Below are 52,726 nucleotides of genomic sequence, written 5' to 3'. Positions count from 1 at the left end.
AAGGACCTCGACAATCCTCATTCTTGCTGGTCAGAGGCACTTTCTGCGTTTCTGATCAACCACTGGACAGCCCACCTCGTGAAAGCGCGAGGCTAGCCTGGGGCTACGGCGGCAGCGCCGGCGGTGGTATCGAACCCGCTCAGAGCGCTCAGAGGGCGGTATGCGACCTGATGTCGCATCCGTCATCGATGGAACGTGTGGGACCGCAGCATCCACGCTGACCATCGAACTCGGCCGTGCTGGAGTGTCTCCCGGGAGCGACCGCCAGTCCTGCAAGCGCGACGCATCCGACGAGCGCCGGGCCCTGATCGAGCCCGTAATCAGCGCCTGGAAGGCCCGACACCGCTCCGTCAGCGGCCACCAGGGCAACTGCGGCATGCGGGAGATCGTCAACGCCCTGCTGTACCAGTCCCGCACCGGATGCCAGTGGGACTACCTCCCCCACGACCTGCCTCCCGCTGGCGCCGTGTAGTACTACTTCTCCAAGTGGCGTGACGACGGCACCGACCAGACCATCCCCAGAGCCTGCACGCCGCCGGAGTCCCGGCCGAAACCACCGGACGGGACGCGAACAAGAAGGTGCCCGGCCGCAAGCGCGGACTGGCCGTCCACGTGCTGGGCCTGTTGATCGCGGTGGTGGTACTGGCCGCCTCCGTGTACGACAACGCCGCCGGCATCGCCCAGCTTCGCCGCGTGGTCGCCGGCACCGAGCCGGTCACCGTGAAGGAGGCCCTGTGGACCAGGGGTTCCAGAGCACCGTCGCCGACCACGGGGCGAAACTGGGCATCGAGGTCGAAGTCGTGAAGCGCAATCCCGGCGACACCGGGTTCGTCCCGCAGCCCAAGAGATGGGTGGTGGAGCAGGCGAACGGGATCTTGATGCTGCACCGCAGGCTGGTATGTGACTAAGACCGTGTCCTATGTGGTTAGCCGAGCGAGTCGTTTGTAGCAGCAGAGGGCGGCGGCGAGGCCAAGGAAGGCCAGGTAGTTGCGGGGATGGCGTTCGTATCGGTGGTTGAGCCTGCGGTAGCCGGTCAGCCACGACATCGTTCGCTCGATGACCCAACGTCGGCGGCCTAACCGTTCGCTGGACTCGATTCCCTTGCGGGCGATGCGGACGCCGATGTGCTTGCCCCATAGCCATTTCCGCAGGTGAGGGACGTCATATGCCTTGTCCGCGTGGAGACGCTGGGGCTTGAAGTACCGGCCGCGGTGCGGGTCGTGTCTCGTTTGGTGACCCATGATCATGGGCTTCAGCGCGAGGCTGTCGTGGGTGTTGGCCGCGGTGAGGCCGACAAGGAGGGGCAGTCCGTTCGCGTCCGACAGGACGTGCATCTTGGAGCCCGGCTTGCCCCGGTCCACGGGGCTCGGACCTGTGAGTTCGCCCCCTTTTTGGCCCTGACATGGGCGGAGTCGAGGACGGCACGGGACAGGTCGAGGAGGCCGGCGTCGTCCAGGCGGTGCAGGATCTCCTCGTGGAGCCGGCCCCAGACGCCGGCTCTGGACCAGATCAGGAACCTGCGGTGGGCCGTCGACTTCGATATCCCGAAACACGGCGGTAAGGCTCGCCAGGCGCATCCGCTGACCAGGACGTAGATGATCGCGGCGAACAGCGTCTCATCAGGCGTGTCCTGCGTCCCGCCGCCCTGCGGCCGCACCTTCGACGGCGGGATCAGCGGCTCCGCGATCTCCCACAGCCCGTCCGGAACAATCCAACTCCACGTACCCCGCCCCATGACGAGTCCAACGAGCCAGCCCCACATAGGACACGGTCTAAGGGCTGTCCCGCAATTCCCGGTGGATCAGCGTGCGGCGTCAGATGCGGTGCATCGCAAGGCGGAGGGACGTCCGCATACTGGATGTATGTGGACGTTCCGACAACGCTGCGAGGTGCCGTAGCTGTCGTCGCGCGCCCGCCGGGAATTGCGGGACAGCCCTTACGAGCATGCAAAGGCGCCCAAGCCGTCTGACCCCCGAAAGAACGCATCACGAGGTGACAGCGAACCCTTGCGTTTCGCTGTTGTGCAGGGGTCGAAGCCGCCGACGTGAAAGGCACGGACGGCCACCGCACACGACACGGCCAGCAAGCCGGCATACGGATCCGGCTGCCGTCTCGAGAACGCGGCGAGATAGCCGCGTGCTCGTTCACAAGGCATCAGGGCGGACGGTAGAACGGAACTCGAAAAGGGAGATGCCTGGTCTTTCACCTGGTCTACGGGAGGAAGAGCTCCTGTTCAGAGCCGTACCACGGATGCAGTCACGTGACGGATACCGCGCCCGCCGGAGCCGCTCGTACGGTTGGGTAAACCGTACGAACTTCAAGGGAATCACATGGAACAGATCACGCTCGGCAACGTCTCCATCACCCGCGTTCGGGAATACTACGGGTCTGTCGAAATGGAGCCCCACGCCTTCTTCCCGGAAAGCTCGAAGGAAGTCTGGAAGGACGGCGTCCACTGGCTGGCCCCGCATTTCCTGGACTCCGAGACCAACACCGTGAATTCCGCGATCCAGACCTGGCTGCTGCGCAGCGGTGGTAAGACCATCCTGGTCGACACCGGTGTGGGCAATCACAAGGAGCGCCCGTACGCGCCGGTCTGGAGCCACCTGGAGACGGACTTCCTGGCCAACCTCGCCCAGGCAGGTGTCCAGCCCGAGGACGTGGACATCGTGATCAACACGCATCTGCACATCGATCACGTCGGTTGGAACACGTACCTGGACGGGCGGAGTTGGGTTCCGACCTTTCCCAACGCCACCTATCTGATGCCGAAGGACGACTTCGACTTCTGGAACCCGGCAAACGGCCACCAGTCACTGCCCGGCCGCGGCAACCAGAACGTCTTCGAAGACAGCGTGGCCCCGGCCCACCAAGCCGGCCAGACGCTGCTGTGGGAGTACAGCCACCAGATCGACGCCGACCTGCGCCTGGACGCGGCTCCCGGCCACACCCCCGGCTCCTCCGTGCTGACCCTCAACTCAGGCACGGACCGCGCGGTGTTCGTCGGTGACCTGCTGCACAACCCGGTGCAGATCGTCGAACCGGACGCCAACAGCTGCTTCTGCGAGGACCCAGCGGGCGCCCGCGCCACCCGCCGCAAGGTGCTGGGCTGGGCGGCCGACAACAACGCGCTCCTGATCCCCGCGCACCTGGGAGGCCACGGAGCCGCCGAAATCGCGCGTAACGGCAACGCATTCGACATCAAGGGCTGGGCGCCCTTCGCCCCGTACTCCGAGCAGGGCTGACGCCCCGGAAAGGCATAGCTGTGAGCCACGAACCCGAGCTCGTCGTTACCGTCGCACAGGGAGCCGTCCGCGGTCTCCGTCAGGACGACGGCACCGCCACCTTCCTGAACATCCCCTACGCCGCTCCTCCGGTGGGCCCCGGCCGGTTCGCCCCGCCGCAGCCGCACGAGCCCTGGGACGGCGTACGGGATGCCACCGTGCCTGGCCCCAATGCCCCGCAGTCCGAGCGGAAGCTCGGGAGCATCGACATGGCCCCCTACTTCGGCGCCGGCTGGAGCCGTGGTGAGGACTACCTCACCGTCAACGTCTTCCAGCCCACCGCCGCGGACAACGCCCTGTCCGTGATGGTGTTCGTCCACGGCGGCGGATTCGTCGCCGGGTCAACGCGGTCCGCTCTGTACGACGGTTCCGCCTTCGCCCGCGACGGCGTCGTCCTGGTCACACTCAACTACCGGCTGGGCATCGCCGGGTTCCTCGACATCCCCGGGGCGCCCGCCAACCGAGGCCTGCTCGATGTCGTCGCGGCGCTGCGCTGGGTGCGGGAGAACATCGCCGCCTTCGGCGGTGACCCGGACAACGTCACCCTGTTCGGCCAGTCGGCCGGGGCGACGGTCGTCGGCGGCATCCTCGCCACCCCTGAGGGCGCGGGCCTGTTCCGCCGGGCGATCGTGCAGAGCGGCAGCGGTCTGGGGGCGTTCACCTCCGAGCAGGCCGCCCGTGTCACCGAGGCCGTGGCCGAGGAACTGGGCATCGAGCCGCACACCGAGGCCTTCGCGGACATCTCCGACGAGCGCCTGGTGGAGGCCGCCTCCCGGCTCGCGGGCATCGACCTGCGGACCGGGACGCACCTCGATCCGCTGATCGGCCTCAGCCCCTTCAGCCTGGTGCTCGACACACAGCCCGCCGTATCCGTCGGCGCCGGTCTGAGCGCCGATGTCGACCTGCTCGTCGGGACCAACACCGAGGAGGGAAACCTCTACCTGGTCCCGGTGGACACCTACGCAACTGCGACCGCCGACGATGTCGACGATACGGCGGCGCGCTCGCACCCGAAGCCCGCGCAGCTCGTCAAGACGTACCGCACCACCCGCCCCGAAGCGTCCTTCGGCGAGCTGCGGTCGGCCATCATGGGTGACGCGCTGTTCGGCGCGGGCAGCTGGGCCCTGGTCGGCGCACATGCCGCCCACCCCCAGTCCGCCACGTTCAGCTACGAGTTCGCCTGGCGTTCCCAGGCCCTGGGCGGAGACCTCGGCGCCACCCACACGATGGAACTCCCCTTCGTCTTCGACATCGCCGAACTCCCGCAGTTGGCGGGTGAGGGCGTCCTGCTCGGCCCCGACAAGCCCCCCGCGGACCTCGCCACCCGCACGCACGAGGCCTGGGTCCGCTTCGCCAGGTACGGCAACCCCGGCTGGGACCAGTACGACACCACACGCCGGACCACGATGCACATCGACGCCGAGTGGACCCAGGTCGACGACCCCCGCAGCCAGGAACGACAGGCCTGGGCCTGCCCCCCTCGCACAGATCGCTCTGTGCACCCTTCGTCAAGGAGACACCCGTGAATAGCCACATCACCACCGAGAACGCACCCACTCCGGCAGCCCCGCTCCTGCGCCGGCTCGTGGCCGCCGTCCGCACGGAGGGCGTCTGCGCGATGACGGTGCCCAGCCCCCCGGCGTTCCGGGCCCACCACCATGTCAACCGTCGCCGCCACGATCCTGGACCGTCGTGGTGACGCGCTGGACGCGCTCTCCCTGGTCGCCCCCGACGAGGGCGGAACCCGGGCCGCCGCAGCTCGGGCGGCGCTGCGGACGGCGGTCCTGGCGATCTCCCGGGCCGGGGGCGGTGAACCGCGACTTGGCCGAGCGGCAGACCGGCGCCCACGGCGCCGTGCCCTCGAACTTACGTGCCTGGCAACGACCCGCGAAGCCGTCAGCGGCTCAGGACTCGACGAACTTGTCCGCCAGGCCCCGTTCCAGGTAGTCGTCCGGCAGGTCCTGGACGACCAGCTCGGCCTCGGTGCGTTCGGTGTGCAGCCGCCAGTAGGCGTCGGCCATCGTCTGAGGCTGGGAGTCATGGCCCCCCTGGCCGATGAAGGCAGCGATCGCCACGTGCGCGGCGTAGACGCCGGTACCGGAAAGTGCCGCATGCAGGTTGAGGATCCAGTTGCGCATTCCACCGGTGGCGATCTGGACGTTCGCCACGTGCGGGGCGATCATCGGGCCCGACCCCGCGCCACTGCTGACCAGGACCGTCCCCGTGCCGCGCTCCAGCATGCCGGGCAGGACGTGCTGCACGGCCGCGACACCGCCGAGCAGGTAGAGATCCAGCTGGGCCAGAACCGAGTCGACGGTGACCTTCGTGGCCTCGACGAGCGGCGCGCGGCGCAGGTCTGCCGGGGAGGGCGCGGGTGAGTACTCGAGAACGCCGATCGGCCCCAGCCGCTCCTCGGCGGCGGTCAGCGCCGCGTGCAGAGCAGGACGATCAGTGACGTCGGCGGGGAACACCCCGACCCGGACGCCGGTATCGGACAGATCATCGGCCACCGCCCGGAGCGTCGTACGGTTGCGGGCGATCAGCGCCACGTCGAACCCCTCGGCGGCGAACCGCCGACCGATCGCGCGTCCCAGCTGGGGACCTGCGCCGACGATCGCAATCGTGCTCAATTCGCCACCTCACTCACCTTGTTCCGCAATTCCGATGCTGCGGAAACTATAGAAGGAAGGGTGTGTTCACGGCTGCTCGGACCGGCGCGACAGCCTGGACGGAAGATTCGCGACAACGATGAGCGGCACCTTCTCGGCAACCGTGAGCGGCGCGAACGCCTTCGCCGACTTCGCACGCGTGGCGGAGCCGGATGGGCGGGCCCTTCCCGCCGGCGCCCGTGCGTCGGACGACCGTCGCCGGTTTCGCGGCGCGTGACGGTCCTGCGGGGAGTGTCAGTCGGACGTCGTCATCCGAGGGTAAGCGGCGCAGGCGCGGAGAGCCGGTCGCTGACCTGGCGGCTTGTGCTCACCCGTGGCTGGGTGAACCTCTGTCATCCTGAGTGGTGATCGATGCGTTCGGCGCGTTGCTGCCGCAGGGTGAGTACCTTCCCCTGCTCCTGAATGTGGACGACGGCTGGTCATCCCCGGCAAGGAACGCGACTACTTCAGCGGCGAGCAGGTCCTGACGTGGGTAATCGATCAGTTCGGGGCCTGCCGGAATACCCGCACACCCCGTAATCCCGAACCTTCGAGATCTGCCGCACTCGGTCCTGGGCCTGTTGTTCGGCGTCGACCGCTCCACCGTCACCGCGCGATCGGGGAGATGCGCCCCCTCCTGGCCGAGCGGGGGTGCGCGGTCCCCCGACCGCCCCGGCCTGCGTCTGCGGACGCTGCCGGACGTGGTCGCCTATGCCCAGGCCGAAGGCATCGACCTGCGCTGGACGCCACCGAGATTCAGGTCCGTAGGCCGCCGGCCAACCGCGCGGCGGTCGATGGCCGGGTGCCGAGGGGCCGGCTCGCCATGGCGGATTCGGCTTCCTCCACGTCTCGAACTCGCCTTGTGCCGCCGATGGTTTTGGTGCGTAATGAGTGCCACGTCACAGCGGCCCATCTCAGGGGGATGCATGGGGACGCCCGCAACGCCGCCACCGAGACCATCCGAACCACCGGCACCGCCCCGCGTGTACGCGGCCGCAGGCGCGCCCAACCCAAGCCTCCCGCCGCGCGGTGACCTGGTCATCAGCGATCGGCTGCTCTGGGTGAACAGGGCTGCCTACCCTCTGGAGAACATCACCCGCGTCTACACGTTCGTGCTGACCCCGCGTCGCGGAGAGGCGTTCGTGCAGTTCCTGAAGCGCGGCGGGGGCACTGTGGTCCTGATCTTCCTCCTGCTGCTCTTCTCGGATATTTCGGGCGGGTCGAGCGACTTCGACTCCTCCTCGGGCGACGACAGCGTGATCCAGTTCCTCGTGGTGCTCGCCGTGCTTGTGCTCATCTACTTCTTCGTCGAGATGGCGTCCGTGGTCTTCGCGTCGAGTCATTACACGCTTGCCATCGAGACGAACGGCCGGTCCACGGCCCTGGTGGCGGGAGACCCCCGTCATCTCGACGAGCTCGTGGTCAAGATCGCCGAGACGATCGACAAGCCGAACGCAGAGCTGAGGGTCAGGGTGGAGACCCTGTCGATCACCAACTACGGCAACTACCACTTCGGCGACTCGGTGAACATCTACGGCGGCTCGGGCCACACGGGGGTACTCAAATGAGCGGCGGGGACTTCCAGTTCGGCGACAGGGTCAGCATCGTCGGCGGTCAGGGCCATCAGGGCATCGTCCACCACAACCACGCCGCCCCGCAGCGCACCCTGGAGGAGCAGCTGAGGGAGGTCGTCCAGCTCGCGCTGGCACTGCGCAGCGACGTACCCGACGACACGGACCGCGCCTCCATCGACCACGCGCTGCCCGCCCTCGCGGACGACGCCTCCGCCGAGCCCCCGGCCCGGCGCCGGTCACTGATGGCGCTCGCGGCCATCGCCGCCACCGTCGGCGCGGTCGGTGAACCCCTGCTCGGTTCCGTCAAGGCCGCGCTCGAACTCCTGGGCCGTTAAGACCGTGTCCGAGCTGCTGGTGGCGAGGAACGTGGGGACGTCGGCGAGTGTGCGGACCCTGGCCGTCGAGGATCGAACTGTGGAGCCGTGGTCAGCGAGGAGGGGCCGGACTTGGTGAACGGCCCTGGTGATGGTGCTGCCGTTGACGCCGAAGGGCTGGGCGACCAGGTCGCGTCGGAACCTTCATTCGTCGGGGGAGGCCGTGTGGGTCTGGGGCGTGGCGGCCCAGGAGGCGAGCAGCCGCAGTCCCTCTGCGGAAGCTGAGCTGGGTTCGGCGGTGTAGATGGTGAGGGTGAGGCCGGGTTCGGCGGTCATGTCCAGGCCCTCGAAGGCGAGGGTGAGGTCGCCGACGGTCTGGTGGTGGAAGTGCTTGGTGCCGGTGCTGTGGAGGCGGACATTGTGGGCGCCCCACCGGGTGCGGAACTCGTCGCTGCGGGTGGACAGCTCACCGACGAGGTCGTGCAGGTCCTTGTCGTACGGGTTGCGGCCGGCTTCGGTGCGGACGATGGCGACGGTGATGTCGGCGAAGACGTCCCAGTCGGGGTAGAAGCGGCGGGCGGCGGGGTCGAGGAAGGTGAAGCGGGCCAGGTTCTGCTGGTTGCCGCAGTTGGCGTACAGGTCGCTGTAGAACGCTTCGAAGAGCGGGTTGGCGGCGAGGACGTCCATGCGGCCGTTGCGGACGAACGCCGGCCCGGCGGTGATCGCGTCCAGGGTCCACTGCAGGCTCCGGTGCGGCGTCCATGACCGGCTGGTGCGGCGGCGGGGCCGGGTGAGGGCGTCGGAGCCGTCTGCGGCCCGGGCCAGGTTGAGCAGGTGGGCGCGTTCGGCGTCGTCGAGCTTCAGGGCGCGGGCGACAGCTTCGAGGACCGCCGGGGAGGCGCCGGCGAGGTTGCCGCGCTCCAGCTTGGCGTAGTACTCCACGCTCACATCGGCGAGCGCGGCGACCTCGCTGCGGCGCAGGCCGGGCACCCGCCGGCGGGAGCCGGCGGGCAGGCCCGCCTGCTCGGGGCTGATCTTCGCGCGCCGCGAGGTGAGGAACTCGCGGACCTCTTCCTGGTTGTCCACGCCTTCGACGGTACGTCCCGCACGCGGCCGTAGGGATGTACTGCCGGTACACCCCTTGGTGGTGTCTCGCTCCGGGCGCGAGGACGGGGTTCCCTGGATGACGTGGTGCTTTCCGCCCGCCCCGTCACGGCTGGCGTGCACCCGTCTCCGTACACGGCGGCGGTCCCCGGGTCTTCCGGGGGACGCACGCCCGGCACGTAAAGGACCCCTCTCATGCGCGGCGCAGTGATCCACGCTCCCGGCGACGTCCGGTTCGAGACCGTGGACGATCCGAAGATCATTCATCCGACCGACGCGGTCATCCGCACGGCTGTGACCTGTGTGTGCGGCTCGGACCTGTGGCCCTACCGCGGCGCGGAGCCGATCGGCGACCCGCACCCGATGGGCCACGAGTACGTGGGCTTCGTGGAGGAGGTCGGCTCGGCCGTCACCTCGCTGCGCCCGGGCCAGTTCGTCGTCGGCTCCTTCGCGACCTCTGACAACACCTGCGCGAACTGCACCAACGGCTTCCAGTCGAACTGCCTGCACCGCGAGTTCATGTCGACCTGCCAGGCCGAACACGTGCGCATCCCCAACGCCCAGGGCACCCTCGTCGCCACCGAGGACGTGCCGGACGAGAGCCTGTGGCCGGGGTTGCTCGCCGTCTCCGACGTCATGGGAACCGGCTGGTGGGCGGCGGACGCCGCCGAGGTGAAGCCCGGGTCGACGGCCGTGGTGGTCGGCGACGGCGCGGTCGGCCTGTGCGCCGTGATCGCGGCGAAGGAACTGGGCGCGGAGCGGATCATCGCCATATCCCGCCACGCATCCCGGCAGAAGCTCGCGCGCGCGTTCGGCGCCACCGACATCGTCGCCGAGCGCGGCGAGGAGGGTGTGGAGCGGATCAAGGAGCTCACCGGCGGGATCGGCGCCGACTCCGTGCTGGAGTGCGTCGGCACCGGCGAGTCGATGCGCCAGGCCCTGCACTCGGCCCGGCCCGGCGGCACCGTCGGCTTCGTCGGCGTCCCGCATGACGTCGCCGTCGACGGCCAGGAGCTGTTCTTCTCCCACGTCGGCCTGCGCGGCGGCCCCGCCCCCGTACGCCGCTACCTGCCCGACCTGATCGACCGCGTCCTGACCCGCAGGATCGACCCGGGCCAGGTCTTCGACCTCACCCTGCCTCTGGACCAGGTCGCCGAGGGCTACCAGGCGATGGACGAGCGCCGCGCCATCAAGACCCTCCTCAAGCCCTGACCCGTCAGCCCTCACCCGCAAGGAGCACATCGTGCGGATCACCCGCAGCTCGCTCGACACCGTCAAGGGCCCCGCCGACTGGTTCACCGGCGACGTCTACATCGACCCGGTCGCCGCCGCCCCGGCCCCCTCCCGCGTCACCGCGTCCCTGGTGCACTTCATGCCCGGCGGCCGTACGCACTGGCACCGCCACCCGCTCGGCCAGACCGTGTTCGTGACCGAGGGCGTCGGCCTGTGCCAGCGCCGCGGCGGACCGGTGGAAGTCATCCGGCCCGGCGACCGCGTCTTGTTCGAGGCGGACGAGGAGCACTGGCACGGCGCCGCCCCGAACCGGCTGATGGTCCACCTCGCCATCAATGAAGGCGACGACACCCACGATGTCGTGCACTGGGGCACGCCTGTCTCCGACGCCGAGTACGCCGCGGCCCCGGCCACCGCCTGAACCGAGGAGGAACACCGTGACCACCTTCGCCCTCGTCGGCGCCGGCCCCGGCCTGGGGCTGGCCGCCGCCCGACGCTTCGGCACCGCCGGCCACTCGGTCGCCCTTGTCTCCCGCAGCGCCGAGCACCAGAAAGGCCTGGTCGCCGAGCTGGCCCGGGACAATATTCAGGCTCGCGGCTTCACCGCCGACGTTCTCGACCCCTGCTCCCTCACCGTGGCCCTGCGGGATGTTGCCGACACGTTCGGGCCCGTCGAGGTCCTCCAGTTCAGCCCCGTGCCGCGGGGCGACTTCATGAAGCCGGTGCTGGAGACGACCCGCGCCGACCTGGACGACCCGCTGGCCTTCTCCGTCAAGGGACCCGTCACCTGCGTGAACGCCGTCCTGCCCGGGATGCGGGAGCTGGGCCGGGGCACGTTGCTGTTCGTCAACGGCGGCAGCGCCGTGCGCCCGAACCCCAAGGTGGCCGGCACCTCGATCGCGTTCGCCGCCGAGAGCGCCTACGCGGCGATGCTCCACGACGCCCTCGCGCCGGAGAACATCCACGCCGCCCAGCTGATCGTTCCCGGCGCGATCCGCCCGGACGCCGAGCACTCCAGCCCTGACGTGCTGGCCGAACGCCTCTTCGCCATCCACACGGGGCGCGACGGCTTCCGGCACTACGCCGAGCCCATGCCCACCTGACCACTCCCGGGACCCCCATGCACTCCAGAGTCCGCCGCGCGCTGGCCCGCGCCGCTCCGGCCGCCGTCCTGCTGCTCGCCGTGACCGCCTGCTCCAGCGGCGCCCAGGAGAAGCCTCCCGCCGCCACGACCTCCACAGCACCCCCGGAGCAGCGGCGGACGATGCCGGCCGCCTCGTCATCACCACCCGAGAGGAGCACGCCCATGGGCATCCAAGTCACCCTCGACGGCCGCCCCGTCGACGCCGCCTTGAACGACAGCCCGGCCGCCCGCGACTTCGCCGAGCTGCTGCCGCTCACCCTGGACCTCACCGACTTCCACAGCACCGAGCGCGTTGCCGACCTGCCGCGCAGGCTGACAACCGACGGCGCCCCGGAACCCGCCGCGGCCGAGGTCGGCGACATCGCCTACTACGCGCCCTGGGGCAACCTCGCCCTCTTCTACCAGGACGGGCCCGCCCCCTCCGCCGACCTGCTCATCCTCGGCCACCTCGACATCCGCGCCGACCAGCTCGGCCGGGCGACCCGCATCACCATCGAATCCGCCTCCTGACGGCCGCCCCCCGGCGACCGTCCCGGCCCAGAACCAGCACACCGACCCGCCCCCGCACGGCGCCGAGCAGGCACCTGCGTCCGCCGGCCCCGGGCGGCGTCGGCCGCCTCCGCCCCTCACCTCGCTCGGGAGAAAAACGACATGAACCCCACCTACGACTTCACCGGCCAGGTCGCCTTCGTCACCGGCGCCTCCTCCGGCATGGGCCTGGCCACCGCCCGCGCCTTCGCCCAGGCCGGCGCCGCCGTCGGCCTCGCCGACATCGACGAGAGGGCCGTCACCGCCGCTGTGAAGGAACTCACCGACGCCGGCCACCGGGCCCTCGCCCTGGTCTGCGACGTCACCGACGAGGAGCAGGTCGCCGCCACCGTCGACCGCACCGTCGAAGCCTTCGGACAGCTCGACATGGCCTACAACAACGCCGGCATCATGCCCCCTCCCACCGACGCCGCCGACGAGAGCGCCGAGCAGTTCGACCGCGTCCAGAACATCAACCTGCGCGGCATCTGGGCCGCCATGAAGCACGAGCTGCGCCACATGCGTGACCAGGGCAGCGGTGCCATCGTCAACTGCTCCTCCCTCGGTGGCCTCGTCGGCAACCCAGGCCGCGCCGCCTACCACGCCACCAAGCACGGTGTGATCGGCCTGACCAAGAGCGCCGCCCTCGAATACGGCGCCCGCGGCGTGCGCATCAACGCCGTCTGCCCCGGCACCATCGCCACCCCCATGGTCGCCGCGATGATCTCCGGCGGAGAACTCGACCGCGCCCAGGCCGAAGCCGGTCAGGCCATCGACCGCCTCGGCACCGCCGACGAGATCGCCCAGGCCGTCCTGTGGCTGTGCAGCGGCGGTGCCAGCTACGTCACCGGCATCGCGCTGCCCGTCGACGGCGGCTACACCGCCCAATAGCCGGACCCTCCTCACGCCTCCCCCTCGTCGTCCTCGTCCAGCTCATGCACATCCGGGTCCCGCAGAGGGCGCAGGGCGCCGGAGGCTGGGACGCCGGCGGTGAAGCTGTAGTGGCCGAGCAGGTTCAGGTTGCGGTGCTTGAGCGGAGACAGGCGGGCGATGTCCTCGTCGCGGGCCTCGTGGCCCTCGGCGCGGAGCTGGGTGACGGCGGCGTCGATGTACTTCGTCGTCCGGAGCACGATGGCGTTGAGCCCCACGCCGAGCGCGCCGAGCTAATCCTCCATGCCGTCGCGGTATGCCTGGTGGATGGTGCCGCGCTTGCCGTGGCACACGTCCCGGGCCAGCTTGTGGCGGGACTCCTGCACGGTGAGTCGCCGGTTCATCTGGCGGCGGTACAGGCGCTGTTCGCGAGGAGGTGCAGGTCTCGCTGGCGGCGGGTGGCCTCGGTTCGGCGGCTGTCGCCGGCTGTGGCGCGCTGTTCGAAGGGGGTGGCGGTGCGGCTCAGGATGACTCAGTGCGGCCAGGGGGCGGTGCCGCCGTCGACGCCGAGGGTCATGCCGGTGACGTAGCTTGCGCGGTCGCTGAGGAGCCAGGCGGCGGCTTCGGCGATCTCGTCCGGTTGGCCGGGGCGGCCGAGGGCGGCGAGGGAGCTGAGGTGCTCGACGATGCTCGGGTCGCGCTGCTGCCAGGAGACCATCATCTCGGTCATCGTGGCGCCGGGCGCGATGGCGTTGACGCGGACGTGGTCGCGGCCGTATTCGGCTGCGGCGGCGCGGCTCAGGGCTATGACGGCGGCCTTCGTCGCCCCGTACACGCTCTGCCCGGCAGCGCCGAAGGTGCCTCCGATGCTGCTGATGTTGACGATCGAGCCACCAGTGGCGCCCTCTGCGGTCATCGCCTGCAGTTCGGCGCGCATCGCCAGCCACACGCCCTTGAAGTTGGTCTCGAGGACGGAGTCGAAGGTCTCGTCGGTGACCTCGGCGAGGCGGCCGCCGCCCTGGGTGCGGCCGGCGTTGTTCAGGGCACCGTCGAGGCGCCCCCACCTCTTGACCGCGGTCGCGACGGCTCGTTGCAGTTCGCTGGCGTTGGTGGTGTCGGCCTGAACAGCGAGGACGTTGCCTCCACCGGCGGCGATGTCCTCGGCGACACGGTCGAGTTCAGGCTTGCGGCGGGCTGTGATGACGACGTTCGCGCCTTCGCGGGCGAACAGGTGCGCGGCGGATTCGCCGATGCCGGACGAGGCGCCGGTGATGAGGATGGTCTTGTCTGTGAGCAGATCGGTCATGGATGTTGCTCCATCGTGCGGGTTCTCGCTCGGTCCGGGGCCGGATCGGCGAGGAGTCAGTTATGTGCCCGGTCCCCGACGAGCGCGTCGATGAGCGCGTCGCGGACGACGGCGGACGTCGTGTCGTTGTCGTCGTTGGCGGGGTTCGCGGCGACGGCGTGGGCGACACCGCGCAGGGCTGCGCGGAGCGCGTTCGTCGCCAGCGCCGCGGTCATTCCGGGCCGGAGGGCGCCTGCCTGCTCGAGCTCGTCGAAACCGGCGCGCAGCAGCGCGCCGCTTCGTTCGACCGGGCTCGGCAGCGGGCCCCAAGTCGGGTACATCGCCGGGTAGAGACCCGGGTAGGCGAGCGCGAATGCGATGTGCGCGTCCCATCCCGCGGCGACGCGGGCACGCGGGTCCGCGTCATACACCGGTGCAGCGGTGTCCTTGCGGTGGAAGTACTCCTCGAACGCCACATCGACGACCGCGCGGATCAGTCCCGACCGGTCGCCGAAGTGGTGGTACAGCGACGGGGCCTGCACGCCTGCGGCGGTGCAGACCGCACGTGTGGAGACCGCGTCGACACCGTCACGTGTGGCGATCTCGAAGGCGGCGGCGAGCAGCCGCTCGCGGGCGTCACCGGCTGTATTCTGTAGCACCGCTACAATGTAGCACCGGTATAGGCACTCGAGCATCACGGCTCCCAGTGCGCGGCTATATGCGTGCGGTCACGGTCAGCGGTTCGGGTGTTCGTCCCAGCGGTGAGTTGTCCATGCCTGCCGGATCAGGCTGCGCACGGTGATGATCGTGTCGGCGAGGTCGAAGAAGGTGTCGATGACGGTGGCGGGCCGCTCGTAGCAGCGGGCGAGCCGGTGAAAGGCGTTCTGCCAGGCGTGTGTGCGTTCGACGTGCCAACGCTGACTGGCCTGGACGGGTGCCTTCTCCCCTCTTGCGCGCGGTGCGGCCGTGCAGGCCGCGTTCATTGAGCAGGGCGCGGATCTGGTCCGAGTCGTAACCGGCGTCCAGGTGCACGGTGATGTCGTCCGGTAGCGGTCCGAGGTCGTCCGGGCGGTCCAGGGTCGGGGCGAGCAGTGGGGAGTCGTGGCGATTGGCGTCGGCCAGGACACGACCGAGCGGATACCGTACCCGTCTGTCATGCCCGAGCGTTTCAGGCCGTGTTTGCCGCGGTCGACCGGTGAGCGCCCGGCAACCTCGCCTGCCTCCGGGCGCCTTGGTGATTAAGCCGTCCACGGCGATCTGGTCGAGGACGAGGCCGACGATCCGGTCGTAGGGGTCCAGCGCGATCTGCTTGAGACGGGCGAACACACCTCGTCGTATCCGCTCGTCGCGGCGGCTGCGGATCGTGGTGGCCGAGCAGGTCGTGTCGGCGATCGCCTCGTAGGAACATCCGAAGCGCAGCAGTTGCAGCATCTTGTCGAAGACGATCCGGTCGCTGATGCGCCGGCGGTGGCAGCCGAGTGGATGGTCCGGGTGGAACTCCGGCAGCTCGGGGAGCGGCACTGTGCGCGGAAGCAGGCCGGAAGCTGGTCAACGAGATCGGCCGTGCCTTCCGTGGCACGTCGACAGCCGTGATCCTCGGCAGCGTAGGGATCGACCTGCGGTCCTGGTTCCTGGAACGCTCCGAGCCCTCCGAGACCCAGGTGACCGATGGCGGTCTAGGCAGCCTCGCTCACGAGGTCGTGCCTGCCCGGCTGCCCGTGCACCCCGGTACTCGGCCGGACCTGCTGGCGAGCGCGGACTACGCCTACCGCCACCTCACCCCATCCGGCTTCAACGTGGACCTCAGCGCGCTGCAGGCGGCGCACGACTTCGCTGCCCTGTACGACCGCAACGGCGTCTCGCAGTGCGGCATCCTCGACATAGACGCGTACCAGGCGCCCGTCGCGGCGTTCGCGCCGCTGGCCGCGTGGGAACTGCTGGGGTGGCCGCCCGTCGCGGAGATCGACCCGGCCGGGGAGACATGGCAGCTCGGCATTGAGGCCATGCGGGAATTCCAGCGCCTGTCCCTCTACGGCCCGGTGGGCCTGGCCGCCAGCGGCAGACCACCGCCGAAGGCGTCCTCGGGTTCTTCCGGCAGATGGAGAACGACGCCCTGCCGCTCGATGTGGCCGCCTTCAACGCCTACGGTCAACGGCCAGGACCACGAGATCCTCCGTGAAGCCCTCGCCCGCGGAGAAGCGGAAGGCGCCCAGATGCCCGCCCTGCGCGCACTGATCGCACAACTGCCGGCCTGAAGGCCCAGTACGACACCGAGGAGGCACAACGTGGACCAGGGACTCGACCCCGCCAAGCTCGGCATGGCCGAGTACTCCAGGCGGCAGGCACAGCGGAAGCCGGCGACTCACCAGTTCCTTTCCTGCCCACCGTCTCGGGCCTGACCCGGTCCATCGCCTCAGCCCGCCCCGTCCCCGGCAACAAGGCCGACGCCCACGCCTGGCGAGAATCGGACCTGCCCGCCATCGCGGCCGGGACAAGGGTCATCGCAGACGGCGCCTACCTGGGCACCGGCTTGATCGTCCCGCACCGCAGAAGAGCCGGACGCCCACTCCTGCGCGGCCAGGAGAAGGACAACGCCGAACACCGACGCGTCCGCGTCGAGCACACCTTCTCCCGCATGAAGAACTGGAAGATCCTCCGCGACTGCCGCCAGAAACAGGGGCGGGCGGGGCGCGTTTCAGGGCCGGCACCGACCGGGGCGAGGGTCGGTGTCCGAGGACGCAGGAGCTTGGTGCGTGGGCTCTGGTGAACGGCTCTTCCGCCCGCGGTGCGCGCCGATGCCCTGCTGCACTACTCGGCAGCGTGCCGGGCCGTCGTCCGCGGGCCCACCGCAGGCCACAGCTCGCTGACCTACTATCCCGCCCATGACTGCGACGACCTCGGGAACGAACGCCCGGCGACCACGTGCCCGGATCCTTCTCGTCGAGGACGACGAGCCGATGGCCGAGATGCTGGAGGCGTCGCTGCGATACGAGGGATATGACACGGTTGCCGTCGGCAGCGGTCGTGAGTGCCTGTCGCCGGCCCGACTCCCGACTGCGATCTGCTGATCCTCGACGTCACCCTGCCCGACCTCGACGGGTTCGAGGTGTGCGGGCGGCTGCGCAGCGCCGGCTGCGAGCTGCCGGTCATCTTCCTCACCGCCCGCGACAGCCGGGCCGATCTGCGCACCGGGTTCGCCCGGGGCTGCGACGACTATCTGACGAAGCCCTTCAGTCTGGAGGAGCTGACCCTCAGGATCGCCGCCGTACTGCGCCGCAGCGGGCGGACCGACAGCGTGGAGCGGCCGTTGCAGATGAGCGACCTCGTGCTCGACGACCGGGCTCACCGGGTGAGCCGAGGCGGCCGGGAGATCACTCTGTCCCCCACCGAGTATCGAATCCTGCGCCACCTGCTCCAAGCGCGTGGCCGGGTGCTGTCGAAGGCGCAGATCGTGGAGGCGGTCTGGGGGCACTCCGAGGCGGGCCGCGGTGACGGCAACCTGGTGGAAGCACACATCAGCCAGCTGCGCAGAAAGGTGGACGCGCACGGTCGGGCCCTGATCCACACCGTGCGCGGGTTCGGTTATGTAGTGCGTCAGGAGAGCTAGAAGATGCAACTTCGCGCGCGACTGGCCCTCCTGGTGGCCGTGCTGTTCACCGGGTCGGTGGTGGTCCTGGGCGGCGGCACCGTGTGGTGGACCCGCTCGAACCTCGTCGCCGAGGCTGACGCACGGCTCCTGCGCGCCCGCGCCCAGCCACAGTCGGCACAGCCGGGTCAGTCGGCGCAGTCGGGGACCCGAGCGAACGAGAATCAGTCCCGGGCGCGGCAGGTCGCCCTGTTGCGTTTCGGTACAGAGGAGAGCCTTGAGGATGCCGTGCCCTCGGAGTTGAGCGGCGACCTTGATCCGTTGCCGGACGTCTCCTGGAAGACCGCGATGTCCGGCGGCCCGGACGGCCGTATCAGGAGCGCCTGGAGCGTGGACAGGACGCTGAAGTACCACTGGGCGGCGGTCCAGCGGCCCGACGGCGGCGTGACCGCAGCGACGGGCCTCTCCTTCTGGATGCCGCTGGCCGCCGCCTCGACCGCCACGATGTCGACCGATTGCTCACCCGCCTGGGCCGAGAGGCCAAAGTGCTGACATGCCCCTCCGCGCAGGAAGACGGCCACCGATACGCCGCGTGCAGGCGCTGCAGAGATCTCACGCCCCATGTGCTGCGTGCCAGCCGCCTGACCCACATGCACGACGAGGGCGTGAGACTGGAGGACATCCAGGAATACGCAGACCACGCCGACCCCAGCACCACCCTGGCCTACATTCGGCGCAGGAATGCCTCCCAGCGCCGGGGAGCCCTGGCAGCTGCCGGCATGCGTGTCTTCACCCCCCTCCTCGACGAGCAGTCGGCTCCGAGAGGGCGTTGACCTCCGCCCGGCAGGGCCCTGCCGGGCGGGCTGGTCTTCGAGCTTCGCCGCCGCCTTGCCGCTACGGCTTGTGACAGGTGCGTCAGGGCAGCGTCCGGCGGCGGGTCGGGCACGAGGGGCCGGCGGCGCTGCGATGCGTCGGCTGCGTGTCAGCTCAGCACCGGTGGCCGGCGGTCGCCGTCGTCCGCTGCCTACCGTTTTCCCGCTGGTCACCGTGGAAGGTACGTGACGGTTCGCTGCTGACACCGGGGTGGCACGGGCATCAGGTTTCCCTGTCATGAGGCGATGGATCTCCGGGTGGTCTGCCGGCATGAAGCCGGGAGAGTGCAGCCGGGCCGGCCCGCTTCCCGCCCTCCCGAGGCGCGTTCAGGTTTTCCGCAGTTCCGCGGCTTCGTCGCGGGCGCGGGTCGCGGCCGGGTGGTCGCCGGCCTGGGTGTGCGCGGTGGCCAGGGTGTCGAGGGCGACGGCGAGCCAGGTGTGGGAGCCGATCTGTCGCCAGAGCGTGACCGCGGCTTCGGCGCGTCTGCGGGCGAGCGCCGGGCGGTCGGCCGCGAGTTGTGCCTCTGCGAGGGCGTACAGCGTGGCCGCTTCGCCCCACAGGTTGCCGAATTCCCGGTACGTCCACAGACTCTGCGCGAGCAGACGGCGCCCGGTGTGATGCTCGCCCTGGCGGACCAGGACGTCCCCGAGCCAGCAGGCGGCGTGGGTGGCGGTGAGGCGGTCGCCGAGGTCCGTACTGATCGCGACCGCCTGCCGGTAGGAGTCGGCGGCGGCCGGGTAGGCGCCGAGCGCGCGGTGGCTCTGGCCCAGACACCGCAGCGCCTGAGCCTCCCCGGGCCGGTAGCCCGCGACCCGGCTGGCCCGCAGGCACTCCGTGAACCGCTCCACGGCGGCCTCGACACGGCCTTGCTCGAGGTCGATGACGCCGAGGCCGTTGGTGGCGTAGACGAGACAGTTGACGTTGCCCGCCTGCCGGGCCAACTCGGCAGCTCTCTCGAAGTGAAACACGGCCAAGGAGTACTGGCCGAGGAGCCGGTGCACGTACGCCAGCCCGGCGGTCGCCCCCGCCCGGTAGGTCGGCCCCTGTCCCTCGGCGAGCACCAGCGCCTGCTCGAAGTGGTTCAGCGCCTCGGGGTACCGGTCGAGGATGGTGGTGAGTTCGCCGAGGCACCGATGGAGCTTCGCGGCGCTGTGCCGGTCGCCGCTGCGCAGAGCCGCCCCAAGCGCCCGGTTCTGCAGCCGCTCCCAGTCATCGAAGTGGCCGCCGACCTGGAACAGGGTCGTCAGGGCGGTGGCCAGCCCGGCGGCGGGTGCGGCTTCCGTTCTGTCCAGCGCCTGCTCCGCCACGGCGATGAGGAACTGGCGCTCGTCGGTGAACCAGGCCAGCGGGTCGGCGAGCAGATGACCGGTGTCCGCCGGGGAGAGCCGCCAGGAGACCAGTTCTTTCTGCGAGATGCCCTGGAAGTCGACGCTGAGGGTGTCCGCGGCGAGGTCGGCGAGGTGGAGGCTGGCCCCGAGCAGCCGGGTGAGTGCGGCCGCGCGGTCCTGGTGGTGGACCTCGTGGTCCGCTCGTTCCCGGCCGAACAGCCGTACCAGGTCGTGCAGTTGATAGCGAATTCCGGTGGCGCCGGTCGATCCGATCTGCACCAGGTGCACCTCGACCAGGTCATCGAGAACGGCTTCCGCCTTGGACAGGTCTACGTCCAGCAGTGCGGTCAGCGCCCAGGCGGTGAAGTCGGGGCCGGGCAGCAGCGCGAGCATCCGCAGCGCGTGCTGTGCCGGCGCGGCCATCTGCCGGTAGGTGAGTGCGAGGCTGGCCCGTACGGCGATGTGGCCGACGGCCAGCTCGTCGAGCTTGCGCTCCTCGTCGGCGAGGGCGCGGGCCACGTGGGCCAGGGGCCAGTGCGGTCGTGCGGCCAGGCGCGCGCTGGCTACCCACACCGCGAGCGGAAGGCCACCGCAGGTCTCCACGATGGAGCGGGCCGAGCCGGGCTCCGCGTCGGTCCGCTCCGGGCCCAGCATCTCGCGCAGCAGGGCGAGCCCGGTCTCGAAGTCCAGCACGTCCAGGGGGAGTCGGCGGCAGCTCAGCTCCGCCAGCGTCGTGCGGCTGGTGACGACGGCGGCGCACCGCGCGCCGCTCGGCAGCAGGTCGCGCACCTGTTGGGCCCCGGCCGCGTTGTCCAGGACGACGAGTACCTGCCGCCCTGCCAGCAGGGAGCGGTAGAGATGGATGCGTCCGGTCAATTCCGCGGGCACCGTCCCGCCGCGGACCCCGAGCGCGCGGAGGAAGGCGCCCAGGACCGTGAACGGATCGGCCGGCTCGTCGCCGAAGCCGCGCAGGTCCGCATGCAGCTGACCGTCCGGGAAGCGGGAGGCGAGCCGGTGGCCCGTCCGTACGGCGAAGGCCGTCTTGCCCACCCCGGCAGGACCGCTGACCAGCAGGGTGAGCGGCCCCGGACCGTCCGCGCCCAGGAGCCGGCAGGCCTCGTCCACCTCGGCGTCACGGCCGACGAACAGGGAGAGGTCCGCCGGCAGCAGCCGGGGAACGAGCTGCCGGCCCGTCACGGGGGCCTCCACCGCGCCGCTGCCGTCCTCCGCTTCCTCGTAGGCGGACGGCACGTCGATGCGGGCCGCGGCCGGATCCGGATCGCCGGACAGATCCGGATCCCCGGCCAGGATCCGCCCGTACAGCTGCCGCAACGCCGCGCCAGGGTCCACCCCCAGCTCGTCGGCGAGTCGCCGCCGGGCGCGCTCGTACTCCTTCAACGCCTCCGCCTGCCGCCCGCACCGGCACAGGGCGAGGACCAGCTGCCCGATCACCCGCTCGTCGAGCGGATGCGCCTCGGCCCGGGCCACCAGCTCGCTCACCAGCCGATCGTGCTGTCCCATCCGTAACCGGACCTCGACCAACTCCAGTTGGGCGGCGAACCGCTCGCCGTCGAGGAGCTGGCGCTGCGCGTTGAACCAAGGGGCGTCTATCCCGGCGAACGCACTGCCCCGCCACAGCCCCAGCGCCTCCCGCCCCAGTGCCTCCGCCTGCTCGTCCGCAGCCGCCCGTCGGGCCCGGTCCGACAGGTCCCGGAAGCGGTGCAGGTCCACCGCGGCCTCGCCGAGGTCGAGCACGTAGCCGCCGGATCGGCGGACCAGTCGGACGCCGTGCGGCTCCAGCCCGCGGCGCAGGCGGGAAAGGTAGGCGTAGAGCGTGTCCCGGGCCCGGTGGGGCGCGCGGTCGTCCCACACCCGGTGGAGCAGCTGGTCGGCCGGCACCGGGCGGCCGACGTCGATCAGCAGGGCCGCGAGAACGCACTGCTGCCGCGCATGCCCCAGGGCCACCGGCCGCCCCCCGGCCCACGCCTCGAGCGTGCCCAGTAACCGGAACTCCAGCATGCCCTGCCCCCTTCACGCCGGTACCGACCCGGAAGGCACCACTGTGACCTGCCGCGCAGGGTTTCTCGCAAGGTTCTCGCAAGGTCGGCCGTACATCGTTGTCGACGTGTCCAGAACCGGGCGGCCCGCCGCCCGGGACAGCCCGGCGGTGCAACCGGCACCGTCCGGTCACCTCATCGCCCATGCTGCGCGTCGATCCACCGGAGATGGCGGGACAGCCCGTAGCCTCGATCTTGCGTGAGGGTCCGCCGGCGAAGCCGGTGGGCCTTTTCGCTTTCCGGGACGGATGGTGAGCAGGCCGGTGGTCCGACTGTCGTGTCGGGTGGGCGCCGGGTTCTACTGCCCGGGGTGGGTGTTGCTGTCGTTGGGACGGGAAGTCCGCTGGTCAGACCGAGTTGGGCAGGAGCGCGAGTCGTTCCAGGGCGCCTGTGATCTCGAGTGTCCAGGGCCGGTGGCGGGTGAGGCGGAGGACAGTGCGCGCCTCCCGCTCGTGGCGAGCGTGTCGATGAGACGGGAGACCGTCGGATCGGAGGCCACCGGCCCAAACACCGCCGGCTCAGCCCGCAGCATGGCGACATCGGACAGGCAGCGAGCCGCCCTGAGTTTCGTAGCGGCCGGTTTTTGTGGTTCCAGGCGGTAGGTGTTGTCGCCTGGGAACGGTGGTGCTGGGCCTCGAATTCTTCGGGTGGGAGGTAGTCGAGGGCGGAGCGCAGGCGTTCGGTGTTGTACCAGCCGACCCACTGAAAGACTGCGCGTTCGACCTGGTCAGCGTCGTGCCACGGGCCGTGGGGTGATGGCCCGCCCGGCCCGTTCGCGTCACTGAGCCTCTGCCAACCCCTGCTGACCGTCGAGCACCGCGAGCGCGGCGTCGCGCGCTTCGACATCGCGGGCGGCGAGATCGGCGACCCGCCGACCCGGCACCTGCCCGCGTTCCAGGACCTCAAGCGCCACAACTGCCACCATCCACGCTGGCAAGGCGGTCGGCGCCGAGTCGATCCACGAGGCGGTGCAGGCCTGCGACGCCGAGCGCATCGGCCACGGGGTGCGCATCACCGACGACATCATCACGGTCCACGACGACGGCACGGCCACGTTCGGCCACCTCGCCTCGTACGTGAGCGACAGCCGCATCGCGCTGGAGGTCTGTCCAACCTCCAACCTCCAACCTCCAGACGGGCGCGGCGAAGTCGTGCGACACCCACCCCATCGACCTGCTGCGCCGCCTCGGCCTCCGCGTCTCCCCTGAACACCGACAACCGCCTGGTGTCCGGGACCAACATGAGCCTGGAGTTCGTGCACATGGCGGAGACGTTCGGCTACAGGTCTTCGAGGAGTTCACGGTCGCGGCGGCCGAGGCGGCGTTCCTGCCGCTGCGGGAGCGGCAGCGTCTGATCGACGAGGTGATCCGCCCGGGTTACCGGGCGCTGCGCTGACGCCTGTCGAGCTTGCGGGTCGCGGGCGGTCGCACGGCACCGAACCGCCGCCGGTGGCTCCGGCGGCGGTCGGCGAGCTCCTCAGGCGTGGGCGCGTACCCGCGTCACCACTGGCAGTGGACGTGGGTGCTGTGCCCGCTGTGGCCCGGCCCCAGTACGAGCTTGGCGCCGTACGACTTGCACGCCTTCATCAGACGCTTCGCCTTGGTCAGGCCGGGCCCACGGGTGGAGACGTGCGAGCCGTTGACGATGTCGACGTCGAACGCCCGCCCCTTGTAGTGGGCCGAGTTCGACGAGTGCTTGCTGCCGGCGATCGCCGTGACGCGGAAGGTGAACCGCTTCTTCGCGTTCAGTTGCTGCATGGCGTGGAGCATCTTCGCGTTCAGCGCGACCTTGGCGCCCCGCGGGTGGGCGTACCTGCTTGTGTACGCCTTCTTGCCGCGCGCGGCGTCCCTGATGTTGGCCTTCGCCGTCGAGCGGGCGTCCTTCACTCCGCTGACGTGGTGGTTGAGCAGTCTGATGCCGTTGTTCTTGGCGATCTTCTTCGCCGACGCCTGGGCCGACGGTATGGCGGTGGTCTCCGCGGCGGCAGCCGCTGCGGTCGTGTGCGGTGCGGCGGGCTTAGCGACGGCAGGCAGGACCGCGCCGGCCGTGAGCGACGATGCGAGGGCGACGGAGGCCAGGAGCCTGGTGGGCTTCATTCGCTGTGGTTCCTTCCGGATGTCCGGGTAGCCGAGTGGGGCGCAAGGAGCCGAACAGGGGGCACGCGCCCTGTCCGGACTTGGGCGGTGCTCAGTTGACGACCTTGAGCTGCTTCGGCCAGCCGTGCTTGTTCGCGGTGCGGAACAGCTCCATGATGTCCTTGGGCGAGAGCTTGATGCAGCCCAGGGAGTAGTAGTCCCCGGCTCCGTCCCAGCGGTACGGGCTGTCGCCGTTCGTCTTCCTGCCCTGCTTGCCGTTGGGGAGCATCTCGCTGTGGATGAACAGCGCGTCGCGCACGACCTTGCGCTGGCCGGGCTTCGGCTTGCACCACTTGTTGGAGACGGGGATGGCGTAGCCGTTGATGCCCTTCTTCCCGCCGTTCTTCCTCGTCGTCTGCTTGCCGACGTTGTACGTCCCGGTGGGCAGCCATCCCGCGTTCTTGGCGCACTCGTTCGTGCTGCCGTTGCCGGATCCGGCCCGCCAGTCGTCGACCTTCCGGTCCTTGCCCGGCTGGCTCTTCATGTAGTACAGCCGCGACTTGGTGGGGTCGGACCAGTTCTTGTCGAAGAGGAAGTAGTACTTGCTGGTCTTGCCGGCGGGCTTCGCGACGGCCGGTGCGTCGACGGCCACCACATCGCCCGGCGCCGCCTGGGTGGGCTGTGCGACGGCCATGACGCCGCCCGCCAGCAGCACACCTGTCAGGGCCGCACTCGTGAGTCGGTTCACTGTTTCGCTCCTTCAGTTCTCGGAAATCCCCCGCGTTCGTCGGGGAGCGGCTCGATACTGAATGGCCGATCTTGTGCGAACCTTGGGGAATCCTTGGCCCGCTGGTCATGCCGTGCGCTGGATAGCATGTGCGGCCGGGGGAGGAGAAACGGATGGACACTGAGTTGGGCGTGCTCGGCTCCGTCGAGGCATGCATTGCCGGCAGATCGGTCGACCTCGGTCCCGTCCGCCAGCGGTGTGTCCTCGCGGTTCTGGTCGTCGAGGCCAACCACCACGTCCCGGTAGACGAACTCACTTACCGGGTCGGGGACACAGCCCTCCGCGCGAGCCCCGTGGCAGCCTGTACAGCTACCTCTGCCGATTACGCCGTGTCCTCGGCGACGCCGAGGACGTGCGCCTCGACCGACAGGCGGGCGGCTACCTCCTGACCGTGGATCCGGGGCCCGTGGATCTGCACCGCTTCCGTGACCTGATCGCGCGGGCGCGCGCCGCCACCGACGAGGTCGCCGCTGCCCTGATCGTCGCTTCCGGCCGCGACTTGCACAGCGCGACCGCGTCCGCCTTGAACTGCGGCGGATAGTTCTTGATGACCACGAGATGTCCGTGCTCAGATCCTCAGGATCCAGTGTCTCGTGTGTCCAACATCAGGGGTCAAGGCCCGTCCCTGGCCACCGCCCTGGAAGGGCTGGCCAAACAGCTGCTCCCCGCACCCGCGGGGATGGTTCCGACCTGGCGGCAGCGGAGACCGACACGCAAGGCTGCTCCCCGCACCCGCGGGGGTGGTCCCACCAAGCCCGCCGACGAGATCCTCGACAAGGTCGCCAGCTACTGCCAGCGAATCTCCGACTCAGGTCACTAGAGGAAGAGGCCGGCGTCACGGTCTTCACCACTGAGCTTCGGCAGGTTCGCGCCTACGACGCGCTGGACCGTGACCCTTGTGGCCGGATCGTCAGGGTCGCCTACACGGCCACCGTTTCTCCGATGACCCAGCTCAGCCGCTGACCAGCTCCGGCTCGTGGGCGTCGCTCAGCGGGCCGCCGAACCACTGGCGCAGCGCGGCTCGCAGACCGCTGACGGCGTCCGGCTCGTATCCGGTCCACGCTACGTGGCAGTCGGGGCGTAGCAGCAAGCCGGTCGCGCTCGTGCCCTCTGCCCTGCCGCTTATGACATCGACCCGGTCGCGCCAGGGCTTCGCGGCTCCGGCGAAGTCGCCGCTCAGGTCCAACAGCAGGGGCCGGGCGGTGGTCGTCAAGTCGGCCAGTCGACGGGTGCCTGCGCCGGTGCGGACCACGAGGTCGGGCGCGAAGCCCTCGGTGGTGCCGGCGAGCAGGTGGGCGATGCGTTCAGTGCCGCCAGGTGAGGCGAGCAGGTCGCCGAAGACGGTCCGCAGGGCACTGACTTCCGGTCCGGGGCGCATCAGTGCCGACTGGGACAGGGTCGAGGCAACGACGTGTTCCGCGACAGGTCGGCGTTCCTCGTCGTAGGTGTCGAGCAGACCTTCGGGGGCCCACCCTCGCACTGTGGCGGCCAGCTTCCAACCGAGGTTGACCGCGTCCTGCAGGCCGAGGTTGAGTCCCGGGCCGCCGATCGCCGAGTGCACGTGGGCCGCGTCGCCCAGCAGCAGTACCCGTCCGTCCCGGTAGCGCTCTGCCAGTCGGGTGTTTCCGCCGACAAGTCGTCGAAGCAGGTGCGGTCCCTCTCCCTGGGGCGGACCCAGCGGGACGGGCACGCCCAGTACGCGTTCGGCGCTCGCCATCATCTCTTCGAAGGTCATCGGGGTGGTGTGCTCGTCCGGCCCGCAGGTTTCGGTGGTGTTGAGGATGGGCACCCGGCCGGGCAGCAGGCCCCACGTGATCGTGCCGTGCTCCGTGCGTACGTACAGCAGGGGTGGCAGGCTCCCGTAGCCGGGGACGCGCAGGCTGCCGTCGGGGTCCAGGCGTTCGTCCGGCACGGACACGTTCGCGGTGCGGGTGACGAAGTCGTCCGTGGTCACGCCGGGGAAGCCGATGCCGGACAGGCGTCGCACCGTGCTGTGACCCCCGTCAGCCCCTACGAGGTAACGGGCGGTGAGAGTCTCACCGTCGGCAAGGGTGATCCGGACCGAGTCGTCGTCCTGGTGAAACTCGGCCATCTCCTGCCCCTTGCGGAGGTCGACGCCGAGTTCCACGGCGCGTTCGGCAAGGACCGTTTCGATCTGCTCCTGCGGCGCCGGGAGGAGGCACACAGGGTTGTCGTCGAGACCTGTGAGGTCCAGCGTGAACGCGCCGAACATGTAGCGGGACGCGGGCCGGGGAGGTTCGCTGCCTCCGCTGATGCGTGCGTGCAGACCGCGTCGGTCGAGCATGCGGACCACCTGACCGACCAGACCGTTCGCCCGGGGCTCGGTCTTCGGGCCGGTGAGACGCTCCAGCACGACCGGACGCACCCCGGCCAGTGCCAGCTCGCAGGCGAGCATCAACCCGTTCGGACCGCCACCGACAATTACTACATCAAGCATGACAAATCACCCTTCTAGGGAATGGAGGGGTAGGGGCTGCAGGTGGCGGCCCCTGCTCGCGGCGGAAAGGAGGGACCTACGGAGTGGGAAGTCCGGTGGCCACCATGCGCAGGGCCCGGGGAAGCAGAACCTCGATCGGCTCGCCGGTGCCGCCTTGCACGAACAGCTCGAGGGCGACGTTGTTGGCGGCCATCACGCTCGCGGCCACCAGGCGGGGGTAGAGATCGGACCCGGGATCCGTGCCCGTACGGTCGGCGATCGCCGCGGCGAGTTCCTTTTCCGCGATCTTGCTCGCACGCAGCATCTCGGCCTCCAGTGCGGGTTCGGCCAACATCACCCGCAGGCCGACCGCCCACTCGTCGGGCGCCTGAGGCGGCATGTGCTCCACCTCGGGACCAGGTTCCAGCTGTCGGAGTGCCGCGCGAGTGATGGCCTCCCACAAGGGCTCACCGGACGGTCCGTGGCGCAGCTCGGCCGCGAGCCGCAAGGAGCGCTCGAGGTAGCGGAAGGCGATCGCTTCGGCCTTGCTGGAGAAGTAGTTGTTGTAGGTGCGCGGAGACACGCCTACCGCTGCGGCGATGTCCTCGACCCTGACCGCATTCCACCCGTGCTCGATGGTGAGCCGGATCGCGGCCCAGCTCAGCGCTGTGCGCGTGGCTTCCTTCTTCCGTTCCCGAAGTCCACTCATGCCCTGCACGCTAACAGAAAGTGCGTGCCACGCAAAAGTTCGCGGAACGCAACTTTCCTGGGGGTGGTGGGTACCGGTGGCGCGGCGGCGGCAGCAAGCGGTGGGGGCCTCCAGAACCTGCGGCCGGATCGGCGGACCTCACGAAGCGTCGGTCCCGCGGGCATGCCGGCACGGCCCGCCTCCCTCGCCTCGGCGACGCCGCGGGTGACCGTGGAGCGCGCAGCGGAGGCGTAGGGGGTGCGCGTGCGCGAGGCACGGGAGGCGGCGCCTGCCTCGACTCCAGGGCGTCGGCCGCCTCCTGCGCAGCCGGCGGCCCTCACCGAAGGTCATCCCTGCTGTCGGCGTCCGGCAGGAACCGGGGCCAGGAATCCCTGTGAACCGTCCGGCGACGCGGCCCGTCGGAGCCTCGAACACGTCCTGCCGGCGGGCCGGTGCTTCGGAGTGATGACGAGGGTGTCAGTGCCCTGGTCGCGAGGGGTGAGCCGTGCTGTCGGCCGGGGTGAGGCAGCGGCGTACGAGGGCGAGAGCCCGTTCCGTGACCGTGTCGAGTGGGGCGCCGTTGTCGACGGCGGCCAGGGCGGTGTGCAGCATTCCGGCGATCAGGTCGGCCGTGAGGGCGGGCTCGGGGGCGCCGAGCTCCCGGACGGCGGCGCGGAACGGTTCGACCTGTTCCAGGTGGAGTTCCATCAGCCGCTGTTGGCAGGAGGGAGGGAGGCCGGCGTTCACGAGGGCGGCGGCGGGCCGGTGTGCGCCTTCGGCGCCGAGGCGGAGGCTTTCCCTGAAGAACGCCTCGACGCGTTCCAGCGGCCCGTTCGCGGTGGCCAGGGCGCGGGCGAGTGCCTCGTCGGAGCGGCGGAAGGCCTCTTCCGTGATGGTGGCAAGGAGGGCTGCCGAGGAGTCGAAGTACTGGTAGACGCTGGAGCGGGCCAGGCCTGCGCGGGCGCCGACCGCCGCCGGCGTGACGGCGGTGGCACCCTCGTTGACCAGGATGTCGATTGCGGCCCCGATCAGTGCCTCGCGTTGCTGGGCGCGGTGCTCGGCGACGGTGGAGGCCTTGATCTTCGGCATGCGGGGCGGGCTCCTGGAGGGTGGACGGGGCCGGGAGCGAGGTTCCGGCCCACGGCCGCCGGTCGGTCAGGACAAGCGGCCGTCGACCATCTCGTGGACCCGGTCGGCTGCGTCCATTATCGCCGTGTCGTGGGTGACCATGACCGTGGCCGTGCCGCGCTCGTGGGTCTGCTCGGAGATCAGCCGTACCGCCTCGGCCGAGCGCACCCGGTCCAGTGCCGAGGTGGGCTCGTCCACCAGCAGGACGGCGGGGGAGGCCATCAGGGCCCGGGCCAGGCCCGCGCGCTGGCGTTCGCCTCCGGAGAGCTGGTGCGGGCGGGAGCCGGCGCGGTGGGTGAGTCCGACCGCCTCGACGAGTTCGTCGGCGCGGGCCCGGGCGGCGGCGTCGAGGCGGCCGTCGATGTGCAGGGGCAGCAGGAGCTGTTCCCTGACCGTGAGGGAGGCCAGCAGGTTCGACTGCTGGAAGACGAAGCCGATGTGGCGGCGGCGTGCGGCGGTGCGTTCCTTGTCCGACAGGGCGGTCAGTTCGGTGCCGGCGAGGTGCACGGTGCCCGAGGTGGGCCGCTGGAGGCCGCCGGCGACGGCGAGGAGGCTGGACTTGCCGGATCCCGAGGGGCCGACGACGGCGACGAACTCGCCGGGGGCGACGGTCAGGCCGACGTGGTCCAGGGCGGTGACGGCGGCATCGCCGTCCCCCAGGGTGAGGGTGACGTCGTCCAGGCGCAGTCCGCCGGAGCCCGCGGTGTTCGCTGCGGCCTGGTGGTCGGTGGTGGGTGTGGTCATCGGGTGGCTCCCAGAGCGGTCAGGGGATCGACGGCGGTGATGCGGCGAACGGCGACGACGGCGCCCACCGTCCCGAGGACGATGAGGAGGCCGGAGGAGGTGGCGATGGCCGGGGCGGAGAGGGAGAAGGGGGCCTTGCCGATCATCGCGCTGCCCAGGGCCAGGCCCACAGCGGTGCCGGCGGCCGTGGCGCCGACGAGCACGGCGACGACCTGGGCGAGCGCGTCGCGCAGGATGTACCCGGTGGGGGCGCCGAGCGCCTTCAACAGGGCGATCTCGGCCTTGCGCTGCACGGTCCAGACGGTGAAGAACGCGCCGACGACCAGGGCGGAGATGGCGTAGAGGAAGCCCTTGATCAGGGCCATGGTGCTCGACTCGGCCGTGTAGCCGGGGGACGCGCCGAAGGTGGTCTCCTTGGTGTCGGCGCGGGTGGCGGTCGCCTTCTCCACGGCGGCGATGTCGGCGCCCGGTTCCAGGGTCAGGGCGACGGCCGTGGCCTGCCGGCGCGCGGCCTCGGGCAGCTCGCCCGGCAGGCCGTAGTGGAGGTGACGCCAGGTGTCGAGGTCGGTGTAGGCGACGCCGATGTGCCCGTAGGAGACGGTCTCGTCGACCAGGCCGACCACCTTCAGTGGCACCTCGCTCCTGTCCGCCGTCAGGACGTCCCCGACCTCCACACCGAGGTCGGCGATCTCCCGGGTGATCACGATGCCCGTGCTTCCCTCCTCCAGGCCCGCACCCTCGGCGGGGCCGGGGGCCAGGGGGGAGTCCGGTGCCATGCCGAAGACGGCGAGGTTGACCTGCTCGCCCTTCTTGGCGCCCTGGGGCACCTGGGCATTGGCCAGGGTGTTCCCGAACGGCTCCGCCCGCTTCACCCCCGGCGCCTCGGCCCACGCCTGCCAGTCCTCCTGCTCCACGGTCGAACGGGAGAACTGCTCGCTGGTCGCCTTCTCGTCGAAGGCCATGTGGGTTACGGGCAGCGCGCGCAGGCCGGATATACCGGCATCCGCCAGACCGGAGGCGAGTCCGGACAGAAGGACGCCGAGCACGGCGATGAGCGCGACCACCGCGCCCATCAGGGCGAAGCGACCGCGGGCGAAGCGCAGATCGCGTAGGGCAAGGAACACGGAACTCTCCGAGCGATGAAGGGGATGAGGGCACGCCGGACGGGACACGTCGCCTTTTGCCTGAACTTGACGACGCGAGTGTCGGCATCTTATCGAATGTTACCGACACGTCCGTCGGTACGTTGCGCCGCCCGGGACGGCCGGGCTCTCACGACCGGAGTGCCGCGCCGCTCCGCGGGGGCGGCCCGGTGGCGGACTGCCTGCCTGAGCGGTCCAGCTGGCCCGGGGCGCGACAGGAGCACACCTGACCTGCGTCAAGTCTTCGCGCCGGGCCGGGGCCCGCTCAGCACGAGGCAGTGTCCTGCGACGATGTCCGGGCTGGAGGTTGGCACGCACGTGGCAGCGCGCGACCGAAGGCCGTCGCCAGGGGCTGAAGAAAGAAGCGGGTGTGGCATGCGAACGCTGGTGGAGGAGGCTGTCGCGGAGGCGCTGCGCGACAGCGGCGGCGACGTGCTCCGTCTGTACGTCGCGGCCTGCGCCGGGCGCATGGTGCCGCTGTTCGTAGGCCTGCGGGCGGGGGTGCCCGGGCGGGAGGCCGACGTGCACTTCTGCGTGCGGTCCGTACGGGACCTCTGGCATACAGGCCAGCCGCTGGCCGACGCTGCTGAGCGAGTAAGGGTGCTGGAGCGGTTCCCCGAACTTCAGCCGGGCGAGGAGGCGATCACCGACGTCGCTGACACCTACGCCTTCTTCGGTGCCCTCGTCCTGCGGCACGCCCTGTTGGCCAACGGCACCGGGGATGCCGGTGACGCGTTGGCCTGCGGCCACGCGGCGCTCACCGCGATGGGGATGCTGGACCAGAACCTGGTGGGTGCCGGTTTCGGCGCCGAGGAGCAGCGGCTTCAGTCCCGCTCTGCGACCGGCGACGCCGCCGGTCTGTGGGAGGCCGGCGTGACAGCGGGACGGGAGCGGTTCCGCGCCGTGCTGGGCCGTATCGGGAGCGGCGGAGGCTGAGCGCCGTAGTCGGCCGCACGGGCCGAGCAGGCCGCTCAGCTGCTCCGGTGCCCGGCCCGCGCAGTGCGCAGGATGAACCTGGATCTCGGTGCGTCCACACGCGGCTCGACGCCTTCGGACTGGGCGTAGGCACACACATCCGTCAGCGTCCGAAGGCGCAGGCCAGGACGGTCGGGAACCGCGCACCCGCTCCGCTAGGAGCGTGCGCACCTCTGCGATCGCCCGGGTGACGGTCAGTAGGTGCTCGCCGAGCCGGCCTGGGCGAAGAATCTGAGCGAGCAGGACCGGCGCGGGCTGACCGCGCTGTTCTGGCCGAACGTCAACCCGTACGGCACCTTCCGCCTGGACCTGGACAAGCGGCTCGACCTGCCGGCCGCTGCCGTGCCACGTCCCCGCACCCCGGTGGACATCGCCGACCGATCGAGTACGGGGACGCAATGAAGGGCTTCGCCGATCTCACCGGCCTCCGGATGAGCGAGGCCGTGCGGCCGGACGCTCGACCCGGCGGCCGGCGGTTTCGAGGTGCTGTCCTGGCCGGATGGCGGCCGGTGCGGTCAGGCGTCGCTGGTGTCGGTCGGTGTCGCCTCGCCGAGCATGGCGAGGGTCAGCACGTTGCCGGAGATGCCCCAGCCGCCGTCGGCGACCTCTTCGACCAGCACCATGGTGTTGTTGCGGGCGCGCTCGCCGTAGATCTCGACGTACAGCTCCGTGGTGCGGGTGACGATCTCCTCCTTCTGCTTCGGGGTGAGGGTCTTCTCGGGGACCTTGAAGTTCGCGAAAGGCATGGCTGGTCGTTCCTTCTCTCAGTGGGGCGTTACAGGGAGCTGCCTGCGGTGAGCAGGCTGTCCAGTCCGAGGCGGCGGAAGAAGTCGGCGCGGACGCGGTCGGCGACCGCGGAGACGACTTCGCTGCCGTCTCGGCTGGGGTCTATGTGGGTGCGCAGCGGCCGAGTGCCATGTGCCATCGCGACCAGGTGCACGACGGCCTCAGCGACGTCGGTCACATCGGCGTCCGAAGGGACGAGTGCGCCCAGGCGCTTGCTCAGATCGCCCATCAGGGGGCGGTGACGCCGTTCGTAGATTTCCGCACGGTCGGCGTCGGCGGGGGCGCCGGCGTTGGTGAAGTGGCTGGTGCCGGTGGTGAACGCACCGGGCACCACGATCGCGGTATCGATGCCGAACGGGAGCACCTCGGCGGCGTAGCTGACTGCCAGGGCGTCCATCGCGGCCTTGGCGGCGAAGTACGGGGCCAGGAACGGGGGGCAGCCGCCGCGGGTGCTGGAGCTGCCGATCCACACCAGCAGCCCCGAGCCCTGCTCACGCAACGTCGGCAGGGCGGCGCGGTTGACGCGCTGCGTGCCCAGGACGTTCACGTCGTACAACTCCGCGAGTTGCTCAGCGGTGAACGCCTCGGCGGCGCCCAGGACCATGTGCCCGGCGTTGTGCACGACCACATCCAGCCTGCCGCGCTCGGCGAGGATCCGGTCGACTGCGGCGTCGGCGGAGTCCTCGGAGGTGACGTCCAGCTCGACGGCCTGCACGTCGACCTGGTGGTCGGTGCCGTAGCGCGCCAGGTCGGCCACCGCGGTCGCGTTACGGGTCGCCATCTGGCGGATGCCCGCGTACACGGTGTGCCCGGCGAGGGCCAGCGCACGCACGGACAGCGCCCCGATGCCGCTGGAGGCCCCGGTGACCAGGATGGCCTTTCCGGTGCCGTCGTTCCTCATGACAGGGCCTTTCGTCGATCGATGGGGTGGCTGCGGGCGGTTCAGACGATTCCGCCGTTGGCGCGGACGACCTGTCCGTTGATCCAGTGGCCGGCCGGGGAGGCCAGGAACGCGACGACCTCGGCGATGTCGGACGGGGTGCCGAGGCGCTCCAGCGGGGGCAGGGCGGCCAGACGGGCGATGGTCTCCTCGTCCTTTCCGTCCAGGAACAGGTCGGTGGCCGTGGGGCCGGGCGCGACGGCGTTGGCGGTGACGTCCCGGCCCCGCAGCTCCCGGGCCAGGATCAGCGTCAGCGCCTCGACCGCGCCCTTACTGGCGGCGTACGCGCCGTAGCCCGGGAAGGCCAGCCCCACCACGGACGTGGAGAACGTCACGATCGCCCCGCCGGGGCGCACACGACGGGCGGCCTGCTGGACGACGACGAACGTGCCGCGGATGTTGGTGCGGTGCAGATCGTCCAGGACGGCCAGGTCCAGCTCGGCGATCGGCGCCGTGTGCGCCCGCCCGGCTGCGTGCACGACGACGTCGACACCGCCGAACTCTGCCTCGGCCGCGTCGAACAGAGCCGCGACGGCGTGTTCGTCGGCGACGTCGGCGCGTACCGCGAGCGCCCGGACGCTGCCGACGGCGGCGGCCTCCTTCACGGCGGCTTCGGCGTCGTCCTGGTTGCCGGCATAGCCGACCACGACGGCGTACCCGTCGGCGGCCAGCCGGCCGACGGTCCGGTGGCCGATGCCGCGTGAGCCGCCGGTGACGATCGCGACACGGGGTGAGGTGGAGGGCCGGGCCGGGGCAGCGAGCCCGTCGAGGGAAGTGGGGATAGGCATTACTGACTCCTGTGGTGGATGCGTGTCGGGTCGCGGTCTCGCCGTCGCCCTGCTGCGTCCTCCACAATCGGCCGGTCCCCCACCCCTAGCCAGGGCTGCGTCTACCCAGGGGATGCCACCCCCTGGCTACGGCTCGGCGCGCGAGCGACCATGAAGGGGTGAACCTTCCAGAGCTCGGTGCCTTCCTCAGGACACGCCGTGACCGCGTCCGACCCGCCGAGGTCGGTCTGCCCCAAGGCCCGCGCCGGCGCGTTCCCGGGCTGCGCCGCGAGGAAGTCGCGCAGCTGGCAGGGCTGTCGGCCGACTACTACACGGAGCTGGAGCGCGGCAGCGCAAAGAACGGCGTGCAGCCCTCGGCCCAGACCCTGGCCGCCCTCGCCCGAGCCCTGCGCCTGAACGGCGACGAGCGCGACCACCTGTTCCACCTGGCCGAGCGGCCGGTCCCGCCGTCAGCACACGGACCATCGGCACACGTGCAGCCCGCGCTTCTCGGGCTCCTGGACCGGCTGTCCAACACCCCCGCGCGCGTCATCACCGACCTGCACGAGACCCTGGTGGAAAACGACCTGGCCCGAAACCTGCTCGGCACGTCCCCGGCGCACCGCGGCCCGGCGGCCAGCTTCGTGTACCGCTGGTTCACCGACCCTCATGCGCGCGAGAGGTACCCGGTCGAGGACCACCCGCACCACTCCCGGGTCTTCGTGGCCGACCTCCAGGCGGCGGCCGCCCGGCACGGCCGGGACGCGGAGGCCACGAAGATGGTCGCCGCGCTACGCCGCCGTAGCCAGGAGTTCGCAGCTCTCTGGGACACCCACGACGTCGCGGTGCGCCGCATGGACCACAAGAAGATCGTCCACCCCACGCTCGGCATCATCGAACTCGACTGTCACAACCTGCTCAGCGAGGACGGACGCCAACGCCTGCTGTGGTTCACCGCGCCGCCCGGAAGCCGGGGAGCCGAGCAGCTGGAACTGCTGTCCGTCGTAGGAACTCAGGACCTGAGCGTCACCGACGGCACGGCACCGGAGGGTTTGTCCGCGGCCGAATCCACATCGCAGCGCTGACCCGCGCCGCAGAGGGGGACCGCCTTCCCAGCAAGGCGTGGCTGTTCTCCGGCCCAGGGTTCACGCTCACCCCCTTGATTCCCGTTTCCCGACAACCGAGGCACCGGCACCGCCCGATCGACCATGATCGCCACAGCGGGATCATGCCATCCACCTGGCATGACACCTCACCCGCTGACATGCACCAACTCGTCACTTGAAACACGCGCCTGAAGCTCCGGAGTGGGCAGCTCTCCGTCCCGAGGCCACGGTTCCACCTGCGCGGCCCAACCTCGGCGGACGCGGTTGCCTCCGTAGCGGCGGCGGTCAAAGGCTCTTCAGCGCAGCGGCGCTGGGGCTGCCGGCTTCTGCTGTGTACATCACCAAGGAAAAGCCCGAGCCGGGCAGACCGAGGGTGTGCCGGTCTATCTCCATTTCGCCCCGTACGGGGTGACGCAGGATTTTTCGCACACTGGGCATGGGGTGCACAGTGTGATTACGCCAGTTGCTCGCGAAATCTGGATCGTGGGCTGCGAACTCGTTGACGAGTTCTGCGAGTACGTTGTCCGTGGGGTGCCGAACGTCGGCTGCGCGCAATTGAGCGGCTGCCTGCCGAGAGAAATCGGATTCCGAACCGGGCGCGCCGGTGCAGAGGGTGGCACGGAATCTCGTCGACAAGCGCGTGACGTTGCGCTCGTCAGGTGTGAGACGGGAGAAGTCGGTGATCAGAGCTGCGGCTGCTGCGTTCCAGGCGACGATGTCCTGCCGGTCGTTGACGATGTAGGCAGGGATGCCGTCAAGTCTGCCGAGTAGCTGCTGGGCCTCCTCCGGTACGCGCTCCGCCGCGCCGCCGTTCGCTGCCGGCAGCACTTGTCCGGCCAGGCGGGCCAGATGGTCACGCTCCGCTTCGGTGAGCCGGAGGGCCGTCGCCAGCGCGACCAGCACCTGCGGTGAGGGCCGGGGTGCCCGTGCCTGTTCCAGCCGTTCGTAGTAGCTCACCGACACCTGTGCCAGGGCGGCTACCTCCTCGCGCCGCAGTCCAGGTGTGCGACGGGCGCGCCGGCCTGGTGGAGACGTCGCTTCGACGGGCACATCTTCCGGTCGCAGTTCCTCGCGGCGCCGGCGGAGAAAGGCTGCGAGTTCCTGACTGCTCATTCTTTCATCCTGTCACAGCAGGGACGGCTGAGCCTCGCACTGTCGGTCCGGGGCTCAGCTGTCCGTTCCGCGCCCACGCATCTGCTGTGCAGGGTGGTATGGCCGGTCTGTTGACTACGAGGAGAAATGGTGTCCTGGACCCCTGAGGAAACTTTTCGCCGCATGATCGATCTGATGCTGGTCAAAGACATGAATGCCGTAGCAGATCTGTGGGCGTCCGACGGAATTGCGGAATTCCCCTTCGCAGCCGGGAGTTCCCCCCGCGTTCTCCGCGGACGTGAGGAGGTACGTGCCTACCTCGCCCACTATCCGGAGCTGATGGACATGAAGGAGGTGACCGCACTTACCGTGCGACCCACGGATCGAACGAACACCGTCGTCGTGGAGTGGACGGCCACCGGCCGCACCGTGGCCACCTCCCGGCCTTACCGCCTGGACTACATCGTGGTTCTCACGGTCCACGACGGGCTGATCGCTCTGTTCCGGGACTATTGGAGCCCGCTGTCGGCGGCCGCCGCTGCCGGGGGTCTCGCCGGGCTGATCGACTCGCTGGAAAGGGAGGACGTCTGATGGCCGGGGTGCTGGTGACCGGAGGCACCGGCAGGACGGGCAGGACGCTGGTGCGGGAGCTCCGCAACGCCGGTGTGCGGGCTCGGGAAGCCAGCCGGCACCCGACCGCGGCCGATCCTGATGCGATCCGCTTCGACTGGAGTGACCCGACCACATTCGGACCCGCGCTCGACGGGATGGACCGGGTCTTCCTGCTTCCGCCGGTGGAGAGCGTGGACCCGCTGCCGCTGGTCGACCCCTTCCTGTGCCGAGCGCAGCGAGCCGGTGTCCGGCGACTCGTGATGCTCGGCTCCGCCGTTGTGCTGCCGAATGCGCCCAGCGCTGTGGAGGTGGCCGCTCGGGTTCAGGCTCAGCCCGGAGGTGTCGTACTCCGCGCGTCCGGTTTCATGCAGAACTTCCTGCGCCCGCACCCCCTGGCCGAGGGGATCCATCGACTCGGCGAGATCCGCACCGCAGCCGGTGACGGCAAGCTGGGGTGGGTCGATGCGCGGGACATCGCGGCCAGTGCTGCCGCGCTGTTGGCCGACCTGGGGGTGGACGCTCGAAGCGACTACCTGATGACCGGACCGCACGGGATGAGCTACCCACAGGCCGCGCAGATCATCACCGCGCGGACCGGCAGGCAGGTTCGGGTGGAGCGTATTACGGAGGAGGAACAGGCTGCCGCCTACCGCGCCTCCGGAATGCCGACCGAGTTCGCTGCCGCGCTTGCCGCCGTCGAGCGCGGCATCAAGGAGGGGCGCGAAGACCAGGTCAGCACCGCGGTGCTCGAACTGACCGGCCGTCCGCCGCGCGCTTTTGCCGAATTCGTCTCCGATCACGCGTACGAGTGGATGCAGTAACGCCTGAACAGCAGCGATGGGCGGTCGAGTAGGCACCACGCAGAGAGTGCAGTGGGACGTCGGGTGCGTACCGACGCGCGGGATGTTCGGCCCTCGGCCGCCGGCTGTTGCACGGGCGGGGTGTCCGGCTGGTGATCAGGGGCCGAGCGGGACGAACTCGCTGTCGCCGGGCGGGTCCGTGAACGGATGCGTTGAGCGGATGACCGGGCCGCTCGCCGAGGAACGCGCCTCCGCCGGGTCGGCACCCGGGCAGGTGGGTGATCGGCTCGCGATGCTTCTCATGATCAAAAACCTAGACGCGGGGGGCCGGAGTGTTCTGCTCCAGGCGGGCGCTCAGAGTGGCGGCGAAGTCCTCGGCGCGTTCCAGCTGGACGCGCAGTTTCTCCACCTGCTCGGCGGCGGCCTGCCGGTAGGTCTGCACCCGCTCCAGCAGCGCCTCGCGCTCGCCGGCATCGAGAGGGTCGCCGCTGTCCAGGCGGTCGGTGGCGTCCAGGAGGTGGCGCATCTGCTCCAGCGTGAAGCCGAGCGGCTTCATCCGGCGGATCACCATGAGCCGGGCGACGTCGGTCTCGGTGTAGAGGCGGAACCCGCCCTGGGACCGGGCGGAGGGGATGACCAGGCCGGTCTCCTCGTAGTGCCGGATGGTGCGCAGCGACAGCTCCGTCCGTGCGGCGACCTCGCCGATCTGCATGTGTGTGTCGTCCACGTCCGTGCCCTTGGCCCTTCCCGTCGTGGCGAGCCGCGTCCCGTGCGACCGACCAACCTCTACCCTAACGTTAGGGTAGAGTTGATGATGGTGAGGCGGCCCCGGCCGCCCCGCTGCTGCCGTTCCGGGGCCGATGGCGCCCCCGGCGAAGATCCGATTCTTGCAGGAGAAAGCGTGCGCGAGCCCATGACGCTGATCGCCGCCCCCTGCCCGCCGTGATCCTTCGCCCTCGGATGTGACCGCCCGGCCGGGCACCGCCCAGCCCCCGAGGCTCGCGTCCTCCACGACTTCCCGGCCCGCCCTCGGGCCGCCCGCAGGATGCCGGCCGGTCTCCCGCGCCCCTTCCCGCACGCCCCGGTCCATGTGGCGGTGTGCCCGAGCACGACAGGTACGCGTCTCCTTGTCTTCTGCTGCTGTGACTCCCGCCGTGCGACTGCGCGGCCTCAAGCCCGACTGGCTGAACAACCCCAAGGTCTGGCGCACCGAGGTCCTGGCCGGCCTGGTTGTCGCTCTGGCCCTGATCCCGGAGGCGATCTCGTTCTCGATCATCGCCGGGGTCGACCCGGCCATCGGTCTGTTCGCCTCGTTCACCATGGCCGTGGTCATCTCGATCGTCGGTGGCCGCCGCGCGATGATCTCCGCCGCCACCGGCGCCGTCGCCCTCGTCATCGCCCCCCTCAACCGTGAGCACGGCCTGGGCTACCTGATCGCCGCGGTCATCCTCGCCGGCGTCATCCAGGTCGCGCTCGGAGCGCTCGGGGTGGCGAAGCTGATGCGGTTCGTGCCGCGCTCGGTGATGGTCGGCTTCGTCAACGCGCTCGCGATCCTGATCTTCATGGCCCAGGTCCCCGAGATGCACGACGTGCCGTGGGCGGTGTACCCGCTGATCATCGGCGGGCTTGCGCTCATGGTGTTCTTCCCGAAGGTCACCAAGGTGATTCCGGCCCCGCTCGTCTCGATCGTCATCCTCACCGTCATCACGGTCGCGGCCGGAATCGCGGTGCCGACCGTCGGCGACAAGGGCGCCCTGCCGTCCTCCCTGCCCGTGCCGGGACTGCCGGACGTGCCATTCACCCTGGACACCCTGACGACGATCGCCCCGTACGCGTTCGCGATGGCGCTGGTCGGCCTGATGGAGTCACTGATGACGGCGAAGCTGGTCGACGACATCACCGACACCCACTCCTCCAAGACCCGGGAGTCGATCGGCCAGGGCATCGCCAACATCGTCACCGGCTTCTTCGGCGGCATGGGCGGCTGCGCCATGATCGGCCAGACCATGATCAACGTGAAGGTCTCCGGCGCCCGCACCCGTGTCTCGACCTTCCTGGCGGGCGTGTTCCTGATGGTGCTGTGCATCGCCTTCGGCCCGGTCGTCTCCGACATCCCCATGGCCGCCCTGGTCGCCGTCATGGTCATGGTGTCCTTCGCCACCTTCGACTGGCACTCCGTCGCACCGAAGACGCTCAAGCGAATGCCCGCCGGCGAGATCGCCGTCATGGCCATCACCGTGATCGTGGTGGTCGCGACCGCCAACCTCGCCATCGGCGTCGTCATCGGCTCCATCACCGCCATGGTCATCTTCGCCCGGCGCGTCGCCCACCTCGCCCGCGTGCGCAGCGTCCTCGATCCCGACGGCACCACGGTCGTCTACCGGGTCACCGGAGAGCTGTTCTTCGCCTCCTCCAACGACCTCGTCGGTCAGTTCGACTACGCGGGCGACCCGGACAAGGTCGTCATCGACCTCTCCGAGGCCCACGTCTGGGACGCCTCCTCCGTGGCCGCCCTGGACGCGATCGAGACCAAGTACGCCCAGCGCGGCAAGACCGTGGACATCACCGGGCTGAACGACCTGAGCGCCGACCTCCACGGCAAGCTCACCGGCGAACTCGCCGGCAGCCACTGACCCCAGGCACCACGCGCCCCGGCACAGGACCCCGGCCCCACCGGCCGGGGTCTTCTCGTCTCTTCCCGGCGCCCTGCTCCGGCGAAGGGCCCCGGTAGGTGCCGAACGTCCACAGGTTGCCCTCCGGACCTGCACCGTGCACACGTAACCGGCAGCGCCCGACCAATCGGGTTTCGTGCGGTGCTACGCCACCACGGAGCTGACGGTGCGGCCCGCCGCCTTCGACCCGCACCCGGACGTCGAGTTCGAGGCCGAGGAGAAACGCGCTGCCGCAGCCTGACAGCCGGGGGCGGGGGCCGGGTCAGGCGGCTGTGACGGCACTGGTCAGGGTGCCGATAGCCTTGCCGAGGGTGTTCTGTTCGTCTTCGGGCAGCCACCGGGCGGCGTGGACCATGTGCAACGCCGTAGCAAGCCGCAGTCGATCGTCCTCTGTCCCGAGATCTGCGAGGTAGGCGGGCAGGACCAGCCCCAGGGCCTTGAAGTCACCACGTTCGCAGAACGTGGTGAACAGAGCTGTCAGAAGACCGTCGGCGGGGCGTTCCCCAGCTGCCCCGCTGGAACGCAGTCCCTCGGCGATGGCTATGCGGGTCCAGTCGGCGTACTGCCCTGGCGGAACCTCATCGATGTGGGCGGCGGCCAGCTGGTAGTGCTCGCGTGCTCTGCCGGGCTCGTCAAGATCCCCGTACGCCTTGGCCATGTTCACGTGCAGAGAGGCGTAGAAGCCCGTAACCCGGTCGTCGCCCACCAGGTCCGCACGGTTGAGGCACTCCTGATTCCAGTGCAGGGTCTGCTCGGGCGTCGGCTGGTGCCGCGCCAGGTAGTGGGCGGCGACACATGCCTCGTAGTCATCACCGGCGGTCTCCCAGGCCCGCTCGAAAAGGCTGCGGGCGTCGATGTCCCGGCCTTCGGCCTCGGCCTGCACGCCCTGGGAGCACAGCCTGACGACGGGGTTACTCGGGTCCATGATCTCGCTCTCTCGATCGATCGGTCGAAGTGTCATGCGTCCGTCGAGGTGTCGCGGACCGGCATGACCAAGGTGGTGAAACTGCCCTGGTCGGCGGAGCGGACAACGACGGGCTGGGCCGGCGAGGAGATTTCCAGCAGCACGTCGGGGCCGACGCCGACGTCGAGCGCCGGAAGAAGCACTCCCGGGTCGAAGGCAATGCGCACGGACGCTCCTGTGCAGACGGCGGAAAGCCTGGACATGACCGGTCCGCGGGACGCGAGGATGAGCTGCTGCCCGTCGGTATGCAGGGTGAGTGGCCCGTCGTGTCCGGCATCGGCGACGGCCGCGCGAAGAGCGGTCCGGTCCGCGATGATCCGGTGCCGGGTGGCCGGCAGGCTGTCCAGGATCATCTGGTAGTCGGGAAACGTCTCGTCGACGGTGGGGAGGACACGTTCCGCACCGTCGCCGTGAAGCCGCACCTTCTGCCGCTCCACCTCGATGCCGATCTCTGGGAAGCGCATGGCCCAGGACGCGATGTCCTTCAGCTCCGTGACACCGGCCAGGACGCGACAGGGGGCGCCCTCGAAAGAGGAGGGCCGCAACGCGCGGACCGCCAAACGGTAGCGGTCCGTGGCCACCAGCCGCACTTCCTGGCGTTCGAGTTCGATCAGGACGCAGCCGAGTACCGGGAACTCCTCCCGCACAGGAGCGGACGCCACTGCTGGGGCGACCTGGCGTACGGCGCTGGCCAGCTCCGCTCCGCCGAGTCGCACCGTGACCCGGCGCTCACCCAGGAGATCGCGGAGGATCTCCTCGATTGCCGACTGGGCCGACGCCGCCGTCTCGCGTGCCTTTCCGGCGTGCCCTTCCAGAATGGCGCGGGCCTGCTCGCGGGTACCGTCGAGTACCACTGGGACATCGGTCAGTGGCATCCCGGCTTCGCGGAGCCGACGGACCAGGACCGCGCGGGCTTGCTGGCCGTGGGCGTAGTAGCGATACCCGGTCACAGCGTCCACGTAGGCGGGACGCAGCATGTCGCAGTCGTCGTAGAACCGCAGGGCGCTCGGCGCCAGTCCCACCCGGCGTGCGAAAGCGCCGATGCTCATCAGCGCGTCGGTGTCGTCCATGCCTGCGATTGTCGACGTTCAAGCAGCTTGAAGGTCAAAACGACGCCTCGGACTCCGCAGGCCGACGGCGCGGGTGTGGGCTGACGGTTCGGCGTCCTCCCGGGGGCCGGTCCGGCCGGCACCGTAGAACTTGCCGTACGTCACTGTAACAATTACAGTTACGACTGGAGTGGAGGAACGAGGGAGGTGGAGTCCGACGTGAGCGCGAACAGCAGACTGACCATTGCGGCGCACGCCCTGACGTGGATCGGGCTCTATCAGCGGCGCGGCCACGAGGTCGCCACCTCCGAGCAGATCGCGACGAGCGTCAGCACCAACCCGGTGGTGATCCGCCGTCTGCTGGGCGGGTTGCGCAAGGCCGGCCTGGCCGATTCACGGCGGGGGGTGGGGGCGGGCTGGATGCTCGGGCGGGACCTGGCGGCGATCACCCTGCTCGACGTCTACCAGGCGATCGAACCGGGACCGGTCTTCGCCCTGCACCGCGCGACACCGAACCCTGAGTGCGTCGTGGGCCACGGCATCGGGCCGGCGATGGGCGCCGTGTACGACGACGTGGAGGCCGCCCTGCGCAGGGAACTGGCCAAGACCACGCTGGAGGACGTGCTGCGGGACGTCTTGCAAGCCGCCTGAAAAGCCCGGGGTCGTCAACTTCCCCTGACCGGGGGAGGTCGCCTTCTGCGCCCGTAAGTGTAACAACAATGATTACATCAAGGATCGGAGAATCTCATGGGGCAGCTGGACGACAAGACCGCCCTGGTCACCGGGGCCTCGATCGGCATCGGCCTGGCGATCGCCCGCCGTTTCGCCGCCGAGGGGGCGACCGTCTACCTGACCGGGCGCCGTAAGGCCGAGCTGGACGCCGCCGTAGCGCAGGTCGGTGCCCGAGGCATCGCCGTCCAGGGTGATGTCTCGGACCTCGGTGACCTCGACCGGCTCTTCGCCGAGATCGCGAACCGCAGCGGCCGCCTGGACATAGTGGTGGCCAACGCCGGGGTCGGGGAGTACGGCCCGCTCGGTGCGATCACCGAGGAGGAGTACGACCGCACCGTCTCGATCAATTTCAAGGGCACGGTCTTCACTGTCCAGAAGGCGCTGCCGCTGCTGACGGCCGGCGCCTCGGTGGTGCTGCTCTCCTCCAGCTCGGCCCTGCGGGCCACTCCGGGCCTGGGCGTCTACGCCGCCACCAAGGCCGCGATCCGCAGCCTCGCCCGTACCTGGGCCGCCGAGCTGACCGGCCGCGGAATCCGCGTCAACGCCCTGACCCCCGGCCCTGTCGAGACCTCCGGCCTGGACGAGCTCCTCGCCGCCTTCCCGCACGGCGATCAGCCCACCGCGGCCGAGCTCGCCCCACCGACCCCGCTCGGCCGCCTCGGCCGTCCCGACGAGGTCGCCGCCGCCGCCCTCTACCTGGCCGGCGATCAAAGCAGTTTCACCACCGGCGCGGAACTGTTCGTCGACGGCGGCGCCACACAGCTCTAAGGGCTGTCCCGCACTTCCGAACAAGCACTTCCTGTTCCCGGGCTGAGGCCCGACCGGCACCTCAAGCAGACGAAAGCACAAAGGACGAGAACGATGGCAACAGACACTCAGGCCTCGCGGACCGTGGCCGAGAAGTTCGTGGAGCGCCTCGGCAGGCAGGACTCCGACGGCATCCAGGAACTGTTCGCCGAGGAGATCGACTGGCACGTACCCGGCAGTGACACGCTGCCCTGGACCGGGCGCCGTACCCGCCGGGAGGAGGTCGCGCCGTACTTCACCACGATGTGGCCGCACTTCGCGCACGGCGGGAGCAAGGTCGTGCTGGAACGCTTCATCGTCGACGGTGGTGACGTGGTGCTGCTGGCGGTCTTCACGCACACCGTAGCGGCCAGCGGCAAGGAGTTCACCACACCGGTGGCCATGCACCTGGCGGTCGAGAACAACCGGATCGTTCGCATGCACCTGTACGAGGACACGCTGACCGTCGCCGAGGCGTTCGACGTCGGCTGAGCGGAGGGGACTCAGCCGCCCCGCGGCCCGGGGCGGCTCGGCCGGCATGTACGGAGAGGGGCATCCGAGATACGGCGAAAACGGATGGCAGAACTCGCCCCGGCCCGTCGCTGGCGGTCAGCACGGTGGGGTGATCGGCCTTCGGCGCTGACTGCCGATCAGATCCCCCGGCGTCGCCAGGCCGTCGGCCGGTGGCGCCTTGTCCACCGGCGTGCCGCCCGTCGGGTGTGCCGCACCGGGGACCTGACCGGCGCCCCGAACTTTCGGGGTTGACGCTCATAAGCCGGTGATCACGGCCTTCAGCACAGATGGGAGGCCCGGCAGCGTTGTTCGGCGGAAGCTCCCTGAGCGGCTTCGGGCGCCGATAGCTTCACGCTCATGCCAGTGGAGTTCCTGACCGACGAGCAGGCGTCGTCATACGCAAGTTCGATGAGGAGCCGACTCGGCCGGAGCTGGAGCGGTTCTTCTTCCTCGACGACGAGGACCGCAAGCTGAACCCGCTCGGCCGCTACAGCTTCACCGCCTCCACCCCGGTGTCCGGCGCCTGCGTCCGCTGCGCGGTCTGGACGCGCAGGAGCTGGACGAGGACGACGACGGACCGGGGTGAAGCGGCGCCGGTTTCATGGTGTGCTTTCGGCGGACGCCAGGCGTGGTGCGGGGCCGGAGGAGGGCTGCGGCTCGGTCTCGTGTGCGTGTCAGCCGGTGCGTCGGACGGCGATGACGTTGTCGGTGACGGTCGCGGTCTGTCCTTCGGGTCCGGTGGCGGGGCGCTGGGGTGCGTCGCCTCGTTCGACCGTCCAGGTGTGGTCGAGCCGGAGTGAGGCGATGACGTCCTGGGGGGTGGGGTAGTGGATGTCCTGGCCGGCCTGCCAGGACCAGGGGGCGGTGGAGGCGTGTTCGATCACGATCAGCCGCCCGCCGGGTGCTACGGCCTGGGCGGCTCGCCGCAGGACGCTCTCACGGGCGATGGTGACGGGGGTGTGGAAGTAGGTGGCGGTGACCAGGTCCCAGGTGCCGTCGGGGAACGTCTCGGAGAGGTCGTGCTGCTGGGGGTGGATCCGGTCGGTGAGGCCGCTGGCCGCAGCGGCTGCCGCCACGCGGTCGAGGGCGGTCTGCGAGACGTCGACGGGTGTGACGTCCCAGCCCTGGGCGGCGAGCCGGAGTGCGTCGCCGCCGTGGCCGCAGCCCAGGTCCAGGGCTGTGCCCGGGGTGGGGGCCAGGTCGGCGAGCAGGGCGGTGAGGACGGCGTTGGGCTTGGTGCCCCACTGCGCGTCCATGCCGGCGTAGTGCTTCTCCCAGAACGCGGCGGACTCGTTGGCGCTGTTCATGTGCGGGGCCTTTCGGTGCGGGTGGTCAGGAGGTGGCGGCGCTGGTGCGGCGGCGGGTGATGAGCACGCCGGCGGCCGCGAGGGCGAGGGCGAACAGGGCGGCGCTGGCGAAGAAGGCGACCCGGTAACCGCGCAGGTATCCCTCCAGCCGGACCGCCTGCGACACGGCGCCGGTGCGGTCGGCGAGAAACCCGGTGAGGGCGGAGACGTACAGGGTGTTGAGGAGGGCGGGGCCGACTGCGCCGCCGACCTGCTGCGTGGTGCTGATCATTGCGCTGGCGACACCGGTGTCGGACGGGGAGATGCCGGCAAGGGCGGTGTTGGGCAGGGCGACGAAGAACGCGCCCAGACCGAGTCCGGTCAGGATCATGGCGGGCAGCACGAAGGTCAGGTAGCCCTCGGTGGGCTTGAGTAGCGTCAACACCAGGGTGCCGGCCAGGGTGACGGCCGTGCCCGCCGTCATCAGCGTCTTCGGACCGAGCCGGGTGACCAGCGGGGCGCCGAAGGTGGCCGCGGCGATGATGCCGGCGCTGAAGGGCAGGAACGAGAGCCCCGCGCGCAGCGGCTGGTAGCCGAGGTTGACCTGGAGGTAGTAGGTCAGGAACAGCAACAGGCCGAACATGCCCGCCCCGATCAGCAGGGAGGCGAGGAACGCGCCGCCGCGGTCCCGATCCCAGATGACGCGCAGCGGCAGCAACGGGTGGGCGGTGCGCCGCTCGACCAGGACGAACGAGGCCAGCAGCGCCAGGCCGGCGGCGAGCAGGAGCCAGGTCGCCGGGGTGTTCCAGCCCGCTTCCGCGGCGTGGGTGAAGCCCCAGACGACGGCGACCAGGCCGGTGGTGACCAGCAGGGCGCCAGGGATGTCGTAGCGGCGAGGGCCCTCGGCGCGGCTCTCCTTGAGGACCGGCAGGGCGGCCAGGGCCACGGCGAGGGCGATGGGGGTGTTGACGAACAAGCACCAGCGCCAGCTGGTGTACTCGGTCAGCAGGCCGCCCACGATCAGTCCGACCGCACCGCCCGCACCTTGCAGGGCGCCGTAGACGCCGAACGCCTTGGCCCGCTCGCGTGGGTCGGTGAAGGTGACCGCGATCAGGGACAGTGCGGCCGGAGCCAGCAGGGCGGCGAACACGCCTTGCAGGGCGCGTCCGGCGAACAGCGTCATCCCGTTCGGGGCGATGCCCGCGAGCATGGAGGCGGCGGCGAAGCCGACCAGGCCGATCAAAAAGATCCGCTTGCGGCCGACGAAGTCGACGACGCGCCCCCCGAGCAGCAGCAGACCGCCGAAGGTGAGGGCGTAGGCGGTCACCGCCCACTGCCGGTTCGCGTCGCTGATGTCCAGGTCGGTCTGGGCGTGCGGGAGGGCGATGTTGATGACGGAGGCGTCCAGCACCACCATCAGCGTCGCCACCGAGATCACCGTCAGCGCCCACCAGCGCCGTGGGTCCGAAGCGTCCTCGCGGCGGTCCACCGCGTCGGTTTCCGTCGTCATCGCAGGGGTCAGTCCTCAGCAGATCAAGGGAAAAGGGCAGGTCATTCGCGGGCCGCCGGGCAATCGGGCGGGCCGCCGGTACGACACTGCGATGGCCACTGCTGGAGTTGCAAAGCCTCATGCTGTTTCAGCATGCTGGTGGGTATGAGCGCCGCACAGCACATCGGGAAGAAGGACCGGCTGGCCGCGGTCGGGCCACGCCTGCGGGACCTGCGCCGACGTCACGGCCTGACGCTGGCTGCCCTGGCCGAGCAGACGGGGATCAACGAAAGCACGCTTTCCCGCCTCGAAGGCGGGGGTCGCAAACCGACCCTGGAGATGCTGCTGCCGCTCGCCGAGGTCTACGCCGTACCCCTGGACGAACTCGTCGGCGCGCCGCGCACCGGGGACCCGCGCATCCACCTCAAACCGGTCACCCGCGACGGCATGACCTTCGTGCCGCTGAGCCGGCCCGGCGGTGTCCAGGCCCACAAGCTCCTCATTCCGCCCCGGCCCGGCACCGAGCCGCAGCTGAGTACCCACGAGGGCTTCGAATGGGTCTACGTCCTCGCCGGCCGGCTGCGCCTCCTCCTCGGGCAGGAGAGGGTGATCCTCAAGCCCGGTGAGGCCGCCGAGTTCGACACCCATGTGCCGCACTGGCTCGGCCCCGACGACGAGCGCACCGTGGAACTCCTCGTCCTGTTCGGCACCCAGGGAGAGCGGGCCCACCTCAAGGCCCGCACCACCTGAATCACGCCCCCGGCGAAGACGCCAGCACCGCTCGCGACCGTCCGCGAGACCCTCCAGGCCATGCACGCGCGGGCTCAGCACCCGCCGCGACACCTCGGCCTCCGAGCGCCGACCCGGCCCTCGACCACACCCGCGCCCAGACCAGCCAGCTGCTCCCACTGCTCCTGTGCCAGCCCCGCGCCCTCGTGCAGGAACAGGGTGACTTCCTGCCACCGACCAGGCAACTCCTCTGCTGCACCTGGTGATCGACGGCCCGCGCCGCTGCCCGGGCCGGAAGCGATCCAGAATCTTGCCGAAACAGCATGGTTTCTGGGCACCGGACAGGTGCCGGGTGAGGCTGTTGGCGTGACGTCGCGGGCGTCTTCACACCCGAGGCGGAGGCGGCCCTTGCGAGCAGGTCACGGGCGAACGCCGCCACGGCCTGGACGGCCTGTTGCCTCTCGGGCCGTCACAGCGGGGCTGACGCACCCATGCCCGCCCACCGGCCGTCAGGTGTTTCGGGCCCGCGGATGGGCGCGCTCGCCCTGGCTGCCGAACAGCACCAGCAGTTCGACCGGCCGGGCATCGGCCGGCCCCGCCGGACAGACCGCCACCGTCATCGCCATCCGCCGCCTCGCCACGTGACCACCCGCCCGACCGACGGACCACCGCCGACAGACACAGCCACCCCAAGGAGAACCCCAGATGCCCGACCTGTTCAGCCCCGTAACCGTCGGCAAGTGGACACTGCCCAACCGGATCGCCATGGCCCCCATGACCCGCAACCGCGCCGACGCCTCCGGCGTGCCCGGCGAGGCCACCGCCACCTACTACCGGCAGCGGGCCACTGCCGGCCTGATCATCACCGAAGGCATCCAGCCCAGCGCAACCGGACAGGGCTACTCGAACACCCCTGGCCTCCACACACGCCGTCAGATCGGCGGATGGAGCGCCGTCGCCGACGGCGTGCACGAGGAAGGCGGCCACATTGTCGCCCAGATCATGCACGCGGGACGGATCGCGCACCCGGACAACAAGGACGGCCACGAAACCGTAGCCCCCAGCGCCCTCGCCGCGCCCGGCGAGATGTTCACCCCGAGTGGGCCCAGGCCACACCCGGTACCGCGGGCCCTGACCACGGCGGAGATCCCGTCCGTCATCGAGGAGTACGCGGACAGCGCACGCGCCGCCGTCGAAGCCGGCCTCGACGGCATCGAACTGCACGGTGCCAACGGCTACCTGATCCATCAGTTCCTCGCACCGTCCACCAACCACCGCACCGACACCTACGGCGGATCCACGACAGGCCGGGCACGCTTCGCGATCGACCTGGTGACGGCCGTGGCCGAGGCGGTCGGCAGCGAACGCGTGGGCCTGCGCATCTCGCCGGGCATCAACCTGCACGGAGCGATCGAGGACGACCCGGCCGAAACCGCCGCGACCTACCGCACTCTCATCGACGCGATCGCCCCGCTGGGGCTCGCCTACCTGCACACCATCGGTGACCCCGCCACACCCCTGCTCACCGACCTCCGGACCCGCTTCGACGGCACGCTCATCGTCAACGACGGCTGGTACCCGATGACCGACGCCACCGCCGCCCGCCGGCACATCGACAGCGGCCGGGCAGACCTCGTCTCCGTCGGCAGGGCCTTCATCGCCAACCCCGACCTCGTCCGGCGCTGGCAGAACCACGCCCCCGTCACCGAACCCGATCCCACCACGTTCTACGGCGGCGACACCCGCGGCTACACCGACTACACCACGCTCGCCGACTGACAGCGATACCGCGCAGGCAGAAGATGGCCCATGCGACACCTCGGCCACGCAGAAGCCGCACCAGGACCCGGGCAGGGGCGCGGGCCACTCGACCGCCATCTGGCGGGCCGTCGGCATCCTGGTTGTGTGCACGACCATCGCAGTGATCTTCATCAGCACCGGCAAGCCGGGGACCGCCGCCCTGTCGTCAAACGATGGCACCCTCAAGTCGAGCTCGCCATCGTTTGCCGACAGGCAGGCGGCGCGTCCGATGAACCCCCGCAATCCAGGGTTCGCGGCGCCGCGAATCCCATCAGATCCGATGGCGATTGCTGACAGGGTTTAACGACAGACAGGGTCCGATCCTTCGTACGGAAGGGGCCTTTCGGTGGCGAACCTGGTTGGCAAGCGGGCCTCGACCGACCAGCAGTCCACCGCCCGGCAGGACCTCGTCCTGGAGGGATCGAGGACCCGGTCGTCTTCGTGGAGGACCTCCCCTCGAGGTCCTGGATCGCCGACCTCGACGCCGGGCCGGCCGACGTCGTCACCGTCGCCGCGGCCGCTCCGGCCAACCCAGACCTGGCGGCCCGCCTCCAGGCGGACGCCCCGCTGAACGCCCGCACGCACCCGCGCCGACGCAGCACCGCCTGGACGAGGTCGGCGATCCGTGCCCTCCCTACGCCGGGCTGCCCGGCGATCGGCAGCGGGAGGGCGGCGCCTTTTGCAGCCCACCCCGTCGTGCTGGCGTGATCCACCAACATGAGCGATTCATGTGCGATCCAATGTGGGTATGATGTAGAGTATCCAGTGGAGGTGAGCCCTGTGCCCACTGAAAACGAGCTGCTCGGCAACGTGGACGCGCTGCTGGAACAGGTCGCCCAGGGCGACCTGCCCCCGCCTGCTGAGCGCAGGCGTCTACGCGAGGCTGCCGGGCTGAGCCAGGCCCAGGTCGCGAAGACTCTCGACACGCGCCGCGAGGCGGTCGGGAACTGGGAGGCCGGCCGGACCGTGCCGCGGCCGCCGCAGCGCGCCGCCTACGCGAAGCTCCTGGAGAGGCTGGCCGAATGCTTTCCCGTCCCCGATGACGAGGCGCCCGGCGAATCCGTGTACGGCGACAAGCTCTTCTGGCTCTCGGTTGTGATTCAGCGCAAGTACGCGCAGATCTGTGCCGAGTTCGACCTGACCTCCTCGCAGGCCACGCTGCTCTGCGCAGTCAGGGACGAGCCGCGGCAGATGGCTGAGCTCGCCGCGTCGTTGGGTATGACCAAGAACGCATTGAGCCAGCTGGTCGATCGCACCGCGCGGCGCGAGTTGGTCGGCCGGGCAAGCTCGGCGCAGGACCGACGGGTCGTCATGCTCAGTGCCACGCCCACGGGGAAGGTGCTCGCCGAGGCCCTTTACGCCGAGGTCATCAAGCGCCTGCCCGAGATCGCGAGGAACCTCGACGCCGACGACCAGCGCGACTTCGAGCGCGTGGCCACCGCCATCGTGGACACCTCGGACCTCTCTTCGCCCACCTCGAACCAACCCGTCACACCGTGAGGTCCCGCTACCCCCGCACCTTGACGACGTTCATGCCATGAACTAATTTCGTCCATGTCATGAACTAGTGAAGGTTGGCAGCGATGAGCACACGGACGACCGGCACCATCGCAGTCTTCGGCGCGACGGGGCGACAGGGCGGGGCGGTGGTCGACGCGCTGCTGGACCACAAGGCGCGGGTGCGGGCTCTGGTCCGTAACCCGCAGTCCGACCGGGCTCACGCGCTGGCCGCCCGCGGCGTCGAGCTGGCGGCCATCCGGACCGACGACCCGGCGTCGCTGGCCGCCGCGCTGGCGGCGGTCGAGGCGTTCTGCTTCATGACCCCGGAAGCGAACAACCTCGAAGAGGTCGAGACGGAGATCCGCATCGGCACCGCGCTCGTCGACGCGGCGGTCGCGGCACGCGTCCCGCACGTCGTGTTCAACTCGGTCTTCGGCGCGGACCGGGAGCGGGATGTGCCGAACCATGACTCGAAGCACTCGATCGAGGAGCACCTGAGGAAGTCCGGCCTCAGGGCCGCGATGGTTCGCCCGACCCCCTTCATGGAGGAGATGGCACCGAGCCTGGAGCACGGAGAGATCGTGGTGAGGCTGCCGCTTCCGGAGGACGTCGCCCTGAAGATGATCTCGGTCAGGGACGTCGGCCGGGTCGCCGCCGCGCTCCTGCTCGACACCGCGGAGGCACCCGGCGGAGCCGTCGAGCTCGTCGGCGACGAGCTGACGGGTCCTCAGATCGCTGCGGCGTTCGGCGCGCGCGCCGGGCTCCCGGCACGGTACGAGGCCCTCCCGCTGAGCGTGCTTCCCAGCGACCTCGACAGGGCGATGTTCCGCCAGTTCGCGAAGGCGGGGGACCACCCGTCGGATCTTGCGGTGGTGCGGGCGATCGAGCCGGCCACCCTCGACCTGGCCGAGTGGATCCGATACACCGGCTGGACCGCGCCCCCGAACGTGGCTGGTTCCTGAGCCTCCGAGCCGGAACCGGTCGAAGTGCCGGTGCGGCCGCCACCGGTCCCGGCCAAGGCGATCTTTCCCCCTGGAGCGACGAGCACTGGAGCAGGACATGAAGGCGATCACCTACACCGAGTTCGGCGGCCCGGAAGTCCTCGGCCTCGAAGAGGTCGACGAGCCGCACGCCGGACCCGGGCAGGTGCGGCTGAAGGTCGTGGCGGCAGGGGTCAACCCGCTCGACTCCAAGATCCGCAACGGGTGGAGGCCGCACATCGCCCCACCGTTCCCGGTGATCCCCGGCGTGGAGGCGGCCGGCGTCGTCGACGAGGTCGGCGAAGGCGTGACCGGCGTC

57 protein-coding genes and 9 pseudogenes (1 of these 66 only partly in view) are annotated in these 52,726 nt (G+C 70.1%); 38 read left to right on the top strand and 28 right to left on the bottom strand.

Annotated elements, in window-relative coordinates:
• The first annotated feature begins 244 nt into the window (after window positions 1-244).
• The gene (locus ACH4VO_RS29505; protein ID WP_360994987.1) at window positions 245-472 is read left to right on the top strand and encodes a transposase; all 228 of its coding nucleotides are present in this window, start codon (window positions 245-247) and stop codon (window positions 470-472) included.
• Between the two features lie 262 nt (window positions 473-734).
• Window positions 735-908 (top strand): hypothetical protein, encoded by a 174-nt coding sequence (locus tag ACH4VO_RS29500; protein ID WP_360994984.1) that lies wholly within the window; start codon window positions 735-737, stop codon window positions 906-908.
• 9 nt (window positions 909-917) lie between these two features.
• Here ACH4VO_RS29500 and ACH4VO_RS29495 read toward each other — a convergent pair.
• Window positions 918-1,735 (bottom strand): IS5 family transposase gene (locus tag ACH4VO_RS29495; RefSeq protein ID WP_360994981.1). Its coding sequence is split into 2 segments (ribosomal slippage): window positions 918-1,393 and window positions 1,393-1,735, totalling 819 coding nucleotides; the frame shifts between segments, so codons are not numbered across the junction.
• 595 nt (window positions 1,736-2,330) lie between these two features.
• Between ACH4VO_RS29495 and ACH4VO_RS29490 the strand changes: the two genes are divergently transcribed.
• From ACH4VO_RS29490 to ACH4VO_RS29480, 3 genes are read left to right on the top strand one after another with little or no spacing between them, the layout of a single operon-like run.
• On the top strand, window positions 2,331-3,245 hold the full coding sequence (locus tag ACH4VO_RS29490) for an MBL fold metallo-hydrolase (RefSeq protein ID WP_360994978.1): 915 nt from the start codon (window positions 2,331-2,333) through the stop codon (window positions 3,243-3,245).
• A gap of 20 nt (window positions 3,246-3,265) precedes the next feature.
• Window positions 3,266-4,810 (top strand): carboxylesterase family protein, encoded by a 1,545-nt coding sequence (locus tag ACH4VO_RS29485; RefSeq protein ID WP_360994975.1) that lies wholly within the window; start codon window positions 3,266-3,268, stop codon window positions 4,808-4,810.
• Window positions 4,807-4,983: a hypothetical protein gene (locus tag ACH4VO_RS29480; RefSeq protein WP_360994972.1), complete on the top strand. Its 177-nt coding sequence runs from the start codon at window positions 4,807-4,809 to the stop codon at window positions 4,981-4,983. Before ACH4VO_RS29485 ends, ACH4VO_RS29480 begins: the two co-directional genes overlap by 4 nt.
• Before the next feature lie 205 nt (window positions 4,984-5,188).
• On the opposite strand, the gene ACH4VO_RS29475 is transcribed toward ACH4VO_RS29480, so the two are convergent.
• The gene (locus ACH4VO_RS29475) at window positions 5,189-5,914 is read right to left on the bottom strand and encodes an SDR family NAD(P)-dependent oxidoreductase (protein ID WP_360994969.1); all 726 of its coding nucleotides are present in this window, start codon (window positions 5,912-5,914) and stop codon (window positions 5,189-5,191) included.
• Between the two features lie 572 nt (window positions 5,915-6,486).
• On the opposite strand from ACH4VO_RS29475, the pseudogene ACH4VO_RS29470 reads away from it, so the two are divergent.
• From ACH4VO_RS29470 to ACH4VO_RS29460, 3 genes and pseudogenes are all read left to right on the top strand, one after another.
• Window positions 6,487-6,710: pseudogene (locus tag ACH4VO_RS29470) on the top strand (transposase family protein); the annotation flags it as partial.
• 205 nt (window positions 6,711-6,915) lie between these two features.
• Window positions 6,916-7,500: a DUF6232 family protein gene (locus ACH4VO_RS29465; protein WP_360994966.1), complete on the top strand. Its 585-nt coding sequence runs from the start codon at window positions 6,916-6,918 to the stop codon at window positions 7,498-7,500.
• Window positions 7,497-7,841 (top strand): hypothetical protein, encoded by a 345-nt coding sequence (locus ACH4VO_RS29460; RefSeq protein WP_360994963.1) that lies wholly within the window; start codon window positions 7,497-7,499, stop codon window positions 7,839-7,841. The genes ACH4VO_RS29465 and ACH4VO_RS29460 overlap by 4 nt, the downstream gene beginning before the upstream one ends.
• Here ACH4VO_RS29460 and ACH4VO_RS29455 read toward each other — a convergent pair.
• Window positions 7,833-8,015, bottom strand: a pseudogene (locus tag ACH4VO_RS29455) (ISAzo13 family transposase); the annotation flags it as partial. The gene ACH4VO_RS29460 and the pseudogene ACH4VO_RS29455 overlap by 9 nt on opposite strands.
• Window positions 8,016-8,024: 9 nt before the next feature.
• On the bottom strand, window positions 8,025-8,906 hold the full coding sequence (locus ACH4VO_RS29450; protein ID WP_360994960.1) for a helix-turn-helix transcriptional regulator: 882 nt from the start codon (window positions 8,904-8,906) through the stop codon (window positions 8,025-8,027).
• 213 nt (window positions 8,907-9,119) lie between these two features.
• Here ACH4VO_RS29450 and ACH4VO_RS29445 point away from each other — a divergent pair, with 213 nt between their 5' ends.
• The 5 genes from ACH4VO_RS29445 (at window position 9,120) to ACH4VO_RS29425 (ending at window position 12,720) form a co-directional block, all read left to right on the top strand.
• The gene (locus tag ACH4VO_RS29445; protein WP_360994957.1) at window positions 9,120-10,136 is read left to right on the top strand and encodes a zinc-dependent alcohol dehydrogenase family protein; all 1,017 of its coding nucleotides are present in this window, start codon (window positions 9,120-9,122) and stop codon (window positions 10,134-10,136) included.
• Between the two features lie 31 nt (window positions 10,137-10,167).
• Window positions 10,168-10,578: a cupin domain-containing protein gene (locus ACH4VO_RS29440; protein WP_360994954.1), complete on the top strand. Its 411-nt coding sequence runs from the start codon at window positions 10,168-10,170 to the stop codon at window positions 10,576-10,578.
• 16 nt (window positions 10,579-10,594) lie between these two features.
• Window positions 10,595-11,260: an SDR family NAD(P)-dependent oxidoreductase gene (locus ACH4VO_RS29435; protein ID WP_360994951.1), complete on the top strand. Its 666-nt coding sequence runs from the start codon at window positions 10,595-10,597 to the stop codon at window positions 11,258-11,260.
• A 17-nt stretch (window positions 11,261-11,277) separates the two neighbouring features.
• Entirely contained in the window at window positions 11,278-11,811 is a 534-nt protein-coding gene (locus tag ACH4VO_RS29430) for a cyclophilin-like fold protein (protein ID WP_360994948.1), read from the top strand.
• A 141-nt stretch (window positions 11,812-11,952) separates the two neighbouring features.
• A complete protein-coding gene (locus ACH4VO_RS29425) occupies window positions 11,953-12,720 on the top strand; it encodes an SDR family oxidoreductase (protein ID WP_360994945.1) in 768 nt (255 codons plus the stop codon).
• 11 nt (window positions 12,721-12,731) lie between these two features.
• Here the strand turns inward: ACH4VO_RS29425 and ACH4VO_RS29420 are convergent.
• From ACH4VO_RS29420 to ACH4VO_RS29405, 4 genes and pseudogenes are all read right to left on the bottom strand, one after another.
• Window positions 12,732-13,115 (bottom strand): annotated as a pseudogene (locus ACH4VO_RS29420) (Tn3 family transposase); the annotation flags it as partial.
• A 116-nt stretch (window positions 13,116-13,231) separates the two neighbouring features.
• Window positions 13,232-14,005 carry an SDR family NAD(P)-dependent oxidoreductase gene (locus ACH4VO_RS29415; protein WP_360994942.1) on the bottom strand — a complete coding sequence of 258 codons (774 nt, stop codon included), beginning with the start codon at window positions 14,003-14,005 and terminating at the stop codon, window positions 13,232-13,234.
• 56 nt (window positions 14,006-14,061) lie between these two features.
• Complete coding sequence (locus ACH4VO_RS29410; protein ID WP_360994939.1) at window positions 14,062-14,643, bottom strand: TetR/AcrR family transcriptional regulator; 582 nt, start codon at window positions 14,641-14,643, stop codon at window positions 14,062-14,064.
• 75 nt (window positions 14,644-14,718) lie between these two features.
• Window positions 14,719-15,520, bottom strand: a pseudogene (locus tag ACH4VO_RS29405) (IS5 family transposase).
• 53 nt (window positions 15,521-15,573) lie between these two features.
• Here ACH4VO_RS29405 and ACH4VO_RS29400 point away from each other — a divergent pair.
• The 6 genes and pseudogenes from ACH4VO_RS29400 to ACH4VO_RS29375 all read left to right on the top strand — a co-directional run bounded on the left by ACH4VO_RS29400 (window position 15,574) and on the right by ACH4VO_RS29375 (window position 18,403).
• A complete protein-coding gene (locus ACH4VO_RS29400; RefSeq protein WP_360994936.1) occupies window positions 15,574-16,239 on the top strand; it encodes a hypothetical protein in 666 nt (221 codons plus the stop codon).
• A 122-nt stretch (window positions 16,240-16,361) separates the two neighbouring features.
• A pseudogene (locus ACH4VO_RS29395) lies at window positions 16,362-16,658 on the top strand (transposase); the annotation flags it as partial.
• A gap of 208 nt (window positions 16,659-16,866) precedes the next feature.
• Window positions 16,867-17,052, top strand: a complete 186-nt coding sequence (locus ACH4VO_RS29390) for a hypothetical protein (protein WP_360994933.1) — start codon at window positions 16,867-16,869, stop codon at window positions 17,050-17,052.
• Window positions 17,013-17,591: a response regulator transcription factor gene (locus tag ACH4VO_RS29385; RefSeq protein WP_360994930.1), complete on the top strand. Its 579-nt coding sequence runs from the start codon at window positions 17,013-17,015 to the stop codon at window positions 17,589-17,591. The genes ACH4VO_RS29390 and ACH4VO_RS29385 overlap by 40 nt, the downstream gene beginning before the upstream one ends.
• A gap of 3 nt (window positions 17,592-17,594) precedes the next feature.
• Window positions 17,595-18,122, top strand: coding sequence for a hypothetical protein (locus ACH4VO_RS29380; RefSeq protein WP_360994927.1), 528 nt, complete (start codon window positions 17,595-17,597; stop codon window positions 18,120-18,122).
• The gene (locus tag ACH4VO_RS29375) at window positions 18,041-18,403 is read left to right on the top strand and encodes a tyrosine-type recombinase/integrase (protein WP_360995002.1); all 363 of its coding nucleotides are present in this window, start codon (window positions 18,041-18,043) and stop codon (window positions 18,401-18,403) included. Before ACH4VO_RS29380 ends, ACH4VO_RS29375 begins: the two co-directional genes overlap by 82 nt.
• Window positions 18,404-18,769: 366 nt before the next feature.
• On the opposite strand, the gene ACH4VO_RS29370 is transcribed toward ACH4VO_RS29375, so the two are convergent.
• Together ACH4VO_RS29370 and ACH4VO_RS29365 are read right to left on the bottom strand one after the other, a co-directional pair.
• A complete protein-coding gene (locus ACH4VO_RS29370) occupies window positions 18,770-21,790 on the bottom strand; it encodes a BTAD domain-containing putative transcriptional regulator (protein WP_360994924.1) in 3,021 nt (1,006 codons plus the stop codon).
• A 677-nt stretch (window positions 21,791-22,467) separates the two neighbouring features.
• Window positions 22,468-22,674 (bottom strand): annotated as a pseudogene (locus ACH4VO_RS29365) (integrase core domain-containing protein); the annotation flags it as partial.
• On the opposite strand from ACH4VO_RS29365, the pseudogene ACH4VO_RS29360 reads away from it, so the two are divergent.
• Window positions 22,631-23,223: pseudogene (locus tag ACH4VO_RS29360) on the top strand (adenosine deaminase); the annotation flags it as partial. The pseudogenes ACH4VO_RS29365 and ACH4VO_RS29360 sit on opposite strands and share 44 nt — an antisense overlap.
• Window positions 23,224-23,327: 104 nt before the next feature.
• Here ACH4VO_RS29360 and ACH4VO_RS29355 read toward each other — a convergent pair.
• Entirely contained in the window at window positions 23,328-23,924 is a 597-nt protein-coding gene (locus ACH4VO_RS29355) for a hypothetical protein (RefSeq protein ID WP_360994921.1), read from the bottom strand.
• 91 nt (window positions 23,925-24,015) lie between these two features.
• A complete protein-coding gene (locus ACH4VO_RS29350) occupies window positions 24,016-24,651 on the bottom strand; it encodes a L,D-transpeptidase family protein (RefSeq protein WP_360994918.1) in 636 nt (211 codons plus the stop codon).
• A 391-nt stretch (window positions 24,652-25,042) separates the two neighbouring features.
• Between ACH4VO_RS29350 and ACH4VO_RS29345 the strand changes: the two genes are divergently transcribed.
• Window positions 25,043-25,231, top strand: a complete 189-nt coding sequence (locus ACH4VO_RS29345; protein WP_360994915.1) for a hypothetical protein — start codon at window positions 25,043-25,045, stop codon at window positions 25,229-25,231.
• Between the two features lie 54 nt (window positions 25,232-25,285).
• Entirely contained in the window at window positions 25,286-25,510 is a 225-nt protein-coding gene (locus ACH4VO_RS29340; protein WP_360994912.1) for a hypothetical protein, read from the top strand.
• 132 nt (window positions 25,511-25,642) lie between these two features.
• Here ACH4VO_RS29340 and ACH4VO_RS29335 read toward each other — a convergent pair whose 3' ends face one another.
• The 5 genes from ACH4VO_RS29335 to ACH4VO_RS29315 form a co-directional block, all read right to left on the bottom strand.
• Window positions 25,643-27,148 (bottom strand): FAD-dependent monooxygenase, encoded by a 1,506-nt coding sequence (locus tag ACH4VO_RS29335; RefSeq protein ID WP_360994909.1) that lies wholly within the window; start codon window positions 27,146-27,148, stop codon window positions 25,643-25,645.
• Window positions 27,149-27,224: 76 nt separating this feature from the next.
• Window positions 27,225-27,836, bottom strand: coding sequence for a TetR family transcriptional regulator (locus ACH4VO_RS29330; protein ID WP_360994906.1), 612 nt, complete (start codon window positions 27,834-27,836; stop codon window positions 27,225-27,227).
• A gap of 456 nt (window positions 27,837-28,292) precedes the next feature.
• Window positions 28,293-28,904 (bottom strand): TetR/AcrR family transcriptional regulator, encoded by a 612-nt coding sequence (locus tag ACH4VO_RS29325; RefSeq protein ID WP_360994903.1) that lies wholly within the window; start codon window positions 28,902-28,904, stop codon window positions 28,293-28,295.
• Between the two features lie 66 nt (window positions 28,905-28,970).
• Window positions 28,971-29,687 carry an ABC transporter ATP-binding protein gene (locus ACH4VO_RS29320; RefSeq protein ID WP_360994900.1) on the bottom strand — a complete coding sequence of 239 codons (717 nt, stop codon included), beginning with the start codon at window positions 29,685-29,687 and terminating at the stop codon, window positions 28,971-28,973.
• The gene (locus ACH4VO_RS29315) at window positions 29,684-30,811 is read right to left on the bottom strand and encodes an ABC transporter permease (RefSeq protein WP_360994897.1); all 1,128 of its coding nucleotides are present in this window, start codon (window positions 30,809-30,811) and stop codon (window positions 29,684-29,686) included. Before ACH4VO_RS29315 ends, ACH4VO_RS29320 begins: the two co-directional genes overlap by 4 nt.
• A gap of 393 nt (window positions 30,812-31,204) precedes the next feature.
• Here ACH4VO_RS29315 and ACH4VO_RS29310 point away from each other — a divergent pair, with 393 nt between their 5' ends.
• Together ACH4VO_RS29310 and ACH4VO_RS29305 are read left to right on the top strand one after the other, a co-directional pair.
• A complete protein-coding gene (locus ACH4VO_RS29310; protein WP_360994894.1) occupies window positions 31,205-31,765 on the top strand; it encodes a hypothetical protein in 561 nt (186 codons plus the stop codon).
• 240 nt (window positions 31,766-32,005) lie between these two features.
• Window positions 32,006-32,206 carry a hypothetical protein gene (locus ACH4VO_RS29305; RefSeq protein WP_360994891.1) on the top strand — a complete coding sequence of 67 codons (201 nt, stop codon included), beginning with the start codon at window positions 32,006-32,008 and terminating at the stop codon, window positions 32,204-32,206.
• Between the two features lie 113 nt (window positions 32,207-32,319).
• On the opposite strand, the gene ACH4VO_RS29300 is transcribed toward ACH4VO_RS29305, so the two are convergent.
• Genes ACH4VO_RS29300 through ACH4VO_RS29290 form a run of 3 tightly spaced genes read right to left on the bottom strand, consistent with a single transcriptional unit; the run spans window position 32,320 to window position 34,318 of the window.
• The gene (locus ACH4VO_RS29300) at window positions 32,320-32,550 is read right to left on the bottom strand and encodes a tautomerase family protein (protein WP_012013599.1); all 231 of its coding nucleotides are present in this window, start codon (window positions 32,548-32,550) and stop codon (window positions 32,320-32,322) included.
• Window positions 32,551-32,579: 29 nt separating this feature from the next.
• Window positions 32,580-33,491, bottom strand: coding sequence for an SDR family NAD(P)-dependent oxidoreductase (locus ACH4VO_RS29295; protein WP_360994888.1), 912 nt, complete (start codon window positions 33,489-33,491; stop codon window positions 32,580-32,582).
• Between the two features lie 41 nt (window positions 33,492-33,532).
• Complete coding sequence (locus ACH4VO_RS29290; RefSeq protein WP_360994885.1) at window positions 33,533-34,318, bottom strand: SDR family oxidoreductase; 786 nt, start codon at window positions 34,316-34,318, stop codon at window positions 33,533-33,535.
• 158 nt (window positions 34,319-34,476) lie between these two features.
• Between ACH4VO_RS29290 and ACH4VO_RS29285 the strand changes: the two genes are divergently transcribed.
• Window positions 34,477-35,382 (top strand): helix-turn-helix transcriptional regulator, encoded by a 906-nt coding sequence (locus ACH4VO_RS29285; protein ID WP_360994882.1) that lies wholly within the window; start codon window positions 34,477-34,479, stop codon window positions 35,380-35,382.
• A gap of 306 nt (window positions 35,383-35,688) precedes the next feature.
• Here the strand turns inward: ACH4VO_RS29285 and ACH4VO_RS29280 are convergent, their stop codons facing one another.
• Window positions 35,689-36,516 (bottom strand): helix-turn-helix transcriptional regulator, encoded by an 828-nt coding sequence (locus tag ACH4VO_RS29280; RefSeq protein WP_360994879.1) that lies wholly within the window; start codon window positions 36,514-36,516, stop codon window positions 35,689-35,691.
• Between the two features lie 162 nt (window positions 36,517-36,678).
• Between ACH4VO_RS29280 and ACH4VO_RS29275 the strand changes: the two genes are divergently transcribed.
• A complete protein-coding gene (locus ACH4VO_RS29275; protein WP_360994876.1) occupies window positions 36,679-37,086 on the top strand; it encodes a nuclear transport factor 2 family protein in 408 nt (135 codons plus the stop codon).
• Window positions 37,086-37,928 (top strand): NAD(P)H-binding protein, encoded by an 843-nt coding sequence (locus tag ACH4VO_RS29270; protein ID WP_360994873.1) that lies wholly within the window; start codon window positions 37,086-37,088, stop codon window positions 37,926-37,928. The genes ACH4VO_RS29275 and ACH4VO_RS29270 overlap by 1 nt, the downstream gene beginning before the upstream one ends.
• A gap of 135 nt (window positions 37,929-38,063) precedes the next feature.
• Here the strand turns inward: ACH4VO_RS29270 and ACH4VO_RS29265 are convergent, their stop codons facing one another.
• Both ACH4VO_RS29265 and ACH4VO_RS29260 read right to left on the bottom strand, forming a co-directional pair.
• Window positions 38,064-38,210: a hypothetical protein gene (locus ACH4VO_RS29265; RefSeq protein ID WP_360994870.1), complete on the bottom strand. Its 147-nt coding sequence runs from the start codon at window positions 38,208-38,210 to the stop codon at window positions 38,064-38,066.
• A 10-nt stretch (window positions 38,211-38,220) separates the two neighbouring features.
• Window positions 38,221-38,634, bottom strand: a complete 414-nt coding sequence (locus ACH4VO_RS29260; protein WP_360994867.1) for a MerR family transcriptional regulator — start codon at window positions 38,632-38,634, stop codon at window positions 38,221-38,223.
• A 361-nt stretch (window positions 38,635-38,995) separates the two neighbouring features.
• Here ACH4VO_RS29260 and ACH4VO_RS29255 point away from each other — a divergent pair, with 361 nt between their 5' ends.
• Window positions 38,996-40,540: a SulP family inorganic anion transporter gene (locus ACH4VO_RS29255; protein WP_360994864.1), complete on the top strand. Its 1,545-nt coding sequence runs from the start codon at window positions 38,996-38,998 to the stop codon at window positions 40,538-40,540.
• Window positions 40,541-40,841: 301 nt separating this feature from the next.
• Here the strand turns inward: ACH4VO_RS29255 and ACH4VO_RS29250 are convergent, their stop codons facing one another.
• Entirely contained in the window at window positions 40,842-41,504 is a 663-nt protein-coding gene (locus tag ACH4VO_RS29250; protein WP_398441677.1) for a hypothetical protein, read from the bottom strand.
• Window positions 41,505-41,536: 32 nt separating this feature from the next.
• The gene (locus ACH4VO_RS29245; protein WP_360994858.1) at window positions 41,537-42,613 is read right to left on the bottom strand and encodes a MerR family transcriptional regulator; all 1,077 of its coding nucleotides are present in this window, start codon (window positions 42,611-42,613) and stop codon (window positions 41,537-41,539) included.
• 198 nt (window positions 42,614-42,811) lie between these two features.
• On the opposite strand from ACH4VO_RS29245, the gene ACH4VO_RS29240 reads away from it, so the two are divergent.
• From ACH4VO_RS29240 to ACH4VO_RS29230, 3 genes are all read left to right on the top strand, one after another.
• A complete protein-coding gene (locus tag ACH4VO_RS29240; RefSeq protein ID WP_360994855.1) occupies window positions 42,812-43,243 on the top strand; it encodes an Rrf2 family transcriptional regulator in 432 nt (143 codons plus the stop codon).
• Window positions 43,244-43,339: 96 nt separating this feature from the next.
• Complete coding sequence (locus ACH4VO_RS29235) at window positions 43,340-44,092, top strand: glucose 1-dehydrogenase (RefSeq protein ID WP_360994852.1); 753 nt, start codon at window positions 43,340-43,342, stop codon at window positions 44,090-44,092.
• Window positions 44,093-44,185: 93 nt separating this feature from the next.
• Window positions 44,186-44,602, top strand: coding sequence for a nuclear transport factor 2 family protein (locus ACH4VO_RS29230; RefSeq protein ID WP_360994849.1), 417 nt, complete (start codon window positions 44,186-44,188; stop codon window positions 44,600-44,602).
• A 695-nt stretch (window positions 44,603-45,297) separates the two neighbouring features.
• Here the strand turns inward: ACH4VO_RS29230 and ACH4VO_RS29225 are convergent.
• A complete protein-coding gene (locus tag ACH4VO_RS29225; protein WP_360994846.1) occupies window positions 45,298-45,930 on the bottom strand; it encodes a class I SAM-dependent methyltransferase in 633 nt (210 codons plus the stop codon).
• A gap of 25 nt (window positions 45,931-45,955) precedes the next feature.
• Window positions 45,956-47,419 (bottom strand): MFS transporter, encoded by a 1,464-nt coding sequence (locus ACH4VO_RS29220; protein ID WP_360994843.1) that lies wholly within the window; start codon window positions 47,417-47,419, stop codon window positions 45,956-45,958.
• 144 nt (window positions 47,420-47,563) lie between these two features.
• On the opposite strand from ACH4VO_RS29220, the gene ACH4VO_RS29215 reads away from it, so the two are divergent.
• Window positions 47,564-48,148, top strand: a complete 585-nt coding sequence (locus tag ACH4VO_RS29215; protein WP_360994840.1) for an XRE family transcriptional regulator — start codon at window positions 47,564-47,566, stop codon at window positions 48,146-48,148.
• Window positions 48,149-48,636: 488 nt separating this feature from the next.
• Here ACH4VO_RS29215 and ACH4VO_RS29210 read toward each other — a convergent pair.
• A pseudogene (locus tag ACH4VO_RS29210) lies at window positions 48,637-48,723 on the bottom strand (XRE family transcriptional regulator); the annotation flags it as partial.
• Between the two features lie 109 nt (window positions 48,724-48,832).
• Here ACH4VO_RS29210 and ACH4VO_RS29205 point away from each other — a divergent pair.
• The 6 genes and pseudogenes from ACH4VO_RS29205 to ACH4VO_RS29180 all read left to right on the top strand — a co-directional run.
• Window positions 48,833-49,906: an alkene reductase gene (locus ACH4VO_RS29205; protein WP_360994837.1), complete on the top strand. Its 1,074-nt coding sequence runs from the start codon at window positions 48,833-48,835 to the stop codon at window positions 49,904-49,906.
• Between the two features lie 462 nt (window positions 49,907-50,368).
• Entirely contained in the window at window positions 50,369-50,635 is a 267-nt protein-coding gene (locus ACH4VO_RS29200; RefSeq protein ID WP_360994834.1) for a hypothetical protein, read from the top strand.
• A gap of 72 nt (window positions 50,636-50,707) precedes the next feature.
• Window positions 50,708-50,980 (top strand): annotated as a pseudogene (locus ACH4VO_RS29195) (helix-turn-helix transcriptional regulator); the annotation flags it as partial.
• 9 nt (window positions 50,981-50,989) lie between these two features.
• On the top strand, window positions 50,990-51,427 hold the full coding sequence (locus tag ACH4VO_RS29190) for a MarR family transcriptional regulator (protein WP_360994999.1): 438 nt from the start codon (window positions 50,990-50,992) through the stop codon (window positions 51,425-51,427).
• Window positions 51,428-51,510: 83 nt separating this feature from the next.
• Window positions 51,511-52,389: an NmrA/HSCARG family protein gene (locus ACH4VO_RS29185; RefSeq protein WP_360994831.1), complete on the top strand. Its 879-nt coding sequence runs from the start codon at window positions 51,511-51,513 to the stop codon at window positions 52,387-52,389.
• 97 nt (window positions 52,390-52,486) lie between these two features.
• Window positions 52,487-52,726 carry the beginning of an NADP-dependent oxidoreductase gene (locus tag ACH4VO_RS29180; RefSeq protein ID WP_360994828.1) on the top strand. 660 nt of this gene lie beyond the right edge of the window, so the window shows 240 of its 900 coding nt (coding positions 1-240); the start codon lies at window positions 52,487-52,489; its stop codon lies off the right edge, out of view.

The organism is Streptomyces sp. NPDC020780, assembly GCF_044334475.1.
GTDB lineage: Bacteria > Actinomycetota > Actinomycetes > Streptomycetales > Streptomycetaceae > Streptomyces.
Note: the sequence above shows the minus strand (reverse complement) of the source record. Positions and strands in the feature narration are given on the sequence as shown.

Bases quoted from the DNA above. Each gene is read 5' to 3' on its own strand.
- ACH4VO_RS29490 (WP_360994978.1), top strand. From the start codon at position 2,331: ATGGAACAGATCACGCTCGGCAACGTCTCCATCACCCGCGTTCGGGAA.
- ACH4VO_RS29460 (WP_360994963.1), top strand. From the start codon at position 7,497: ATGAGCGGCGGGGACTTCCAGTTCGGCGACAGGGTCAGCATCGTCGGC.
- ACH4VO_RS29445 (WP_360994957.1), top strand. From the start codon at position 9,120: ATGCGCGGCGCAGTGATCCACGCTCCCGGCGACGTCCGGTTCGAGACC.
- ACH4VO_RS29430 (WP_360994948.1), top strand. From the start codon at position 11,278: ATGCACTCCAGAGTCCGCCGCGCGCTGGCCCGCGCCGCTCCGGCCGCC.
- ACH4VO_RS29425 (WP_360994945.1), top strand. From the start codon at position 11,953: ATGAACCCCACCTACGACTTCACCGGCCAGGTCGCCTTCGTCACCGGC.
- ACH4VO_RS29415 (WP_360994942.1), bottom strand. From the start codon at position 14,005: ATGACCGATCTGCTCACAGACAAGACCATCCTCATCACCGGCGCCTCG.
- ACH4VO_RS29390 (WP_360994933.1), top strand. From the start codon at position 16,867: ATGACTGCGACGACCTCGGGAACGAACGCCCGGCGACCACGTGCCCGG.
- ACH4VO_RS29380 (WP_360994927.1), top strand. From the start codon at position 17,595: ATGCAACTTCGCGCGCGACTGGCCCTCCTGGTGGCCGTGCTGTTCACC.
- ACH4VO_RS29370 (WP_360994924.1), bottom strand. From the start codon at position 21,790: ATGCTGGAGTTCCGGTTACTGGGCACGCTCGAGGCGTGGGCCGGGGGG.
- ACH4VO_RS29355 (WP_360994921.1), bottom strand. From the start codon at position 23,924: ATGAAGCCCACCAGGCTCCTGGCCTCCGTCGCCCTCGCATCGTCGCTC.
- ACH4VO_RS29335 (WP_360994909.1), bottom strand. From the start codon at position 27,148: ATGCTTGATGTAGTAATTGTCGGTGGCGGTCCGAACGGGTTGATGCTC.
- ACH4VO_RS29330 (WP_360994906.1), bottom strand. From the start codon at position 27,836: ATGAGTGGACTTCGGGAACGGAAGAAGGAAGCCACGCGCACAGCGCTG.
- ACH4VO_RS29325 (WP_360994903.1), bottom strand. From the start codon at position 28,904: ATGCCGAAGATCAAGGCCTCCACCGTCGCCGAGCACCGCGCCCAGCAA.
- ACH4VO_RS29320 (WP_360994900.1), bottom strand. From the start codon at position 29,687: ATGACCACACCCACCACCGACCACCAGGCCGCAGCGAACACCGCGGGC.
- ACH4VO_RS29310 (WP_360994894.1), top strand. From the start codon at position 31,205: ATGCGAACGCTGGTGGAGGAGGCTGTCGCGGAGGCGCTGCGCGACAGC.
- ACH4VO_RS29300 (WP_012013599.1), bottom strand. From the start codon at position 32,550: ATGCCTTTCGCGAACTTCAAGGTCCCCGAGAAGACCCTCACCCCGAAG.
- ACH4VO_RS29295 (WP_360994888.1), bottom strand. From the start codon at position 33,491: ATGAGGAACGACGGCACCGGAAAGGCCATCCTGGTCACCGGGGCCTCC.
- ACH4VO_RS29290 (WP_360994885.1), bottom strand. From the start codon at position 34,318: ATGCCTATCCCCACTTCCCTCGACGGGCTCGCTGCCCCGGCCCGGCCC.
- ACH4VO_RS29280 (WP_360994879.1), bottom strand. From the start codon at position 36,516: ATGAGCAGTCAGGAACTCGCAGCCTTTCTCCGCCGGCGCCGCGAGGAA.
- ACH4VO_RS29275 (WP_360994876.1), top strand. From the start codon at position 36,679: ATGATCGATCTGATGCTGGTCAAAGACATGAATGCCGTAGCAGATCTG.
- ACH4VO_RS29270 (WP_360994873.1), top strand. From the start codon at position 37,086: ATGGCCGGGGTGCTGGTGACCGGAGGCACCGGCAGGACGGGCAGGACG.
- ACH4VO_RS29265 (WP_360994870.1), bottom strand. From the start codon at position 38,210: ATGAGAAGCATCGCGAGCCGATCACCCACCTGCCCGGGTGCCGACCCG.
- ACH4VO_RS29255 (WP_360994864.1), top strand. From the start codon at position 38,996: ATGTGGCGGTGTGCCCGAGCACGACAGGTACGCGTCTCCTTGTCTTCT.
- ACH4VO_RS29250 (WP_398441677.1), bottom strand. From the start codon at position 41,504: ATGGACCCGAGTAACCCCGTCGTCAGGCTGTGCTCCCAGGGCGTGCAG.
- ACH4VO_RS29245 (WP_360994858.1), bottom strand. From the start codon at position 42,613: ATGGACGACACCGACGCGCTGATGAGCATCGGCGCTTTCGCACGCCGG.
- ACH4VO_RS29235 (WP_360994852.1), top strand. From the start codon at position 43,340: ATGGGGCAGCTGGACGACAAGACCGCCCTGGTCACCGGGGCCTCGATC.
- ACH4VO_RS29230 (WP_360994849.1), top strand. From the start codon at position 44,186: ATGGCAACAGACACTCAGGCCTCGCGGACCGTGGCCGAGAAGTTCGTG.
- ACH4VO_RS29225 (WP_360994846.1), bottom strand. From the start codon at position 45,930: ATGAACAGCGCCAACGAGTCCGCCGCGTTCTGGGAGAAGCACTACGCC.
- ACH4VO_RS29220 (WP_360994843.1), bottom strand. From the start codon at position 47,419: ATGACGACGGAAACCGACGCGGTGGACCGCCGCGAGGACGCTTCGGAC.
- ACH4VO_RS29215 (WP_360994840.1), top strand. From the start codon at position 47,564: ATGAGCGCCGCACAGCACATCGGGAAGAAGGACCGGCTGGCCGCGGTC.
- ACH4VO_RS29205 (WP_360994837.1), top strand. From the start codon at position 48,833: ATGCCCGACCTGTTCAGCCCCGTAACCGTCGGCAAGTGGACACTGCCC.
- ACH4VO_RS29185 (WP_360994831.1), top strand. From the start codon at position 51,511: ATGAGCACACGGACGACCGGCACCATCGCAGTCTTCGGCGCGACGGGG.